This is a genomic window from Fodinicurvata sp. EGI_FJ10296, assembly GCF_040712075.1.
In the GTDB taxonomy this organism is placed as follows: domain Bacteria; phylum Pseudomonadota; class Alphaproteobacteria; order DSM-16000; family Inquilinaceae; genus JBFCVL01.
Genome location: NZ_JBFCVL010000006.1, coordinates 173,015 through 230,685, shown reverse-complemented (window position 1 = coordinate 230,685; position 57,671 = coordinate 173,015). Strand labels below are relative to the sequence as shown.

Below are 57,671 nucleotides of genomic sequence, written 5' to 3'. Positions count from 1 at the left end.
CATTGCGGCGATTTCCGGAGGCACGTAGTCGCGCAACACGGCTGCCGCGCGGACCGGGTCGTCAAGCAACGCCTTGAACAGAGCGTCATGCGGAATGGCGGGCGTGCGCATGGATCATGGCGACAATCCTTGATTGAATGCCACCTTCGGTAGTGCATTGGCATGTACAGTGCAGCGAAAATGTTGTCGTCGAGCCTCGCTCGGCTCAGACTTCCTGCAGCCATTCCTCGATCAGGCGCCGGGCAATGCTGTCCCCCCGCGGCAGGGCGAAAGGCGCGGTCGCCGGATCGGCGTTGCGGTCGACCGCCATCAGGGTCTGCCGGTCATACCACGCGGCGTGCTCCAGTTCCTGGTCGTTCAAGCTGATTTCCCGGGTCGTGGCCCGCGCGCGAAAGCCGAGCATCAGGGATTGAGGAAACGGCCAGGGCTGACTGTCCCGATAGCTGACCTCGTCGACGATTATGCCCGTTTCTTCGGCGACTTCGCGCCGGACGGCGCCCTCGATCGTTTCACCCGGCTCCACAAACCCGGCGATCACGGAATGCAGACCGGCTGGCCAATGGGCGGGCCGGCCCAGTAGCGCCCGATCGCCGTCATGGACCAGAACGATCACAGCCGGATCCGTGCGCGGGAATATCGTATGATTGCAATCGGGATCGGCGCACCGGATGGCGTGGCCGCCGTTGATGACCACGGTCCTGTGCCCGCAAACGCCGCAGAAGCGATTATGATCGCGCCACCAGACCAGCGCCTGGGCATAAGCCAGCAGTGCCGCCTCGTGATGGTCGACCAGCGGAGAAATCGTCCGAAGCGATACCGGTGTCCACGTCGCCGGACAGACCGAAATCAGGGCCTCTTCGGCCAACGCCGACAGTCCCGTCGCAATAACAGGACGGTCGCCGAACTGCCCGAGATAGACCGCATAGTCGGCATTCTCCAGAAGCCAGCGCCGGAATTCGCCCGGCAAGGCATCCGCCGCAATCGTCACGTCGCCAACTTCGCCGGGCCGCAGATGCTGGCCCCGCCAAACCGGCAGCACCAGAGCGTCGGGATCGCTCAAACGTCGGGCAATGGCGTTGTCGTCCGAACGATGTTGCGTTCCGCGATCCAGCGTATCGGAGGCGTAAAGAATGATTCTGGTCATTGCATCCTAATCGCATGTCGCATCGGGCGCCGCAAGGCAGTCAGCGGCCACCCGGGGGGCGTGTCGTGCCGAACTCTGCAAGACCGGCGCTTAGCTAATTGTTAACGCGCCTGGACTAGGTACGCCCGTCACCTCTGAAAAGTTGCAAAAGGTATCATTTATGCGCAAAAATACCCTGACGGCTGCGGGCGTCGCTCTTTCGGCATTCGTCCTGCCGCAAACGGCGGCGGCGGACGGATTCAACGGTCTTTCGGATGGGTCGGCCGACCGGCTACTGCTCGCTCAACTGGAGGATCAGGCCAACACTTCCACCACGCCATATGATGTCGGCATTTCTGCGGGCGCCCATATCAGTACGCTCGGCCCCGGCTTCTCTGTGTCTGCCCGCATCAATGAGTATTTCGGTATCACCGGTCTGATCAACTATCTGCCCTACAGCACTTCGGATACCGTGGAAGACGTTTCATACGAAGTCGATCTGCAACTCCTGACCATTGGCGCGCAGGCCGATATTTATCCGCTGGCCGACAGCGGGCTGCGCCTGTCCGCCGGGGCATTCGTCAACCAGAACAGCGCCGACCTGTCGGCACGGCTGACGGGGACCCAGACGTTCGAGATCGGCGGCACCACCTATGGCGCCAACGATGTCGGCGGGCTGGATGGTTCGGTGGAATTCGATGCGATCGCGCCGTTCGTCAGCGTCGGCTATCAGGCGCAATTGACGAGCGGCCTATCGATCTCGCTCGACGGGGGTGCCGTCTATCAGGGATCGCCCGATGTCGCCCTGTCGGCGCGGGATATCAATCCGGCTCTGCCTGCCGCCGCACGGCAGCAGATTGCCGACGATATCGCACGCGAGGAGCAGGACGCTCAATCGGCCCTGGATTCCTTCAACCTGTATCCAATGGTCCGCGCTAGCGTGAGCTGGCGATTCTAGCCGTTTACATGCAACCGGCCGGCTTACAGGAACCGGCCGGTGACATCGGCGAAAGCGGACCGGCGGCGTAGCGACTCAGCTCGCCATCTGCTGATCGTTGCCAGCCGGGGCGCTCTTGATCAGGCGTTTGATGCGGACCATGACCTTCTGGCGCTGCTGAGGGTCTCGGAATGCCTTCATGCACCGGGCCATCAACTGCTTGTTCGTCGCGGCCTGGGTCATCTCGCGCCGAACGAGATCGCGGCATCGTCCCGGCGGAAGCTCGATCGCCGCCGTTATCCGGACCAGCGTTGCTATACGGTCAGCATAGGTGGGCCGCTGCGCCAATACGTCATGGCGCAGAATATCAGTCAGGATATCATCCACATGACCGACCAGGTCGCGCCTGACTTCCTCGGAAAAACCCGTAGTGGCAAGCAGTCCGGCAATCGCGGCCAACGGTGTCATCCATTTCAGTCTGCCGCTCGCTCCCGGGTCCCGCTTCATGCCGCGCGTCAGCCGGTCCTGCTGCAAGGCCATCCGAAGATACTCCAACAGCAAGTCGCGATTATGCGCGCCCGGCGTCCTGGCGGCCAGATCGAGCAGCATCTTGACGCGCGCGATGCCGCCGCCCTGTTCGGCCAGCAACGGTTCCAGGCGCTCCTGCGTCAGCGCACCCGCGACCTTCTTGTCGAGCGCTTCGCGGATATCACGGTCTCGGGATAGCGGCGGCGCGGCCGAATCCAGCAATTCGGTCACCGCGCGCACCGCATCGAGCGCATCGATGCTCGTACCACGCGCGACCAATGGCCCGCCGTCGCGGATCTCCAGCAAAACGCGCTTGTGGATCGCAGCCCGTGTCCGGGGAAAAATTCCGGCCCCCACGGCTTTGAGGATCCGCTGCGGAAAGGCCGAAGCGGATGATGGGCAATCGCCACTGTGCAGCGCCACGAATAGCCGGACGACGTCCACACCCTCGGGTCGTTCGCTGAACGCCCCGATCTCCATCACCGCTCCTTCGGCGGCAATGAACTCCGCCGCGAAAGCGTCGAGATGGCGCAGTCCCCATCGCGGTAGCCGGGGATCGATCAGACCGTCGATGACGCCCAGCTTCTCCAGCCATGTATCACAGGCCGCCAGTTTGGCCGTGATGGCGCGATTGACCTCGAACGCCGCGTCGAACCCTTTGAGGCGGCCAAATACCGACTTGAGCAGCGCGCCGTAACGTCCGGGAGGAACATCGGGCGCCGGGGTGCCTGCGGTCTGGCGCAGACGCATTTCCACCTGGTCGACCAGCCCCATGAGTTGTTTCAGGTAGGCTTGAGTCGCCACTCCGATGTGACGACCATCACGGACCGCCACTTTCTGCAGCGCACCCTGAACCGTCGTCCCGGCGTTTGCCAGGGCCCGTGATTGCTCGGCGCTATGGAGCAATTCCAGCGGAACGATCCGACGTTCGGCAATGAACTTCCGCAGCAAATGGGGCATCTGCGCCCGAGCGCGGTCGTGATAGAAGTCTTCCGCCGTACGGCAAACGGCATGGCGTTCCAGTTCAGAGACCTTTTGCGCTTCGGCCGGCTCCTTGATGCCGCGGCGCATGCGTTTGTCGAGGATCGTCCGTTCGGTAAACGCATAGTCCGGATAGAAGACGATCAAATCGACCCGGGCCCCATCCGCGACCCCTTCTTCCGCCTCCTTCAGCAACAGCGTGCGCGCTTCGTCTTCCGATTCGAACTTCTCGACCGGCCCCCACCGATTGCCTTTCAGAGTCAGATATTCATAGGAAATCCGCGTCGGGACCTTATCCGGGCCAGTCGTGGCCGAGGACTGGACAGACGAAGGCCCGGCGCCGGCCGTTTGCGGCCGGTCCGGGCCTTTGCCGCCCTCCGTCGTATCGCTCTCGTTGCCCGTCACCGATCCACCAGTTCGACATTCGTCCGTCAGCAGACAATCACCGAATGGTTAGGGTTTAGTTGCCACCGCCCGGAAAAGGCAATTTTATCAATGTTTAGTGGCCTAAGGTATGGGGCCGCAAGGCGATCTGACGGCAGCGCGGAAGGCAATCCGACGCGCGCCACCGGCGAAATCCTGAAAGAACGACCAGCGGAGGCATGACGGCTCTTGCGTTTTGCGGCCACGTTTCCGATATTCCGCGTCGGAGGCTGGCGGCGGACGGATCTCTCGCCAACCCGGTCAGGCCCGGAAGGGAGCAGCCGTAACGAGTTTCGATTCGGGTCGTCGTCCAGTCTCCACTATATTGCGCCGGGTGGTGTCCCGTCGCGGCGGCGCCTCTTGAACGATCACAGCCCCGGCGCGGATGTCGGCTCAGACGACGCGGGGCCGGGGATGAACGGGGGCAATGAGCTGAGCCGTGGCCGACACTCCTGACCCACCGAACGATACGCCCCTCGCGGGCGCTGCGCCGGAAGACGCGGCCGACACGATGTCGGCCAGCGCGGACGGCGGCGACTATCGCGTCCTTGCCCGAAAATACCGACCCGGCACATTCGACCAGCTGATTGGCCAGGACGCCCTCGTCCGGACGCTGACCAACGCGCTTCGTACCGGCCGAATGGCGCATGCCTTTATTCTGACCGGCGTGCGCGGCGTCGGCAAAACCACGACGGCCCGAATCATCGCACGGGCAATCAATTGCACCGGTCCGGACGGCACCGGTGGGCCGACGCCGACACCCTGTGGCCAGTGTGACGCCTGCATCAGCATAGCCGCCGACCGCAACGTGGACGTGATCGAGATCGACGCCGCTTCTAATACAGGTGTCGACAATATCCGCGAAATCATCGAGGCGGTGCGCTATGCACCCGTCTCCGTTCGCTACAAGATCTATATTATCGACGAAGTCCACATGCTGTCGCGGGCGGCTTTCAACGCTCTGCTCAAGACGCTGGAAGAACCTCCCGATCACGCGAAGTTCATCTTCGCGACGACCGAGATTCGGAAGGTTCCCGTTACCGTTCTTTCCCGGTGCCAGCGTTTCGACCTGCGGCGCGTGGACAGCAGTCTGCTTCAGCGTCATTTCGGCCGGATCGTGGAACTCGAAGGCGCGGCGATCGAGCCGGACGCCCTGGGAATGATCTCCCGCGCTGCCGATGGGTCGGTGCGCGACGGCCTCAGCCTTCTCGATCAGGCCATCGGCCAGGCTGGCCAGGGAGATGCCGGGGGGTACGACAGCTCGCCGGAGAACGGCCCCGCGGTCACCGTCACGGCGGATCAGGTTCGGGAAATGCTCGGTCTTGCCGACCGGACGCGGATCATCGATCTGTTCGAAAGCCTCGTCACCGGCCGAGCCGCCGATGCGCTGGCGCTGGCCGCCGACCTGTCCGCCAGCGGCGCCGATCCCGTTGTGGTGACGCAGGATCTGCTGGACTTCACCCATTTCCTGACACGCTGGAAGGTCGTCCCCGACCTGGCGAGCGACCCGACACTGCCCGAAGCGGAAATCCGGCGCGGCAGCGCCCTTGCCGAGCAGCTGTCGATGCCCGCCCTGACACGGTGCTGGCAGATCCTGCTGAAAGGCCTGGGCGAGATCCAGGCGGCGCCCGACCCGACCGCCGCGCTGGATATGGTGCTGATCCGCCTGATACACGGCGCCGCCCTGCCGACGCCGGACGACCTGCTGAAGAAGCTGGCCTCCCTGCCTCAGGACGCCGCCCGATCGCCATCGGGTCCGGCACCCGATGGAAATAGTGGGCCGCCCCCTCACCAGGCTGCCGGGAACGGACGGACCGTTACGACGGCCGCCTCACCGTCGAACCAGCAGCACAATGCGCCGGTCACCAGCGGCCACTCAGCTTCTGCGCCCACAGCGGGGGGATCGGCGGCGGAAGGATCGGCGGCGGTCGGGCGATCTCCCCGAACGTCCCCCCATTCGTCCGCCCTACCATCCCCCCAATCATCTCTGGGCGTTTCGCCAGACACCGCTGCCGACGCGTTCCCGATCGGCGATGCCGATCCCGCCAACCGACGGCCCGACCCCGAAACGGTTGCCAGCGGGACGATTCTTCCCGGCAGTTTCCGTGAACTCGTCGATATGATCGCCGAACAGGGTGATCCGCTCATCCATGCGCATCTGTACTCGTTCGTCCACATCGTCCGCTACGAGCCCCGCCGGCTGGAATTCCGGCCGCGCGCCGGTGCGCCCGACACGCTCGCCAGCCAGATCATGCAACTTCTGCAAAATCTGAGCGGCGAACGATGGATGGTCAGCGTCTCGCGAGACGAAGGCGAACCGACCCTTTCCCAGCAGGACGAGAGCGCGCGCAAGCGCCGCCTGGAGGAAGCCGCAGAGAATCCGACGGTAAAGGCCCTTTTCAACAGCTTCCCCAATGCGCAGATACTCGATATTCATGCGGTGCGCGGCGCCGCTGTCGCTGGCCGCCGGGATTCGACCCCGTCAGGTCCAGGCACCTTTTCCCCTGCCATCCCGGGAGAGGCTGGTCACGAGGGCGGCGACCCGTTTGGCGACGACGGCTACCCGATAGACGACGACACAGAGTTCTATCCCGATCACGGCTTCCCCGATTACGGGATCGATGAAGCCGGTGACGAATTCGAATAGGAAGGGGCTATCCCATGAAGAATCTCAGCCAGATGATGAAGCAGGCACAGGAGATGCAGTCCAAGATGGCGGACATGCAGACCCAGCTTGGAGAAATCGAGGTCACCGGCCAATCCGGCGGCGGCATGATCGTCGCCACGATGAATGGCCGTGGCGAGATGCGTTCCATCAAGATCGACAAGTCGCTCATCGATCCCGAAGACCCCGAAGTTCTTGAGGATCTGGTCGTCGCGGCGATCAACGACGCCAAGGCAAAGGTCGAGGTTCGGGTGCAGGAAGAAACGCAAAAGGTGATGGGCGACATGAAGCTGCCGCCGGGCATGAAACTGCCATTCTGATCATGCGTGTATCGAGCGCCGGCAAGGAAGGCGGGAACAGTCGGGCATGATGGGACCGGAAATCGAGCGGCTGATTTCCCTGCTTGCCAGGCTGCCTGGATTCGGGCCTCGTTCGGCCAAGCGCGCCGCCCTTCACCTGCTCAACCACCGCGAAAGCGCTCTGGAGCCACTGGCATTGGCCATGTCGGATGCGGCTGAATCGGTACGGAATTGCAGCCGGTGCGGCAATCTCGACAGCAGCGACCCATGCAGCATTTGCACAGACCCGCAACGCGAGATCTCGACAATCTGTGTCGTGGAACAGGTTGCCGATCTCTGGGCGCTGGAACGGACGCACGCGTTTTCCGGGCGGTATCATGTGCTGGGCGGAACGCTATCGGCATTGGACGGCGTCGGGCCTGACGATCTGCGGATCGACGCGCTGGCCGCCCGATGCGCCGCTCCGGAGATTGCCGAGGTCATTCTCGCCCTGAATGCGACCGTCGATGGACAAACGACCGCGCATTATATTACCGATACACTGGACGGTTGCGACGTCCGGGTAACGCGCCTGGCGCATGGTGTCCCGGTTGGCGGGGAACTGGACTATCTCGACGACGGCACCCTGACGGCTGCGCTGCGCAGCCGACGGCAATACGAAGACTGACACCTTCTCGCACCGACGGCTCACGACCGTAAATTCCGGTCAACCGGGCCGATCGGAGCCCCTGGAAAAAAGCGAAGGTCACGACATGGCCCGGTTCTCATTCCTGCACGCCGCCGACCTTCATCTCGATACGCCCTTCGCCGGCGTCGGGCGGCTTGACGACCGGCTGGCCGAGCGTCTGCGCGATGCTTCGCTCGCTGCCTGGGACCGGCTCGTTCAGACAGCCATCGACCGGCACGTGGATTTCCTGGTTCTGGCCGGCGACATCTATGACGGCGCGGAGCGCGGCCTGCGCGCCCAGCTTCGATTTCGCGACGGCTGCGCCCGCCTTTCAGCGAAGAACATCCCGATATTCATCATACACGGCAATCACGACCCGCTCGGCGGCTGGTCGGCGGTTCGGGAATGGCCGCAAGGGGTCACGATTTTCGCACCGGACGAGGTCACGTCGCAGCCGGTGGAGCGCGACGGCGAACGCCTGGCGACGATACACGGGATCAGCTATGACCGGCCCGACGTCCGCGAGAATCTGGCGCTGCGCTTTCCGGCAGACCGTCAGCCGGCTGACGGTTTCACCATCGGCATGCTGCATTGTTCGGTTGGCGATGTCGGCGATCACGCGACCTATGCCCCCTGCTCGCTCGACGATCTGCGCAGCCGCGCCATCGATTACTGGGCGCTCGGCCATGTCCATGGCCAGGCCGTTCTGCACGAACACCCCTACGTGGTCTATCCCGGCTGCGCCCAGGGCCGCAGCCCCAAGCCGGGCGAAACAGGCGAAAAGGGAGCCATCCTGGTGACGGTTGCCGGAGGACAGGTATCGGCGATCGACCCGGTTCCACTGGCCGAGATCGTATTCGATGACATTGCCCTCGACATCAGCGACATCGATGGCATCGATGCGCTTATCGACACCTTGACCAATCGGGCCGTGGAACAGGCGCGGCGGACACCCGGCGGAGCGATCCTGACCGCCCGGCTCGGCGGCTCCGGCGCGGTTCACGACGACCTGCGCCGCCCCGGCGCGCGCCAGGACCTGTTGAAACGATTGCGCGAAACGACGGCCGCGCCCGACGGGCGTCTGATCTGGTGGCGCGACCTTCGCGACGACACGACGGCTACGATCGACTGGGACATCTTGCGCGAGCGCGACGATCTCGTCGGCGAAATCGTTCGCAGGGGCGATCACCTGTTGAGTGACGCAAACGAGGCCGAAGCACTGGCCAACGCCGTCTGGCAGCGCGGTGACAATCTCGCCCGCAGCAAACCCGACGCGGACGAACGCGCGCGTCTGTTCAAGGCCGCGATCCGGCAGGCGGTGCTCACCCTGGAAAACGATCGGTAGAACGCCATGCATATTGCCGGCTGGCATGTTGACGGATTCGGCATCCTGAACAACTGGCGCGTCGATGACCTCGACGGCAAGCCGCTGATCGTCCAGGGCCGGAACGAGGCCGGCAAGAGTACACTGCTGGCCTTTCTTCAGGGCGTCCTGTTCGGCTTCCCCAAAGGCCGGAACGACCGGAAATACCACCCGCTCGCCGGCGGCACCCATGGCGGCCGAATCGTTCTGGCAACGCCGGACGGCGAGTTGACGATAGCGCGGGGCAAAAGCAGCCTGTCCGTCACGCGCGCGGACGGAACCGTCGAGCCTGAATCGGTACTCGAAACCGCCCTTGGCCACACGGACGCCAGAGTCTTCCGCAACGTTTTCGCTTTCGGACTCTGGGAGCTGGAATCCTTCAAGAGCCTTAATGCCGACGGCATCCGCGAGCAGCTCTTTTCCGCCGGACTGCTCGGCGCGGGCCGAAGCGCCAGCGCCGCTCTGGCTGAGTTGGATGGCCGGATCGAATCATTGCTGAAGCCGCGCTCTGGCCCGCTGAAGGAAATCGCCGACGAGATCGACCGCCTGAAGCGCAAGCTCGCCGAATCCCGCGCCAGCGTTGCCGACCACGCCGACCTGGCCCGCCGCGAGGAAGCGGCGGCCGCCGAAGCGGACGAGGCTCGCCGACGGGCGCGAAGCCACGAAGAGGCGGCTGCAAGGGCAGAACTTTTGCAGCGGCTATGGCCGGTCCAGGTGCGGATCGCCGAAGCCCGGAGCGAACTGGCAGCCGGCACTGACTGCGCGATCGACCTGCTGGCGTTGGAGGGCGAGATCAACGCCCTGATTGCCAGGACCGGCTCATGCCGCGAGCAGATCGCCGAATTCGAAACACGCGAAGCCAATCTGGCAAAGACGGTGGCATCGCTCGCCCCCGACCCGGCCATTGCCGGCGAACGCGAGGCTGTCGCCGCGGCCGTGGCCCATCTCGCTGCAATACGAGACAAGCACGAAGCCCGCGCGGCCCTTGAGGCCGAAGTGTCTGCCGCGCGCCGGCGACTGAATGAGGTTCTCGGCCGGCTCGGCCCCGACTGGTCGCCTGAGCGATTGACCGAGACCACCCTTGCCCTGGCCGACCGGAATGCCCTGACCGCCGCCCGTCAGCGCCGGGATGAGGCTGCCCGCACACTGACCGCTGCCCAACAAGCTGAAACCGCCGCCGAGGAAGCGGTCCAGGCGGCCGGGGACGCGGCCAACACCGCCGACGAGGCGGTCGACCGGTTGCCGTCCGCACCGACGGCCGAGGCGCTGGACGAACAGGACCGCCGCCTGCGCCACGCCCGGCAATTGACGCCGCGCGTCTCGGCCCGCGCCCGAGAGGCGGCCCAGGCGCAAGCAGCCCTGCAACAGGCCGAGCGGAACGTCGACGCCCATCCGCCGGACGCCTCGGGACCAGGCCGGGCCCTGCCTGTTCTGGCAGCAGGCATACTGGCGCTCTCGGCCGCCGGTTTCGGGTATGCCGCCTGGCCGGCCGCCGGCGAGGGCGTCGATGCCGCGACGGCCATCGCCAGCGCGCTCTGCCTCGTAGCGCTGGCCGCACTGATCGCCTGGATGCCGAAATTCCGGGCCGATCTCGCCGCACGTGCCGGCCGGCGGCAAGCCGCGCTGGACGCCCGCGACGCCGCACATATGGCTTTGCAACTGGCCGAACAGGCGGCAGCGGACACAGTGTCGGCCTGTCGCGATGCGCTCCGCGCCGCCGGTCTGGCCGACGCCGACAACACCGACCCCGACCATGCCGAAGTCATGGCGGAAAACGCGATCGCCGATGGCGAAGCCGCGATTGCCACGGCACGAACCGCGCGCCATCAGCGCGACCGCGCACTGGAACGACAGGCCGAAGCGCGGGAGAAACTGCGCCACGAGACCGCGCGCCGGGACAAGGCGATCGGGGCGCGACAAGACGCCGAACGCGGCGATGCCGAGGCCGAGGCCGAGTGGCGCCATATGCTGGCTGGTTGCGGCCTGCCGGACACGCTGACCACCGACGGCCTGACGGGCGCCCTGGCGCTGATCGATCAGGCAACCGACCGTGCCGCCGATGTGCGCCGCGAGGAAGATCGGCTGTCGGCCCTGGATGCACAACTGGAGGCGTGGCGCCGGGACATGGCGGCGCTGGCAGCGCGCCTTGAACTGTCGCCCCTGCCGGAATCCGTCAGCGCGGCGATCGCCGTGGCTGACAGCCTGACCCACCGCCTCAAGGGACACGACGCGACCGTCGACCGGCGGTCCAAACAACAAGACAGCCTGGAACGGGTTCAACAGGACCTGGAGAAGGTTCGCGCCCAGATGGCCTCGGCAAACGAGCGTCTGCGCGGCATCGCGGCGGAAGCCGGTCTTCCCGATCCGGACCACCTTCCTGCCGCGCTGCAGACTTCCCGCCGCCGCGCCACTCTGCAGGATGCGATACGGGCCGACGAAGCACAGCGCCGTGCGCAGGTCGGCGACGGCGATGCCGCCTCGTCGATACTGGCGGAACTCGAAACCGGCCAACTCGAAGCGTGGCGGGAATCCGAACAGATCGAGCGCGACGCGGCCGAGCAGGCGCGGACAGACGCCGATGCCGCGTTCGAAAGATCGGTGGAACTGCGCACCGAACGGGAACAGGTCGAAGCCTCGGCTGACATTCCCGCACTGGAGAACGCGCTGGCCGGCCACCGGGAGGCCTTTGAGAATGGTTTGGCCGAGTGGCGCGAGGTTACCCTGGCCGCCCGGCTGATCCGCGACACGCTGGCCGATTTCCAGAAGGCGCGGCAGCCCGCCGTGCTGCAAAAGGCCGGGCTCCACTTCCGCCGCGTGACGGGTGGGCGCTATTCGCGTGTGTTGCAGGATCCGCAGAACGAGGGCGCGATCCTGGTCGAACCCGAATCCGGCCTGCCGATCACCGACGACGCCCTCAGCCGGGGGACCGCCGAACAGCTCTATCTCGCCATGCGGCTGGGCCTGGTCGCCGATTATGGCGAGCGGCGCGCCCGGCTGCCGGTGATCGTGGACGACGTATTCGTGAACTTCGACCCGGCCCGCGCGCGGGCGATGGCGGAATCGTTCCTCGACCTGGCGCCCGAGCACCAGGTCATGATGTTCACCTGCCATCCCTGGGTCGTCGACACGTTCCGATCGATCGACCCGACGATCCGGGTCCTTGCGCTGCCAGACGCCAACGCTGACGCGAAAACCGGCGCCATATCCGATGCTACGTCCGCAGCAATGTCCGAAGCGACCGCCTAGCCCGCCAGGATATGCGCGCTAGATCGATCCCGCTTCGACCATGTAGTTGTTGGCGGTGCACATGGCCGCATCGTCCGACGCCAGGAACAGCACCATCCGGGCGAGATAGACAGGATCGATCAGGTCGGGCAGGCACTGGCGCTGGCGATGCTTCTCCAGGGCTTCGGGCGTCGCCCACAGGGATTTCTGCCGCTCGGTCATCACCCAGCCGGGAACAACCGTGTTGACGCGAATCCGATGGGGGCCGAGGTCGCGGGCAAAAGACCGCGTCATGCCGTGCACCGCTGCCTTCGACGACGTATAGACGGGCATACCACCGGCCCCTTCCCACCAGGAATTGGAGCCGAAATTGATGATCGACCCCTTGCCGGCCGCGATCATGTCCGGCGCCACAGCCTGAATGGCGAAAAACATGTGTCGCAGGTTGGTCGCGATGCGCTCGTCGTAGTAATCGGGCGTCACCTCGGTCCAGGGATGCCGGTCGTCCCGCGCGGCGTTGTTTACGAGCACAGTGGCCGGACCGAGCGCCGACTTCAGGGCTGCGATGGACGATTTCAAAGCATCGATGTCCCGCAGATCACATTTTTCGAAAGCAAATGGCAGGCCGCGCCCGTCCATTTCCGCCTTTTTGGCCGCACCACGGTCTCCGTCCAGGTCGATCATGCCGACGCGCGATCCCTGAGCGGCGAACGCCTCGACGACTTCCGCGCCGATTCCCGACGCTCCACCGGTCACGATGACAGTGGTATTCTTCAGGCTTGGATAAATGGCAAACGACATGGGCATCCTCCCGTACTGGATTATTTGAGCGCGATCTTGCCAGAGCATGCACACTCGGGGAAGCGCGCACGTCCGCAGGAAGCAAATTCGCTATTGTGGCATTAACTTTTTCGTATGCGTTGATGACTTACGATTCGGCCTTTAACGTTCATTCGTGCAATTTTGCTAATATTGATGAGGGCGGCGTGGCGGAAACCATTGATGCAGCGACCGGCACCCCCGACCGCCGCGAGGCGATTCTCTCCGCCATTGGCGCGAATGCCAGCCGCCTCTTGCAGGATGGAGACTGGCACCCGGCCATCCGTGAGATCCTGGAGCAGCTCGGCCGAGGGGCGGGCGTGGGGACCGTCCGGATCGAACCGATCTCGCCGGCCGCGCGCGACAGCAACGACGTGCTGATATGGTCCGCCGACCGTGGGGTGAGTGTTGTGCCCCCGGCCGACAGGAGCCGACGCGGCGAACAGGTCGACTGGGCATCGGCGATAGCCGACCGTAATCTGGCACCCTGGGGCGACGCCCTGCAGAGCGGCGAAACCATCGTCGGTCGGCGCGACCGCGTCGAAGCCGAAATGCAGGCATGGATGGCCGAATGCGGACTCGGCAGCGTATGCGCCGTCCCGGTCATGGAGGCAGGCCATCTGTGGGGCATCGTATCGTTCGAAAGCGCCGATGCGGCGACCGACTGGCCCCGACCGGTGGTGGATGCCATCGAGACCGCCTGCGCCTTTGTCGGCGGTGCCCTGACACTGGCCGCAACCCGGCGGGCCGTGATCGTCGCCCGCCAGCAGGCCGAGGACGCCAATCGGACGAAATCGGAATTCCTGGCCAATATGAGCCACGAACTGCGAACGCCGCTGAACGCAATCATCGGCTTTTCGGAGCTGATCGCCACCGAGGCGCTGGGCGCCTTCTCGCGCGAGCGCTATTTCGATTATATTCGCGACATCCATGACAGCGCGCAGCATCTCCTGGAAATGATCAACGAGGTTCTGGACCTGAGCAAGGTTGAAGCCGGCCGAATGTCAGTGGAACCCGAAGCCATCGCTGCCGCCGACATCGTCCGCACATGCATGAGGATCGTCAGACCCCAGGCCGCGAAGCGCGACCTGACGCTGACCGACGACGTCGCCGAGGCAATGACGCCATTGGCAGCAGACCCCAGGCTGCTGCGTCAGATGCTCTTGAATCTCATGTCCAATGCCATCAAATTTACACCGCGTGGCGGAACCGTCGGCGTTACGGCGCGCATGGTCGATGGCAAGGTAGCGATCAAGGTCACCGATTCCGGAATCGGCATGTCCGCTGAAGAAGTCGCGATCGCGATGGAGCGATTCGGCAGAGTGGCCACGACCGAGATTTCCGCTGCCCCCGGCACCGGCCTCGGCCTGCCGCTGGTGCATGCCTTTGCGTCGATTCAGAACGCCACCATGTCGATCGACAGCCGCCCCGGCGAGGGAACGTCGGTTACGCTGACCTTTCCCTCGGCAGAGTTGTGATCGACGGCGGCGGATTCCTGCAGACCCGCCCGCTGGCGAGGCTTGACGGGAACGGGCCCCTCCAATAAGGGTCTGCAATCATCATTTTCGCGCGTCGCACATCGGCGCGCGCGGATTTGTTCGAGCAAGAGTTCAAGAGTTCCGGCAAATGGCCATACATGAAATCAGGTTAATCCCGGACCCGGCGCTGAAGCAGGCCTGTCAACCGGTCAGCGAAATCGATGACGGGATTCTGCGTCTTATGGACGACATGCTCGATACGATGTACGACGCACCAGGCATCGGCCTCGCCGCGCCGCAAATCGGCGTCTTCAAGCGCGTCGTGGTCATGGATGTCGCGGAAAAGGGCGCCGACCCGGCTCCCATGCGGTTGATCAATCCTGAAATCCTCTGGACGTCGGAAGATCTGGTGACCACGCAGGAAGGGTGCCTTTCGGTGCCCGAGCAATACGCGGACGTGACGCGCCCGGCACAGGTCAGGATCGCTTATCTCGACGAGACCGGTACCCGCCGTGAGCTGGAAGGCGATGGCATTCTTTCCGTCTGCATCCAGCACGAGATCGACCACCTGGACGGCGTCCTGTTCACCGACCATCTGTCGACCCTGAAACGCAACATGATCATGCGCAAGGTGGCGAAATGGAAGAAGGGTCGGGCCGCGTGACCCACCGGCTTCGGCTCGCATTCATGGGCACGCCGGATTTCGCCGTCCCCAGCCTGACGGCGCTGATCGCGGCCGGTCACGAGATCGCCGCCGTCTATACTCAACCCCCGCGCCCGGCCGGCCGGGGTCAGAAACAACGGCCGTCACCCGTTCAGCAAAAGGCCGAAGCACTTGGGCTGCCGGTGCGGCACCCATCCGGACTGCGCGGCGCGGACGAACAGCAGGCGTTCGCCGATCTGGAACTCGACGCGGCGGTCGTCGCAGCCTATGGCCTGATTCTGCCACTGCCGATCCTGTCCGCGCCCCGCTATGGCTGCATCAACGTTCATGCCAGTCTGCTGCCCCGGTGGCGCGGTGCGGCGCCCATTCACAGGGCGATCCTGGCTGGCGACACCGAGACCGGCGTCACCATCATGATGATGGCCGAAGGGCTCGATACCGGCGATATGCTGACATGGCGGTCAGTGCCCATCACGCCGGAAACAACGACACCGGGCCTCCACGATCGCCTCGCGGCTCTGGGCGCCCACCTTTTGCCGGGCGCGCTCGACGGCCTGGTTTCCGGAACCTTGACGCCGACGCCGCAGCCCGATGATGGCGTGACCTATGCCGCAAAGATCTCGCGCACCGAGGGGCAGATCGATTGGTCCAGCGCGGAGTACGCCGACCGGCAGGTGCGTGCGCTGTCTCCTTTCCCCGGCGCCTGGTTCGCGCATGCGGGTGAGACGATCAAGCTGAAAAAGGTCGAGCGTCTGCCGGCCGTTACCCGTGGCCGGCCGGGTGAAATCCTCGACGACGTTCTGACCGTCGCCTGCGGTGATGGTCAGGCCCTGCGCTTGCTCACCTTGCAGCGGCCCGGGCGCTCGCCCACCGATGCGGCGGCTTTTCTTCGCGGCTATCCGGGCGACCTGTCGCCCGGCACCGTCCTTGGCGCGCCGGCAGAGAACGACACCCCGTGACACGCTACAAGCTGACCATCGAATATGACGGGCGTCCGTTCGTCGGCTGGCAGCGTCAGGCCAACGGCCAGTCGATACAGGAGACGCTGGAAACCGCGATTCACAAATTCTGCGGCGAGCAGCGGTCGGTTCAGGGTGCCGGGCGCACGGATTCCGGCGTTCATGCCCTGGGACAAGTCGCCCATGTCGATATCGATCGCCCCAGCCGTCCGGATGTCGTCCGCGACGCCATCAACTTTCATCTGAGGCCGGCGCCCGTTGCCGTCATCGCCGCCGAGGAGGCGCCCCCCGGTTTCAACGCCCGGACATCGGCGCTTCAGCGCCGGTATCTCTATCGCGTGATCAATCGTCGCGCGCCGCTGGTGCTCGATCGGGGGCTGGCGTGGCAGGTCCAGGGCGAGATCGATATCGATGCCATGCGAACCGGGGCGGCGGCGATGATCGGACACCATGATTTCACCAGTTTCCGGGCATCGGAATGCCAGGCGTCGTCGCCCATGCGGACCATGGACTCGATCCGCATCATCGATGGTGACACCGCGCAGCCGGCGCTCTTCACCGCCGCACAGGCGGGCGACGAGATCGTATTCGAGGTCAAGGCCCGATCGTTCCTGCAGAACCAGGTCCGCATCATCGTGGGCACGCTGATCAAGGTCGGCCAGGGCCGATGGGATTCCGGCGCCGTCGCCCGCGCCCTGGCCGCCCGCGAGCGCGCCGCCGCCGGCCCGACCGCCCCCGCAGACGGGCTCTATTTTGCCGATGTCGCCTATCCGAAGCCGGAAGACGATCAGCCGAACGACCGATAGGCTCAGCCGGCCACCGGCGCCATGCTCGACCGCCGCATGAACCAGATTGCCGCAACGCCAAGCAGCGCGAGCCCGTCGATCCAGAGCGGGACCGGCACGAACAGGACAGCGGCCAACACGATCATTGCCGCCCGGGAGCCCCGGTCCAGCGACCCGCCCAGCCAGGACAGTCCCTGCAATGCCGTTGCCAGCGCGATGCTGCCGACCAGGAACGCGGCCGTTCGGTGAACGATGGCGGGCACCTCGCCGATCATCAGGATTTCAGGCGTATAGGCGAAGGCGAACGGGATAATGACGAGCGTCGCGCCGAATTTCAGGGCCGCGAATCCCGTTCGCATCGGGTTGGAATCGGCGATGGCCGCGGCGGCATAGGCCGAGACGCAGACGGGCGGCGTGATGTTGGAAAGGCAGGCGGCATAGAATACCGCCAGATGCGCCGCAATCAGCGGCACGCCCAGATTGACCAGCGCCGGCGCCGCCACGACGGACAGGATGATATATGACCCGGTTGTGGAGCTTCCCATCCCGATGATGATCGAGATCAACGTCACCATGATGACGGCCGGCAGCAACTGCCCGCCGGCGAAGTCGATGAGGACGGCGGAGAATTTCAGCCCCAGACCCGCCAGGACGATGCCGCCGATGATAATGCCCAGGGTGCCGATCGCCGCACCGGCGGATGTATTGCTCTGCCCCGCCCAGGACATGGCATGGAACAGCTTCCTTGGCCCCATGCGGGTTTCACGACGCAGCCACGAGAGCGCGAAGGCCGCGACCGTTCCCCAGAAGGCACCGAAATCGGGCGAATAGCCGATGAACAGCAGGCCGATTACGACCACCAGCGGCAGGAAGAAGAACCAGCCGCGCCGCATTACGCCCGACACGGACGGAATATCGGACGGCGGCAGCCCCTTGATCCCGGTCCGCAGCGCTTCCAGATCGATCATCAACATCAGAAAGATGAAGAACAGCGCCGCCGGAATGATGTTCATCAGCGCGATGGTCAGATAGCTCGTCTGTGTCAATGTCGCCAGGATGAACACGCCGGCCCCCATTACCGGAGGCATGAACTGCCCTCCGGTTGACGCGATGGCCTCGATCGCACCGGCATTGTGCGGCTTGAAGCCGGTGCGCTTCATCAGCGGAATGGTGAAACTGCCGGTCGTCACGGTGTTGGCCACCGACGAACCCGAGATCGAGCCGAACAGGGCCGATGTCAGGACCGCGATCTTTGCCGGTCCACCGCGCCAGCGCCCGGCAACGGCGGTGCCCAGTTCCATGAAGAAGGTGCCGGCGCCGGATCGCTCCAGAAACGCGCCGAAGATCATGAACGGAAAGACGAAGGTCGCGAATGTGGCCGTCACGACGCCGAAGATCGCCTCCTGCGTCGAAAAGGTAAACTCCAGGATCCGTTCGACCGACATGCCCGAATGCGCCAGCTTTCCCGGCAACCAGGCGCCGAGATAAAGCTGGGCGAGAAAGGCCACTGCGATAAACACCAGGGCGGAGCCGAGGACGCGGCGGCTCGTTTCCAGCATGGTGACGATTGCCACCGCCCCCATGATCAGGTCGGTCTGGTTCGGAGAACTGACCCTGAACATGGCATAGGATACGTACTGGTCCATCCAGTAAGTAATCGTGATCACAGCCGCCGCTATCCAGACCAGGTCGACAATCGTCGCTCGATCCGTCGGCGAACGCCGTGTGGCCGGGAACAGCAGAAAGACGAGCACCGAGGTCAGCATCAGATAGACGCCGCGGTTGCTCTCGGTGGAAACCAGTCCGAAGCCCGAGGTATAGAGGTAGAATCCGGCAAATCCGGCCGCGATCAGCCGAAAAGCGATGGCGAACGGCCCCGTCAGGCGCCGCTTCGGTCCCGCGACCGGCCCGAACCAGGGGGAAGCTGTCTCAGTCATGGCGGCGTTCGTCACTGGCGTTGCCCTGGACTCCGGAGGTGTCGGGCCCCTCGCCCCACACTGGCAATCGCCCGCGCGGCTGTTCATTTCCGCGCGGGCGACGATCTTACGCTTTTACTGCGGCAGGGATCACTCTTCCCACATGCCATTGGCCCGATAATAGGCTTCGGCACCCGGGTGCATCGGCGCGCCCAGCGCGAGGAAATTCGCGGTGTCGGGCTCCATTTGCGCCCAGGCCGCATGCCCCTCGGCAAGCCGCTGGCGGTTCTCGTCGGTATAGGCGACCTCAAGCATGTCCTCGACGACATCGGCGTCGACCCGCTCATGCGCGACCCAATAGACCGTCATGAACGGCATTTGCGTTTCCGGGACGCCGGTATAGACATCGTCGGCAAGACGGCCGGTATTATAGAACGGATACATCTCCTGGATGGTCGCCATCTGCTCGTCGCTGTATTCCAGGACGCGCACGCCCTGGGTCTCCGCCAGTTCGGACACTGCCGCTGCCGGTGCGGACGATTGGCAGAACGCGTCGATCTGATTGTTGCCCAGCGCCCGGCCCGCATCGGCAAAGGTCATCATCTCCGGCTCGATGTCGTCGAGCATGCCAAGCGCGCGAAGCATGTTCGAGCAATTGAAGACCGTCCCGGAACCCGGCGGGCCCAACGCAACATTGGCACCGGCCAGATCGTCGATCGTTTCAATGTCGGAGCCTTCGAGCGTGACGAAATAGGTCGGGCCCTCGTAAGCCTTGGCCACCCCGCGCAGCATGTCACCCGTGGCGTCGTTCTCGAACGGCCCCTCGTTGTTCAGCGACATATAGACATGCGCCCCGTAGACGATCCCCATGTCGAGTTCGCCGCTGACCAGCCGTTTGGCGTTTTCCGTCGAACCGCCGGTCGTTACCTGGGTCACGTTCAGCCCGTCAACCTGCTCGGAAAACAGCGTGCCCGCGACACCGACCATGTAATACATGACACCGCCGGGGTTCGAGCCGCCCCACGCGACCTGCGTCTGCGCTGCGGCCGGCGTGGCGGCCATTGCCGCCGCGAAACCGGCCGAGACCAGCGCCGTGGTCAACATATATTTCTTCATGAGTATTTCCTCCTCCGCTTTGATGTTCTTGTATTCGGCCCCGTTTATTCAGACGGGGCCGGCGTTACGAGACTGGATTGGTCAACGTCCCGATGGGTTCGATCGTGACGGCAACGCTGTCGCCGGCCTTGAGATAGCGCGGCGGATCGAAGCCGATCCCGACGCCGGCAGGCGTTCCGGTTGCGATCACATCGCCCGGCTCCAGCCGGATACCGTGGGAGATGGTTTCGATCAGCATCGGAATGTCGAACACCAGATCGGCGACCGAAGCCTTTTGCCGAACCTCGCCGTTGACCGTGGTCACGAGTTCGAGCGCCTCGACATCCTCGATCTCGTCCGCCGTCACCAGACACGGACCCATGGGGCAATAGCCATCGATGCTCTTGCCCAGGAACCACTGCTTGTGGGCGTGTTGAATCGTTCGCGCCGTCACATCGTTGACGATGGTATAACCGTAAACGTGTTCCAGGGCCCGGTCGCGCGCGATGCCCCGGCCGCCGACGCCGATGACGACGGCCAGCTCGCCCTCGTAATCGGTCGAACCGGTCGGGTCGAGACGGGTGTCGATGACGGCACCCGGCGCGGCGATGCTCGTATGGGCCTTGGTGAAGATCACGGGCTTGTCGGGAACGGCCGCGGCACCGGCCGCGCTGGAGGCATCGAAGCCGCTGGAATGAAATTCCACCGCATGAGCGTAGTAGTTCTTGCCGACGCACATGATATTCTTGGCGGGACGGGATATGGGAGCACCGATTACGATGTCCGCCAAAGCGTACCGCTTCGGCGTGCCCATCACATAGGCCCGCGCCTTGTCCAGACCCGCTTTGCCCATCCGGATGAAGCTTTCCATCGAATCGGCCAGACCGCCATCGGTCAGGTCCGCGACAGTTGCGTCTCCATCGTCGCAGGCACCCACATGGGCGGGAGACTCCGGGGTGGACGACAGGGTAAAGGTGACGAGCTTCATTGCAGTTTGACCCAATTCGTGATTGGACTAATATTGGATAGCCTTTTTCCTAAGAAACCTCATGTCAATGCCGCAGTCAAGCACATTTCGGACATAATATTTGATCCATTCCGATAATTGGACTATTTTTGGTCCGTTGTGAAGGAGAATCGAGGCGCCATGCGCAGCACGGAACTTGCGGAATCGCTCCGCGCCTACATTGCCGACGGCGGCTTCGGGCCGGGGGATCGCCTGCCGGCCGAACGCGAATTGATCAAGGTTCTCGGCGGCAGCCGCGGGACGATGCGGCGTGCGATGGACAGACTGCGCGACGACGGCGTGCTGTGGCGGGGCGTCGGCCAGGGCACATTCGTCGGCAGGCGCATGGACGGCAGGACGGCCGATGCAGCCCCGTTCGCCCATCAGCCGTCAGCCCGCCCCACGGCCGCACTTAACACGACCAATCCGGCCGAGGTGCTGGAAGCCCGCAGCGTTCTGGAACCGCGAATCACCGCGATTGCCGCCCTTCGGGCGACGCCGGACGATATCGAACGAATGGACGAAGCGATCAGCCAGTCAGAGCGGGCATCAAGCCTGCTGCAGTTCGAGCATTGGGACAGTGCTTTTCATGGCATCGTCGCGACGGCCTGCAACAATTCGATGCTGCTGACACTGTTCGAAACCCTGAACCAGGCGCGAAGCGATTCCATGTGGGGGCGTCTGAAGCAGGCATCGCTGACACCGGAACGGATCAGCGCCTATATCCTGCAGCACAGGGCCGTTCGCGACGCGATCGCCGACCGCGACCGCACCGCGGCCGAAGCGGCGATGCGCGACCATTTGCGCGTGGTCGCCGCAAACATGCTGGGAGAGTCGTAGGATCGGACGCCCTGAACATCTTTGACCAGGTGCCGGGACCCGCGATGTTCAGACCAATGGCTCGCCGCGTGCCACCCGCGTGATCAGCGCCTGATATACTGCAGTCAGGGCTTCGAGATCGGCCACCGGCGTCTGCTCGTTCGTCTTGTGGATGGTGGCGTTGTTCAGCCCGAACTCGACCACCGGGCAGTGATGCCTGATGAAACGGGCGTCGGAACTGCCGCCCGATGTGCTGTAGGCCGGCCGGCTCCCCGTTGCATCGGCGACTGAAGACGCCACCAGTTCGGTAAAGACGCCCGGCTCGGTCAGGAAGTTCTCACCACTCACATGCCACCGGATGGCGTAATCGCGATCGACGGCGTCCAGTTTTTCGCAGATCAGCGCCTGCAGGGACGCGCTGGTATGGCGGTCGTTGAAGCGGGTGTTGATCGTTGCAGCAGCACGGGGCGGCACGACATTGACGGTCGGGTTGCCGACATCCACGGTGACGACCTGCAGGCTGGTCGGATCGAAATGATCGGTAGCTTCATCGATCGGCGCCGCCGTCAGCGCGTGCAACAGGGCGATCATGCGGTGGACAGCGTTATCCTCGGACCTCGCATAGGCGGCATGAGCCTGGGCGCCCTCGACCGACAGAAATCCGGACATCGAGCCGCGGCGGCCGATCTTCATCGTGTCGCCGATGCGCGTGGCGTTGGTCGGTTCACCGACGACACAGGCGTCGATCCGCTCCCCCCGGTCGGCGAGCCATTCCAGGACCCGGCGCGTTCCGTTGAAAGCCGGGCCCTCCTCGTCGCCCGTGATCAGCAACGACAGCGAAAACCCTGATGGCGTCCAACGGCCATCGGGCCCCGCGAGTGACGTTGCCATGCGGCCGACCGCAGCGATAAAGGACGCAACTGCACCCTTCATGTCGACAGCGCCGCGGCCATAAAGAATGCCGTCGTGGATTTCGGCCGCGAAAGGTGGATGGGTCCAATCGGCCTCGTCGCCGGGCGGCACGACATCGGTGTGACCGGCAAAGCAGAGGTTCGGCCCCTCGGTGCCGAGACGGGCGTACAGATTCTCGATCGGGGGATCGCCCGCCTCGCCCAGCGTCAGACGGTGACACTCGAAGCCCAGCGTCGACAGGGCGGTTTCGACGACGTCCATCGCGCCGCTGTCGTCGGGTGTGACGCTGCGGCACCGGATCAGATCACGGGCCAGTTCGACGGGATCGGTGCGCGGCGCCATTGGCAGGATTCGCTTTCGGATGTCTGAACGGAAGGTTCGGGCGTCAGTCGCGCAGCAACTCGTTGACGCTGGTCTTGGCGCGCGTCTGCTCGTCGACCCGCTTGACGATGACCGCACAATAAAGCGCCGGCCCCGGCGATCCGTCCGGAAGCGGCTTGCCCGGCATGGTGCCCGGCACGACGACGGAGTAGGCCGGCACGCGGCCGCGGAACGTTTCTCCCGTTTCGCGATCGACGATCTTCGTCGAGGCTCCGAGATAAACGCCCATCGACAGCACCGCGCCTTCTTCGACGATCACGCCTTCGGCCACTTCGGACCGGGCGCCGATGAAACAGCCGTCCTCGATGATGACCGGTCCCGCCTGCAACGGTTCCAGCACGCCGCCGATGCCGGCGCCGCCGGACAGATGGACGTTCCGGCCGATCTGCGCGCAGGAGCCGACCGTTGCCCAGGTATCGATCATCGTTCCGCTATCGACGCGGGCGCCGATATTCACGAAGCTCGGCATCAGGATCACGCTCGGCGCGATATAGGCCGAGCGCCGGACCACCGCCGTCGGCACGGTACGGAAGCCGGCACTTTCGAAATCCGCCGCGCCCCAGCCGTCGAATTTCGACGGCACCTTGTCCCACCACGCCGTGCCGCCGGGACCGTTGCCGATCGTCGTCATCGGGCTCAGGCGGAACGACAGCAGAACCGCCTTTTTCAGCCACTGATTGACCTGCCATGTGCCGTCGATTTTTTCGGCGACGCGCATCGCGCCGCTGTCCAGACCGTTCAGCGCCGCCTCAACCGCTTCGCGGGTTTCACCTGCCGTGGAAACCGTGATCGCGTCACGGCTTTCCCAAGCGCTTTCGATTACCTGCTGAAGCGTGTCCGGCGTCATGTCATGTCCGTAAATGGTCGTTGGATCGATGTCCGAGAGGAAGCGCGACTACCATGATCAAGCCCCCGTCCAATGTCAATCGCACCCGGACCGGGTTCGGTGCACGCCTGTGCTCTTTCCGGTCGGTTGCCGGCATATGCATACTGGCGGCTCTGCGCCAGAACCATCAAACCGGGATCACCCTCAATGACGGCCTTTTTCGACGGCTTCCGCACCGAGACCATGGACATCCAGGGCCGCCGCGTCCGGTTCCGGCGCGGCGGATCAGGTCCGCCGCTGATCCTGCTGCACGGCAATCCCCAGACCCATGCCATGTGGCATGCCGTGGCGCCGGATCTGGCTGCGGCATTCGACGTCATCTGCCCCGATCTGCGCGGCTATGGAGGATCGTGGAAACCGGCCGCGAGCACCGATCACGCGCCCTATGCCAAGCGCGAAATGGCGGCGGAGATCGTCGAGTTGGCGGCAACGCTTGGCCATGACAGCTTTTTGCTGGCCGGTCATGATCGTGGCGCGCGTGTCGCGCACCGGCTTGCCATCGATCATCCCGACCGCGTCCGGCGCCTTGCCGTACTCGACATCGTTCCGACGCTGGAGCATTTCGAGCGGGCCGATATGAAGTTTGCGATGGGGTATTACCACTGGTTCTGGCTGGCTCAGCCCCACCCCTTTCCGGAAACGCTGATCAATGCCGCACCCGATGCCTGGTTCGCGGCCCACACCTCACGAGAGCCCAAGCCGCCGGGATTCTTCCACCCCGAAGCCCTTGCCGATTATTTGGCGGCGGTGCGCTCGCCGGACATGATCACCGGCATGTGCGAGGATTATCGCGCGGCGGCGACAATCGACATGGATCACGACCGGACGAGCCGTGCCGAAGACCGCAAGGTCCAGTGCCCGACGCGCGTTCTATGGGGCGACAAGGGCAAGATCGGGCAATGGTACGACCCGCTCGCGATCTGGACCCGGTATTGCGAGGTTGCACCGACCGGCGGGTCCGTGCCCACTGGCCACTATCTGGCCGAGGAAGCGCCGGAGGCCGTCGTCGACGAATTCAGGCGCTTTTTCGGATGAGGCCGGACCAAACGCTCGCCACAGGCATCAGGTGATCCGCCCGCGCGCCCGCTCGCTCAACCAGCCGGCGAGATCGTGGACGACATGGTGAATATGGGCCGTATCGTCGGGTTGGGCCCAATCCGGCCCGCCGGCGACCCAGACCGTCGTCATACCGAGCCGGTGCGGCACTTCGAGATTGCGCGCCATGTCCTCAACCATCGCGGCGCGCGCCGGTTCGATGGCAAATCGCGCGATCAGGGCGTCATAGGGGGCCGCCGCTGGCTTGGGCACATAGTCGCTGCCGACGATATCCATCACGCCGTCGAACAGATGGTCGATGCCGATATGCCCCAGCACCCGTTCGGCATGGCGTTCGGAGCCGTTGGTGAAGATCAGCTTGCGTCCGGGCAAGGCCTCCAGGGCCGTCACCAGATCATCTTGCGGCGCCAGCACCGACAGATCGATGTCGTGCACGAAATCCAGAAAATCGGCCGCCGCCACACCATGATCCGTCATCAACCCGCGCAACGTCGTGCCGTGTTCGCGGAACAGTTTCTTTTGCAGAAGTCGGGCCTCGTCGGGGGCCATGGCGAATCGCGCGGCGATGAATTCTCCCATCCGGCGGTCAACCTGATCGAACAGATTGGATGAGGCCGGATAGAGGGTGTTGTCCAGGTCAAAGACCCATGTCTCGATATGATCGACCCGGTCGCTCATGGTGTCTCGCTTCTGACGGACAGAATTGCAGGTGACGATCTGCGGCCGTGGTGCCAACCGCCGCATCGCGCCCGCAGGATACCTGCATGCCAGCGATACACAAAGAAATCCCGCGCCTTCTATCGATGCTTAACAGGACCTTCACCGGAGTGCGCTATGGAAGATATCGACCACTGCGTTGACGGTAATTGTTTGCAGGATGCCCCTTTCGTGTTCAAGCGGCTTTTCGGTATGTCACCCCCACCAGATCCCTCTGCGCCGACCGTGCCCCCGACGACCGGACCAGTGGCGCCGGACGCCGGGTCCGCTGTCGCCGTTGCCGGGATCGACGCGGCCGGGACGGGCGGTGGCGGCTGGCGGCCCGCCCCCATCGATGCTGTGGTGGAGCGTTACCCCGGCCCGTCGATCCTGCTCGACGCCGATCTGACTCCCATTCGCGTCGGGTCGGCGCTGACCGATCTCGGCCCCGGCCTGCTTGACGCCGAATGGGGCTGGGACCTGATCGAGTGGGCCGCCAGCGCCACCGAAACCGCCGGCGCCGCCAACCATACATCGACACTCGCAACCGATCGCGGGCCGACGATGATCGAATGGTCAGCCACTTTGCTGCCCGACGGCTGCCGACTGCTGCTGGGCCGCGACGTGACGCTGGAGCGGCATCTGCGCCAGGCGCTTGCCGATTCGCGGCAGCGATTCCGTGACATGGTCGATATGGCCTGCGATTTCTCGTTCGAGACCGACATCAATGGTCAGTTGGTCTACGTTTCGTCCGATGGTGCCCTCGGCTATCCGGCCGACGCCCTGATTGGCGCCCATTTCTCGGTGCTTCTGGCCCATGAGGGGCTGGAGCGCACGGCGTTCGAAGTACGGCGGCCAGTGCGCGCCGAACGGCTCGATCTTCTGCGCATCGACGGCACGCTGGTGGTCGGCGCCGTATCCGCCCGGCCGCTGCACGACGACCAGGACGAATGGGTCGGAGCGCGCGGCGTGGTCCTGCTGGTCGATCCTCCGCTGCCGTCCGAAGAGCGGCAGCCGGACGAGCGCCCCGCCCCGGAAGAGGCCTGAGCATGGCGCGGCCTCCGGAGGACCGCGACCCTTCCCTGCCGGCCTATGAATCCGCCAAGCGCAGGGCGACGGCCGCAACGGTCGACGATCGCCGCGATCTCGCCGCCCAGCCGGACGTTCCGCCGGAGATCCTGTATTTCCTGGCCGGTGACGTCGCCGCAGAGGTGCGGCTGGCCGTGGCGCAAAACCCGAACACTCCGCTCAAGGCCGATCTTCTGCTGACCGGCGATGCCGATCCGGCAATCTGCGCCGACCTGGTGCGCAAGACCGTGGCACGTCTGGCACCGAACGAAGAGACCAATCCCCCGCCGCTCGACCGGATCGTCAATGACATTCTGATGCAGATTGCCGCTGACCCAAGGCCGTCGATCCGGGCATTGCTGGCGCGGGCGACCCGGGAATGCCGGAACCTGCCAGCGAAAGTGGCGCTCGGACTTGCGCTCGACCGGGAAGGCCAGGTCGCGAGCCCAATGGTCGAGCACAGCCCGGTCCTGACCGACGACGATCTGCTGGCGGTCCTGAGATCGGCCCCACCACCGGGTGTTGCGGGATCGCTCGCCCGCCGCGACGGGTTGTCGACACGCGTCGCGGCCGGGATCGTCGAATCGGGCGACGCCGACGCGATCGGCAGCCTGCTCGCCAATCAATCGGCCCAGATCCGCGAAGAAACACTCGACGCCATTCTGGAGCGGGCGCCGGACCACCCCGCGTGGCACCGGCCGCTGGTCTATCGCCCTGCCCTGACCGGCAGCGCCATGCGCACGCTTTCCCGCTTCGTTGCCGCCGGCCTGATCGAGGCAATGCGGAGCCGCTCCGATATCGATCCCGACACGGCCGATGCCCTGACCGAAATGTTGCGCACGCGCCTGACGTCGGAAAGCCACCCGCTCGACCGGGGACCGCCCCTTGATGTCGTAAAGCCGGTCGGGTCGGCGGCAAAGTCCGCACCGGACCCGAACACCGCACGCCACCGCGCCGCCGACCTTCATGCGCGCGGTGTGTTAAGCAGTCAGGACATCGACGACGCGATCTTCGACGGCGACCGGCCGTTCGTCGCGGCGGCCCTGGCATTGCTGGCGGAGGTTCCGCATCACGCCGTGCAGGCAGTCCTCGACACGCGGAGCCCAAAAGGCATCGTCGCCCTGTGCTGGAAGGCCGGGCTGCCGGTCGGGATTGCGATCAAGGTTCAGACCCATATCGCCCGGGTGCAGCCGTCCGCCGTGCTGCATGCCCGCAATGGCACGGATTACCCGATGCCTGTGGCGGATCTGCGCCGGCAACTGGCATTCTTCGGCATCGAATAGCGACTTCGGTCGCTGGCTGATGCCTTGAGGCTGCCCCTCAGCCGCCCCCGTCCGCTGCCAGACGTTCGGTCAGGCTGACCAGAAATTCGGTGCCGATGGTCAATGCCGCGTCGTTGAAATCGTATCGTGGATCGTGAAGTTGCGGTCCGTCGCCATCGGGCGGCCCACCGCCGATCCAGATCTGGGCGCCGGGCTTATGACGCAGCATGAAGGCGAAGTCCTCCGATCCCATTACGGGCGGATGCCGTCCATAAATGCGATCCTCGCCGACAACGCCCGCCGCCACTTCGGCCGCCAACGCCGTGTTCTCGGCGCGGTTGACGAGAACCGGATAGCCCAGGTGCTGTTTCACCGCGATTTCGGCTTCGAACATCGTTTCGTATCCGGAACACAACCGGCTCAGAGCCGAACGCAGGCGGTCCATGACACTGTCGTCGAGCGCGCGCATCGTGCCGGAAAGCGTCGCCGCAGAAGGGATTACATTGTAGCTGTCGCCGGAACGGATCCTGGTGACGGTGATCATTGCCTCTTCGTAGGAATCGGTGGACCGCCGGACGAGGGATTCCAGCTCCTGCTGCAAACGGCACGCGATGCCGATCGGGTCGTTTGCGACATAGGGGCGAGCCGCATGGCCGCCTGTCCCCTGGATTTCGATGTCGAAATCTTCTACCGCCGACATCGCCGGCCCCGTCGTCCACGCAATCATGCCACACGGCAGATGGGGCGCGTTGTGCAGCGTCCAGACCGAGTCCATCGGGTGCTGCTCGAACAGGCCATCGCCGATCATGACATTGGCGCCGCCGCCCTTTTCCTCAGCGGGCTGAAAGATGAATGTCACCGTTCCGCCAAAGGCTGGGCTGCGCGAGAGATGCTTTGCGGCCCCCAACAGCATGGCTGTGTGGCCGTCATGCCCGCAGGCATGCATCACACCGTCATGGCGTGACGCCCACGAAGCACCGGTTTTCTCGGCTATCGGAAGCGCGTCGAGTTCGGCCCGCAAGCCGACAGAGGGCCCATCCCCCTGCTGCCCCGCCAGAACGCCGACGACGCCGGTTCCGCCCAGCCCCCGATGTACCCGCAGCCCCCAGGACTCGAGCTTTTCTGCGACGAAGTCGCCGGTCATGTGCTCGTGAAAGCCGAGTTCCGGATGGGCGTGGAGATGCCGTCGCCAGGCAATCATTTCCTTTTTCAGCCCGACGATTTCCTTGCGTATCGGCATGGCTCGTCCCTATCCAAGGTGAGGTCTGTAAGACCTCGCCTTGGTAAAGAAAACTACCATAAATTGCAATTAATTATTGCGGCGCAACCTCAGATGGCTACGTCACCGGTTCCCCAACAGACGTTCAGCCAGGCTGACCCAGTATTCTGTCCCCAGCGTCAGGGCGCGGTCGTTGAAGTCGAACGAAGGGTGGTGAAGCTGGGCGGTGTCGGCGCCCTCTTCAGCCGTGCCCATCCAGATATAGGCTCCCGGCTTCTTTTGCAGCATGAAGGCGAAATCTTCGGCTCCCATCACTGCAGGCGCATCGGGAAACGTCTTGCCGTCGTCGGCGACACGGGTCGCGACCTCGGCGGCGATGGCGGTCGACGCCGGGTCGTTCACAAGCGGCGGGTAACCCGTATGGAGCGTAAGTTCGACGCGTGCGCCGGTCATGGCTTCGACGCCGCGGCAGACAGACCCGATCGCATCGCGAACGCGGGCGACGAGCGCGTCATCGTAAGAGCGGATGGTGCCGCGCAGAGTCGCGGATGACGGTATCACGTTATAGGCATCGCCAGCCTGGAACTGGGTAACGGTGATCACGGCTTCGGCGTGGGTTTCGATCCGGCGCCGGATCAGCGTTTCGAGTTGGTGATGCAATTCGCAGCCGATGCCGATCGGATCGACGGCGGTATGGGGCCGCGCCGCGTGCCCGCCCTTGCCGTGGATGACGATGTCGAAATCGTCGACGGCGGCCATCGCCGGCCCGGGTCGCCACGCCAGCATTCCAAACGGATAGTGCGGCGAGTTGTGCAGTCCCCAAACGCTCTCCATCGGGAACTGGTCGAACAACCCGTCCTCGATCATGACGTTGGCACCGCCGCCATTCTCTTCGGCCGGCTGGAAGATGAAGCAGATCGTTCCCTTGAAGTCGGGATTTTCCGCCAGATGACGGGCGGCCCCCAGCAGCATCGTGGTATGGCCGTCGTGACCGCACGCATGCATCACGCCCTCACGCGTCGACGCATGAGGCAAACCGGTTTCCTCGACGATCGGCAAGGCATCCATATCCGCCCGCAAACCGATTGTCGGCCCATCCCCGCCCTGCCCGCGCAGCACGCCGACGACACCGGTTTTCGCCAGCCCGCGATGGATTTCGACGCCCCATTCCGCCAGCCGCTCCGCAACGAAAGCGCTGGTGTGCAATTCGTTGAAGGCCAGTTCCGGATAGGAATGGAGGTGCCGGCGCCACTCGGTAAGGTCGGCTTCCATGGCGGCGATACTGTTTCTGACGGGCATGCTCGTTCCTGACGGTTGCTCTGGTCACTCAGATCGGCGGACAATTCACATGGCCGGTCAGGCCGCGTATTTTTCCATGGCGGCGAGAATGGCGTCGCCCATGCCCGCCGTGCCGACCTGGGTCATGCCGGCGCCCATGATGTCACCGGTTCTGAGGCCCTGATTCAACACGTCACGCACCGAGTCTTCGATCACGCTCGCCGGTTCCGCCAGATCGAAACTGTATCGCAGCATCATCGCGAAGCTGAGAATGGTGGCAATCGGATTGGCGAGATTCTGGCCCGCGATATCCGGCGCCGATCCATGAACCGGCTCATAGAGTGCCTTGCGCCGGCCCTGCCCGTCAGTGGCGCCCAGGGATGCCGACGGCAGCATGCCGAGACTGCCGGTCAGCATGGCGGCTTCGTCGGAGAGCATGTCGCCGAAGAGATTGTCGGTCACGATGACGTCGAACTGCTTGGGATTGCGCACGAGCTGCATCGCGCAATTATCCGCCAGCATATGCTCCAGCTTCACGTCGGAGAAGGACTTCTCGTGCAGTGCGGTGACCTCTTCGCGCCACAACCGGCCGCTTTCCATCACGTTCATCTTCTCGACGGAATGGACGAGCTTGCCGCGCTTGCGGGCCAGATCGAACGCCACCGCCGCGACCCGATGGATTTCCGAGGTGGTGTAGACCTGCGTATTGATACCGCGGCGCTGGCCATCCGGCAGTGTCTCGATGCCGCGCGGCTCGCCGAAATAGACGCCGCCGGTCAACTCGCGCACGATCATGATGTCGAGGCCTTCGACAACTTCCCGCTTGAGCGACGAATGATCGGCAAGCGCCGGAAACACGACCGCCGGCCGCAGATTGGCGAACAGTTCCATTTCCTTGCGCAGGCGAAGCAGACCAGCTTCCGGCCGGACGTCGAACGGCAGGCCGTCATATTGCGGGCCGCCGACAGCGCCCAGCAGAACGGCATCCGCCGCCTGGGCGCGGGCCATCGCCGCATCGGTCAACGGAACGCCATGGGCGTCGTGGGAACATCCGCCTACCAGATCTTCTTCCACGGTGAATGCGACGTCGCGATTGCTGTTCAGCCAGTCGATCAGCCGACGGGTCTGGGCGATGACGTCCGGGCCAATACCGTCGCCCGGCAGCATAAGGATGGTCTTCTTAACGGTCATACTGCTTTCGATCCCGTCTCTGGTTCACCAAGTCGTCGATTTCCCGGGCACTGCTGCCATCGGGTTCGGCTGGTCCGGCTCAGAGCCAGGGCCGTTCCTGGGTGCGCTTTGCCTCGAACGCCTCGATTTCCGGCGCGTTCTTCAGCGTCAGGCCGATATCGTCAAGACCGTTCAACAGGCAGTGGCGGCGGAAGTCGTCGGTCTCGAAGGCGATTGTGCTGCCATCCGGGCGCGTGATCGTCTTCGATTCGAGATCCACGGTCAGCGATGCGCCCTGTTCGGCGTCGCCCATCAACGCGGCCAGGGTGGCGTCGTCCTTGATCGCGATCGGCAGGATGCCGTTCTTGAAGCAGTTGTTATAGAAGATGTCGGCGAAGCTCTTGGCGATGACGCACCGAAGGCCGAAATCGTTGATCGCCCACGGCGCATGTTCCCGCGATGAACCGCAGCCGAAATTGTCGCCGGCGACGAGGACCTTGGCCTGATCATAGGGGGGCGTGTCGAGCACGAACGGGATCTTGTTGCCGTCGGCATCATAGCGCAATTCATAGAACAGGCCGCGCGCGAGTCCCGAACGCTTGATTGTCTTCAGGAATTGCTTGGGTATGATCATGTCGGTGTCGACATTGTCCATCGGCATCGGTGCTGCAATGCCTGTAATCCGCTTGAAAGCTTCCATCCTGAAGAACCCCGATTTTTCTGGCCGTTCCGCCCGGGCCGGCCCGATTGCCACCCGGCTGGGTCGTGAGGCTTTTGTGCCACACTCCGCGTCCATGCTTAAGGGGTTTTTTGTCTCCCCACCCACCGCACAATCCGAAGCGGGCCCTGAGAACCCGGTCCTGAGAACGCGGCATCATGAATACGGCGGCTCCAGCACAAATGCGACATGGCGGTGGAGACCACGGGAAAGCCAGCGGGTTTCGATAACGGCAAGATCAAGGTCCCGGAACCGGTCCAGCCAGTGCGCCACCGGCGCAAAGTGCAGCCCGCCCGGCATTTGCCAGCCGCTGCGCAACCCGTTCAGGCCGTTGTCCATTGTCCACAGCAGCCATCGGCCCGCCGAGGTCCGATAGACGGATTCGGTGACGATCACGCGCCGTCGAGCCACTCGGGAGGCCTCTGCCAGAACGCGGACCGGATCGTCGCAATGATGCAGCGTCAGCATCACGAGCACGGTGTCGAAGCTGTTGTCGCCGAACGGGAATGTCAGCCCGTCGTAAAGTGTGAGCGGCAGAGTCGCAAGATTGAGATCGACCACATCGAGCAGCGAAACCATGAGCCCGATATCGTCATCGGCCAAAGCTTGCCCGACCCAACCTTCGGCCGCGCCGACGTCGAGCACCATCGGGCCAACCACGAAGGGCGCAACCGCCCGCGCGTTGATCAGAGCCCGGCGTTCCAGGCTGCGGTCCAACTGACGCTGGAAGAAGCTCCTTCCGGTTCGGCTTCGTTCGGAAGGCGGCCTGCCGGCTGACCGGTCGGTGCGGGCGATGGCCGTCATTTCGCCGCCTCACCGCTAGCCCGTTCATCCTCGGGCAATGCTTCGCGAAGAGCCCGGCGCGCAATACGGGTGATGTACCAAGTAACCGCGACGGTCGCCATCAACCCCACCACCTGGGTCGCCGTTTCCAGACCGCTGGCGTCGGGCCGGTCGCCGACAGCCGCACGGGCGACATCGCCGGCCAGCGAGCCGAGATAGACGTAGACGAGCGTCCCCGGCATCATGCCGATCCATGTCGCCAGGGCGTAATGCAGAAACGGGATCCGCGTCAGCCCATAGGCGTAGTTGATCAGGTTGAACGGAAATACCGGGCTCAGGCGGGTCAGGAATACGATCTTCCAGCCTTGTCGGCCCACGGCGCTGTCGATGGCTGAAAACCGGGGACTGCCGGCAACCCTACGCGCCACCATGTCCCGCGCCAGAAAGCGCCCGATAAGGAATGCCGCACAGGCGCCGACAGTGCTGCCCAGGGACACGACGACGAATCCGGTACCAAGACCGAACAAGGCGCCTCCGCCCAACGTAAAAATGAAGCCCGGCAGAAACAGGACTGTGAACAGAACATAAAGTGCGAAGAAGACGATATATCCGGTAAAGCCGAGTCCTTCGATCCATGTCAGCAGCGACACGCTGTAATCCTGGACCGGCAGGCTGACAATCGCGGCAACGATCAGCGCCACAACGGCGACCAGGATCGCTATCCGGCCGGTATTTCGGTAGGTCACGGACGATGCGGACATGAGCAGCCAACCTGTCATCATTTGGGTTCCCGGATCACGGTCCGGACTCTTCACCCACGCCGGGCCCGGCGCGATACCATTACTATGTCCGCCGACGCGCCGGTGGTGTCAACGCCGGGCGCCATAGTGATAACCGAGAGATGAGACAATGAATCTGCGTGCCGTCGAGACCTTTGTCGCCCTGGCCCGGCTCGGCAATTTCCGCGCCGTGGCGGAAAGCATGAACACCACACAGCCGGCCGTCTCTGCCCGGATCAAGGTCCTGGAGAACGATCTCGGAATCTCGCTGTTCGTTCGCGACAGCCGTGGCGTCCGGCTGACCGCCGAAGGCGTCGCCGCGCTGGTCCACGCGGAATCGGTCCTTCGCGCCATGCGGGCCATGCGCGAACGTCCCGCCGTCGACGGACCGTTCCGCGGCACGATCCGCATCGGCGCGATTGACGCCATCGTTCAGACCTGGCTCCCGCGGCTGATCGATCGTTTGCGGTCGAAATATCCCGGCGTCGGCGTCGAGATCAGCAACGACACGAGCTTTCGTCTGGCCCGGCAACTTGATGCCGACGAAACGGATATTGCCTTTTCGATACAGCAGTTGCCCGGCGAGCAGTTCGACAACACCATGATCTGCCGATACGCCATGGGCTGGGTCGCCAGCCCTTCGCTGATTGCCACCGACCGGACGCTGTCGGTCGCCGAGTTGTCGCGGCTACCGATGATCGTCTATCCGCCCGGCACACCACCATACCGGCTGAACACCGAGTATTTCGGCGGGACCTCGACGGTCGACGCGCCGGTGAACTCCTCGAACTCGCTGTCCAGCATGATCAGGCTGGTCCTTGATGGTCTGGGCGTCGCCGCCATCCCGCCGAATTGCGTGGAGCGGGAGATCCGGGAGGGTTCGTTGCTGGTCATCCCGGTCGAGAAGCCGTTTCCGCCCCTGCCATTCTATGCGTCAATCCGATCCAGCCGCCGCACGCCGCTGGTCGATGCCGTCCTGTCAGAAGCAGCCGACATCGCCGCCGGCTTCTCGATCGACGCGGTGGAGGATCGGTGAAATACCAAGGCGCGCAATAATTTTATCTTCGCACACCGCCCGATCCGATAAAAAATTTTGATCATCGCCATCGCATCAATCAATTAGACGACGACACATTTTGACCGCACACTCGTTTCCATAATGCTGAACGCAGAGCGCGTATCGGGGTCCGGAACGGACCACCACCAAGGGAGAGTCGGGTCGCTATGTCAGAGAAAACGCTGGAGCTCACGCTGGTCGAAGCCGGCGTCACAGCCAGAGCCACCATGTTCACCGATCTGGCCCCGGAAACCTGCCGGATCCTGGGCGAGGCGCTGAAAACACCGGTCACCGTCAAAACGGTCCACGCGATGTTCGCCGGCCCGGAGATCATGACCGGATTGCCGGCCGAAGCCCAAACCTTCGATCCGACCGCTATTCCGAATGAAAACCAGACCTGTTTCCCCGGTGCCGGAGAGATCCTCTGGTACTATCAGGGCCGCAACGCGATGAAGGGGCTGCCCGAGGAACTGTGGGAAATCGGCATCTTCTATGGCACTGGCGGCCGGACATTCGGCCCGCTGGGATGGACGCCCGTCAATATCTTCGCGCAGATCACCGACGGACTTGATGCTTTCGCCGAAGCCGCGGCAGCGACGCGCACCGAGGGGCTGAAGACCCTGCGTATTGAATGCAAATAGCGGGAACAGGCCCGGTTTTCATACCACCTGTTCGGCGCATGAAAGGGAAGGCAAAACGATGAGAATTGCAGCATATGGACTATCGGCCCTCGCATTGACGGCGGCGATGGCGGGAACGGTCGCCTCGACCGCGGCAGCCCAGGAAACGCTGGTCATCAACTCCTTCGGCGGCGCCTATGAAGACGCTCACCGCGAACTGGTGATCGAGCCGTTCGAAGAAATGTATGATGTCGACTTGCAGGTCGTCACGGCCTATTCGGCAGACATGCTGTCCCAGCTTCGCGCGCAGGCCGGCAATCCGCAGTTCGACGTCGCCCATTTCTCCGGCGGTCAGGAAGTCATCGCGGCCGAAGAAGGCCTGCTGGAGCCGATCAGCCGCGACGAACTCGAATATGCCGACGAGCTCTATGACTTCGCCGTCGAAGGGCTGGATAACGGTGTCGGTCCGGTCTATTCCGTCGCCGCTGTCGGGATGCTCTATAATACCGAGGCGCTCGAAACGGCGCCGGCGAGCTGGCAGGACCTGTGGAACGACGACTACGCCGGCCATATCGTCCTGACCGATATCTCCAATACCTACGGCTTGCTCGGTCTGTTGATGATCAACCAGGTTCATGGCGGCGATCTCGACAATATCCAGCCCGGTCTGGACGCTGTGTCGGAGTTGCTCGACCGCTCGGTGATCGTGCGCTCGTCGCCCGAAATCCAGCAGAATTTCGCCCAGAACGATGCCTGGATCGCGCCCTACGCTCAGGACTACGGACACACGCTGCGCGAAGCCGGGCTGCCAATCGATTTCGTTCAACCTGAGGAAGGCTCGCCAGCCGTGTTCATTACAGCGAATGTCGTGGCGGGCCGCGAGAACACCGATCTGGCCAAGAAGTTCGTCGACTTCTCGCTGCGGGCCGAGGCGCAGATCGGCTGGGCGGAAGCGCTGCGCTATTCGCCCACCAACCGGACGGCGGAACTGCCCGAGGAACTGGCGGCACAGGTGCTTTACGGTGAAGAAGCCATGGCCAATCTGGTCACCTTCGATCCGCAGGTCGTCAACGACCGCCGCAGCGAGTGGACCGACATGTGGAATCGGATGATCACCCAGTAACTCGACGAGCAATACAGCCAGTAACCCGCCCGACACCACAGACCGAGGACGATCGATAGATATGAGCGCCACCTCCGGCCGTCAGTCCCGGCGCGAAGCGATACTGCTGATCACGCCGGGGGTGGCGCTGCTGATCGGCGGGTTCCTGTTTCCGGCCTTCCAGATCCTGGCGATGGCCTTTGTCCCCGCGACGGAGGATGCCGGGATCTGGTCGAATTTCGCCCGCTTCTTTGTCGACGGCTATTACCTGGGCGTCACCGAACGCACGCTCAGGCTCTCGGTGATCATCACCGCGATTACCGTCGTGCTGGGCTTCCCGATCGCATACATAATCGCACGTAGCGGTCCACGGCTGAGGCTGGTGCTGCTGATCATGACCATCCTGCCGCTGATGACCTCCGTCGTCATCCGGACATTCGGGTGGGTGATCGTACTTTCGCGCGGCGGGCCGCTGACCGATATCCTGCACGCCGCCGGTCTGGTCGAGCGGAACTTCGCGCTGCTTTATACCGAAACCGGTATCGTTCTGGCCATGGTGCAGGTGCTGCTGCCATTCATGGCGATCACAACGCTGGGCGCCATTTCAGCGATCGACACCCGGATCGAGGAAGCGGCCCGAACCATGGGCTGCAGTTTCTGGCGCAGTCTCTGGCATGTGGTCCTGCCCCTGTCGATCCCCGGTATCGTCTCCGGCTCCCTTCTCGTCTTCGCGCTGTCGATCAGCTCCTTCGTCACGCCGTCACTGGTCGGTGGCGTGCGATTGCCGGTGCTTGCCTGGTCGATCTATCAGCAGGCGACATCGACGCTCGACTGGCATTTCGCGGCGGCCCAGTCCGTCTTTCTGCTGCTGCTGGTGATGGCCATCATCATTCCCTATCTCGCCCTGATGCGGAGGAAGAATGGTTAACCGCGTACCGTTCGCCGCCCGCGCGACCGCCGTCATCCTGGGCGCGGCCATTCTGTTCTTCATGCTGGCACCACTGGCTGTGGTCGTCGGGGCATCGCTGACCGCCGGGCAGTTCCTGTCGTTCCCGCCGCAAGGGTTGTCGCTGCGCTGGTATCAGGCCGTACTGTCGTCGCCGGCCTATCTGAGTGCCGCCTGGACATCGCTGCAACTGGCGGTACTGGTCATGGTGGCGGCCACCGTGATCGGCACGCCGGTGGCCATCGCCCTGACCCGGCACCGCCTGCCTGGATCCCAGATCGTTGCAGGGCTGTTCCTGTCGCCGCTGATCCTGCCGACGATCATCTTCGGCATTGGCATCCTGATCTTCTTTTCCCTGTATGCCGACGGTCCGTCACTGACGGCGCTATGGCTTGGCCATACGGTGATCACACTGCCCTATGTCATCCGCACGGTCATTGCCGTGCTCGAAGACAGCGACCCGGCGGTCGAGGAAGCGGTCCGCACCATGGGCGCCAACTGGTGGCAGCGCTATTGGCACGGCATTCTGCCCCAATGCTATGGCGGCATGGCCGCCGGCGCCTTTTTCGCCTTCAACATTTCCTTCGACGAGGCCGTGATCGCGCTCTTTCTGCGCACGCCGGAGCTTCAGACCCTGCCGCTGAAGATCTATGCCGAACTCGAATTCAGCCCGGATCCGTCCGTCGCCGCCGTTTCCACGGTCATGATCGCCATGACGGTGGTCCTGATCGTGATCATCGACCGGCTGCTCGGACTCGGCCGCGTAACCGGATAGGCCCGACTTAATGGCAAGCGTACAGATCAATTCGATCGACAAGAGTTTCGGCACGTTCCAGGCCCTGAATCAGGTGACGCTGGACATACCCGACGGGGCGTTCGTGTCGTTGCTGGGGCCGAGCGGTTGCGGCAAGACCACCCTGCTTCGCATCATCGCCGGGCTGGAGACCGCCACCAGCGGTGACGTGATCATCGACGGCACGCCGGTCACCGGGCTGGCGCCGGAACATCGCGATCTGGCGATGATGTTCCAGTCCTATGCTCTGCTACCTCACATGTCGGTACTTGAGAATGTCCGCTTTCCACTGCGCATGCGCGGCAATGATGCCAAGGCGGCCCAGTACGAGCGCGCCCGCGAGGCTCTGGAAATGGTCAAGCTGGACCATCTGGCCGACCGGCGGCCCCGTCAGCTCTCCGGTGGCCAGCAGCAGCGGGTGGCGCTGGCGCGGGCGATCGTCGCCCGGCCCCGGGTCCTGTTGCTGGATGAACCGCTGTCGAATCTCGATGCCCGGCTGCGCGAAGACATGCAGATCGAACTGATCCAGCTGCACAAGACCCTGGGCTTCACCACCATCTTCGTGACCCACGATCAGGAAGAGGCATTGTCGCTGTCGGATCTGGTCGTTCTGATGCAGGCCGGAAGAATAGAGCAGAGTGGCGCGCCACGCGATCTTTACGCCGCCCCCGGCAGCGCTTTTGCCGCCGATTTCATCGGCGCCGCCAACCTGATCGAAGCGGAGATCCAGCAATCGCCTGAAGGCTGGACCGCACGCATCACGCCGACACTGGAGGTCGCCATCGACGCGCCGCCGGACGGCCGCACCGGACGGCGGCACATCGCGTTGCGTCAGGAAAGCGCCACCTTCAGCGCCGAGGGTCCTGTCGACGGCATGGTGGCCGCTCCGGCGGTACTGGAGACAGCCGTGTTCCTGGGCGGGAAGACCCGCTATATCACCCGGCTGGGGTCCGAGGGCAATGGACCGGAAGTGAAGATCCTGAGCCCCGCCGATACCCGAACCTCCCCGCCATCGCCGGGGCCGGGCCATCTGTCCTGGATGCAGGACGCGATCCGGGTCGTCGACTAGCCTGCCGGCGAATCGCCGTGCGCGTGGAACGCGCAGCACAATGATCGCGGCAGGCGACTCGAACAGCGACAGCGTTGTCCGGCCCAACGCCGCGTTTTCGTCTCCCGAACCGTGGACGGCGGAGCCTGCCGCCGGTTCGGCGATCCCATGATATCCCAAATCCCACCCGCCGGTACTACCGCCCTACCCATAATTTCCCAAGCCATGGGATTTTCCGAGATGAGAACATTAAACGAACAAAGTCAAAGTTCGTTCAGTCGCTCTCTGGACAGTGAAGCGGAAAAAGCGCAGGTTTACAGGCACTAAGGTGGTACGGCCGATTTATGTTAAAGAAAGTAAATTTCTTAACATCTGTAAACCTTTATTGGCCATTCCAATTGACGCCCCACGAACGCCCATGATATCCCATATTGTCCCAAGCGTGATCGCTGGGGCCGGTTCGTTCTGGCCGGCTTCAGGAGCGGCCGCCTTCTACACAGGATCGGGGATGGGGATATTTATGCTCGCAGTAGTTGCTTAGTAATCAAAGCATCTGGAGCTAACGCGATAGGAATTCGATGCGGCGCTTCACGGCACGTCACCTCAACAAGATCGACAAGAAAGGACGGACCAGCGTGCCCGCCTCCTTTCGTTCGATCGTGGAGACGTCCGGGGCGCCGATCATCTACCTGAAGCCAAACGAAGTCGAAGGCTGCATCGATTGCCTGACCGAGGCTTTCATGGCTGAAGTCGAACGCCGGATCGACGAACTCGATATCGGCTCGGAAGAGCGTGACGACCTTGAAGAAGAGTATTTCGCCGAAAGCATCGCCGTTCGCTTCGACACCGAGGGCAGAATAGTAATTCCAGCCGACCTTAAAGAACTTGCCGAAATCGATGCCGAAGTCGTGTTCGTCGGCAAGGGCAGTCATTTCGAGATCTGGGAGCCGGGCCGCCACGGCGCGCGCCGGGCCGAACGGACCGAGCGCCGGGCGCGGCGCACCCTTCCCAAGGCACCGCGCTCCGGATCGGGCGATTCAAGACGCCTGGAGGTCGCGGAATGACCGACACCAGCCAACTGGAAAACGCCCGCCCGCCTCATACTCCGGTCATGATCGATCAGGTATTGGCGGCGCTTGACCTTCAGCCCGGCACGGTCGTGGTCGACGCGACCTATGGGCGCGGCGGTTACACTACCCGATTTCTGCAGGCCGCCGATTGCCGGGTGATCGCGGTCGATCGCGATCCCGAGGCCATCGCCCACGCCCGGACGGCGGCCGAGTCCCTTGCCGGCCGCCTGACGCCGATCCAGGCCTGCTTCGGCGACCTGGCGAGCGTCATCGACAGCGTCGTCGGGGGGCCGGTGGATGCCATCGCCATGGATCTGGGGGTTTCGTCCCCGCAGCTCGACGACGCCCGGCGCGGTTTTTCGTTCCGCTACGACGGTCCGCTCGACATGCGTATGGGTACGACTGGTCCGACGGCGGCCGACCTGGTGAACACGCTCGACGAAGCCGATCTGGCGGCGATCATCCGCGATCTGGGTGAGGAGCGGCACGCGCGGCGCGTCGCGCGAACCATCGTCGAGCGCCGCCGCGAAACGCCGTTCAGCACGACCGCCGATCTTGGCAACGTCATCCGATCGGTGGTCCGGCGCGCCCGCGACGGCATCGATCCGGCCACACGAACCTTTCAGGCCTTGCGCCTTCAGGTGAACGACGAGCTGGGCGAACTCGACCGCGGCCTGGTCGCGGCGGAGAAACTGTTGCGGCCGGGCGGACGTCTGGCCGTCGTTTCCTTTCACAGCCTGGAAGACCGCCGGGTCAAACATTTCCTGGCCGACCGGTCCGGGCGTCGGGCGGGCGGCTCACGCCATATGCCGGCCGCCAGCGATGCTTTTGAAACGAAAGCCCCCACCTTCGAACTGATCACTCGAAAGGCGCTCATCCCCTCGGAAGCCGAGCAGAAATCCAACCCGCGCGCGCGTTCGGCCCGGATGCGCGCCGCTCTCAGAACGTCGGCGCCGGCATGGTCGGACAGTCATTCGGGAGAAGCCGCATGATCCGCGCATCCAATGTCGTCATAACGGTTGCCGTCGCGATGGCCGCCGGCATGGTGTTCAAAACGAGCCACGAGGTGTCGACTCTGGAAAGCCGGCTGAACGGGCTGAACCAGCAGATCGCCCGCGAGCAGGAAGCGATCCGGGTCCTGCGCGCGGAATGGGCCTATCTCAACCGGCCAGGCAGACTGCGGGCGCTGGCGGAAAACTACAGCGCGCTGAGACCGTCCGAAGGCGACCAGATGATCGCATCGTTCGCGGAGATTCCCGAACCGCTTAAGGGGCCGGAGGTCTTCGACACCCTGCCGGTGCCCGCGGCGAAACCGGACCGGCCGAATTCCCCGGCGCCCCCGATTGCCCAGGCAGGTCCCGACGATCCGATCGGCCTTTTGCTGGCACGCTCGGAAGAAGACGAGCGCGCGCCATGACAGCCGTTCACGCAACCGACGATCTTCCGATCCGACGACGCCGATCCATGCCGCAGGCCGACAGCACGAGCCTGTCGGCGGCAATCGATGTCGCGCGCATGCGTCTGGTCGTCACCGCTCTGGTATTCACACTCGGCTTTCTGGCCATCGGCCTGCGGCTCGTCGACGTGACGGTCCTGCGCGCGGACAGTCCCGCGCGCGTGGCAAATCTGGCGGGTGTGGCCGGGTCCCTTGGCGGCCGCTCCGATATTCTCGACCGCAACGGCAACGTTCTGGCGACGAGCCTGCCGATCGCCTCCGTCTTTGCCGATCCACTGATGGTCATCGACCCCGTCGAAGCCGCCGAACGGCTCGCAAGCGTGCTCCCGGAACTGAATCGCGACCGGCTGGTCGAACAACTTTCAAGCGATCGGCGCTTTATCTGGATCAAACGGGGCCTGACGCCGGCCCAGCACGAGGCCATTAACCGGCTGGGCATTCCCGGCGTCGCCTTCGACCGCGAAGAACGCCGCCTCTATCCGGTGGGCAACGTCGTCAGCCATGTTCTTGGCTATACCAATCTGGACAATGTCGGCATCGCCGGTGTCGAGCAGCATTTCGACGACCTGCTGGCTTCCGGCGTCGCGCCACTGGAGCTCAGCCTCGATCTGCGCATTCAATCCATGGTGCGCGACGAATTGCACGCCAGCATCGAGGATTTCCGCGCCATCGGGGGTGCGGCAATGGTCATGGACATCCGGTCCGGCGAAATCGTGTCGATGGTGTCGCTGCCCGATTTCGACCCCCACGACCGGGGCAACGCGACCGACGAACAGATTTTCAACCGCAATACTCTGGGCGTCTACGAGATGGGGTCGACGTTCAAGATCTTTAACACCGCCATGGCACTGGAATCCGGCGTCGCGACCATGACCAGCGGCTACGATGCGTCCGATCCGATCCGCATCGGCCGTTTCACGATCAACGATTTTCATGGTGAGGATCGCTGGCTGACCACGCCGGAGGTTTTCACCTTTTCCTCGAATATCGGCTCGGCCCGCATGGCCATGGATGTCGGCAGCGCCTATCAGCAGGAGTTCCTGCACCGGCTCGGCCTGACGACGACGCCACGCTTCGATCTGCCGGAAGTCGGCTCACCGATTGCGCCGAGCCGCTGGCGCGACGTCAACATGATGACCATCTCGTTCGGGCACGGCATTTCCGTCAGCCCGCTGCAACTGGCCACGGCCGTCGCCGCAGTCGTCAATGACGGCATCATGGTCGAGCCGACGCTGATCCGACGCGACCCCGAGGACTACCCGGAGGGCGAACGTGTTCTGTCGCAGCGGACATCGGAACAGATGCGCCGTCTGCTGCGGCTGGTGGTCGCCGATGGCACCGGCGGCAATGCCGATGTCCCCGGCTATTTCGTCGGCGGCAAGACCGGCACCGCACAGAAGACAGGCGGCGGCGGATACTCGGCGAACGCACGGCTGTCGTCGTTCGTCTCGGCCTTTCCGATGCACGACCCGCGCTACGTCGTCTTTGCCATGCTCGACGAGCCGCAGGGACTGGAGCGCACCTATGGCTATGCGACCGGCGGCTGGACGGCGGCTCCGCTGGTCGGCCGCATTGTCGCCCAAATGGGGCCCATGGTGGGCCTGCGGCCGGAAGACCCCGAGGACCCGGCGATACTGAACGCGCTGGAACTGGACAACGCACCGAACCTCGAAGAGCAGGCCGAGGGTCAACTGGCGGCTTTCACCAACTGATGCGGGATGCGATCCGGATGGCAGGAGATACGGCTATGACAGCAAACAGGGAAGCGGACGGCGGACTGCCGGCGGGCCTTTCGGGGTTGACCGCCGACAGCCGTCTCGTGCGTCCCGGTTTCCTGTTCGCCGCCCTGCCCGGGAGCCGGGCGGATGGCCGCGCCTTTATCGGCGATGCGCTGACAAACGGCGCCAGCGCTATTCTTCTGCCCGAAGGCAGCACCCTTGCCCCGGATATCGAGGCAAGACTCGCCACTGTCACGACGATCGAGGATCCGGCGCCGCGCCGCCGATTCGCGCTCATGGCCGCTGCGTTCTACAATCGCCAGCCGGCCACCATCGCCGCCGTGACCGGCACCAACGGCAAGACGTCGGTCGCCAGCTTCACGCGGCAGATATGGGAAACGCTTGGCCACCGCAGCGCGTCGCTGGGAACGCTCGGGCTGGTCCGCGACGGCCGGACCGTCGCCGGCGCCATGACGACGCCGGATCCGGTCGCGCTTCATGCCGATCTGGCTGAACTGGCCGACGACGGCATCACGCATCTGGCGCTGGAAGCCTCCAGCCACGGCCTTGATCAGTACAGGCTCGACGGTCTGCGGGTGACTGCGGCGGCCTTCACCAACCTCAGCCACGATCATCTCGACTATCACGGGACAATGGAGGCGTATCTCGCGGCCAAGATGCGGTTGTTCACCGACGTCCTGCTGCCCGAGGGAACGGCGGTCCTGAACGCCGATGTTCCGGAATTCGGTATTCTTGCCGACGCCTGCGCACGCGCCGGTCGCCGGGTCATCGACTATGGCCGCGCCGCCGCGGCGCTGCGGCTCGCCGATCTGACGCCCAGGGGCGATGGCCTCAGCCTTTCGGTGACCTATGACGGCCGACCCGCCGTCGCCATCGAGTTGCCTCTGATGGGCGCGTTTCAGGCCGAAAACGCGCTGTGCGCCGCCGGTCTGGCGATCGCCGGCGGGAACGACCCCGATGACGTCCTTGCGGCTGTCTCGCGCCTGACAGGTGTTCACGGGCGTATGGAACGGGTTGGATGCCATCCCGGCGGCGCCCCGGTAGTGGTCGACTTCGCGCATACGCCGGATGCGCTGGAAACGGTACTGACGGCCGTGCGTCCGCATGTCGGTGCCGGATCGGCCGGACGGTTGGTCGTCGTTTTCGGCTGCGGTGGCGACCGCGACCGCACGAAGCGGCCGCTGATGGGCAAACTCGCCACTGAGCTGGCCGATATCGTGTACGTCACCGACGACAATCCGCGCAGTGAAGATCCGGCCACCATCCGCGCTGCCATTCTTGCAGCGGCCCCGGGCGCGGTGGAGATCGGCGACCGGCGTGCCGCTATCGAACGGGCGATCATTTCGCTGGAACGGGGCGACGTTCTGGTCATCGCCGGCAAGGGGCACGAGACCGGCCAGATCGTGGGCAACGAAATTCGCCCCTTTGACGACGTTCAGGTCGCCGCAGGCGTCATTTCACGACTGACTGCGGAGGCAGGGCAATGACGCGATCCGATCTGCCGCTCTGGACCTCCGAAGAAGCAGCCGCCGCCACCGACGGTGCCTTGCCGGTCGGCAGCGGCGCCCGCTGGACAGCGCATGGCGTGAGCATCGACAGCCGCGCGGTAAAGCCGGGCGACCTTTTCGTCGCCCTGGCAGGCGAGCAGACTGACGGCCACCGGTTCGTCGATGCGGCATTGAAGGCCGGCGCGGCCGCGGCTGTCGTTTCCCGCCCCATTCCGGGCGCCGGGCCGGACGCACCGTTGCTGAGCGTTGCCGACACGACGGAAGCACTGGTCGCACTGGGCAGTTTCGCCCGGTTGAGGTCGACCGCACGCATCGCCGCGATCACCGGATCGGTGGGCAAGACCGGCACCAAGGAAGCGCTGCGTCAGGTTCTGGCCGATCAGGCGCCGACCACCGCGACGATCGGGAACCTGAACAACCACTTCGGCGTTCCGCTCAGTCTGGCGCGGCTGCCTTCGGCGAGCCGGTTCGGCGTGTTCGAGGTCGGGATGAACCATGCTGGCGAGATCGCTCCGCTTTCGGCCCAGATCAAGCCCCATCTCGCCCTGATCTCGTCGGTCGACGCCGTCCATCTGGAGCATTTCGCTTCGGTCGAGGGCATCGCCGACGCCAAGGCCGAAATCTTTACCGGCATGGGACCGTCGGGCGCGGCCGTGCTGCCTCGTGACAACCCTCATTTCCCTCGGCTGCTTGCGCACGCACGAACCCAGGGCCTGACCCGCGTCCTCAGCTTCGGCGCCGATCCGGCCAGTGATGCGCGTCTGATTTCCTACACACTCGGCGCCGACGGATCGGACGTCGAAGCCGAGATTCTCGGCAACCCGGTTCGGTACACATTGCCGGTACCCGGATATCACTGGGTCGTGAATACGCTGGGCGTGCTGCTGGCGGCACAGGTGATGGGCGCTTCGTTGGAGCGGGCGGTCGAGAGCCTGAAAAGCCTGTCCGTACCGGCCGGGCGCGGACGCCGCGAGACCCTCGCGCTCGCCGCGGACACACCGGGCGGCGGTGCGGATACCTTCGACCTGATCGACGAAAGCTACAATGCCAGCCCCGTGGCCGTCGCCGCGGCCCTCAAGGTTCTGGGCGCACAGACGCCAAAGCCCGGTGCGCGGCGCATCGCGATCCTGGGCGATATGCTCGAACTGGGGCCGTCGTCGGCCGACCTGCACCGGGATCTGGCGCCGGCGGCCATCGACGCCGCCGTCGATCTCGTCTTCACCGCCGGTCCCATGGCGGCCCACATTTCCGAAGCCCTGCCCGAGCCGATGCGCGGCGGGCATGCGAAGGACAGCGCCAGCCTGGCGCCGATCGTGGCGGCGGCCATTCGCCCCGGCGACATCGTCATGGTCAAGGGTTCGCTGGGCGCGCGCATGGCAACGATCGTTCAGGCGCTTCGGGCACTGGGAACGGACGCGAACACCGGCAGCGGCCTCCGCTCACACTCGGGGGGACGCTGACGGATGCTGTATCACCTGCTGTTCCCGCTGCGCGACGAATTCACGGCGTTCAACCTGTTCCAGTACATCACGTTCCGGACCGGGGGCGCGATCGTCACGGCGCTGCTGATCGCGTTCATCCTGGGGCCATGGCTGATCGACTGGCTGCGCGCGCGCCAGGGCACCGGACAGCCGATCCGCGAGGACGGCCCGGAGTCCCATTTCACCAAGCGCGGCACCCCCACCATGGGCGGGCTGATGATCCTGATCGGTGTCAGCGTATCGACACTGTTATGGGCAAACCTGAATAACCAGTATGTCTGGCTGGTCGTGCTGGTGACGACCGGGTTCGGGCTGATCGGGTTCGGCGACGACTATCTGAAGCTGACAAAACACAATCCCAAGGGCCTTCCAGGCAAGTTCAAGCTGATCTGCCAGATAACCATCGCGGCCATCGCGGCAATCTGGTTCGTCACGATCACGCCGGGCCAGCTTGCCACCGGGCTGGCCATTCCGTTCGTCAAGGACGTCCTGATCAATCTGGGCGTGTTCTTCATACCCTTTGCCGTGTTCGTGATGGTGGGGTCGTCCAATGCCGTCAATCTGACCGACGGGCTGGACGGGCTGGCCATCGTGCCGGTGATGATCGCCGCCGCCTGCTTCGGGTTCATCTCTTACGTCGCCGGCAACATCATTTTCGCCGATTACCTGCAGATCCACCACACGCCCGGAACCGGCGAACTCGCCGTCTTCTGCGGCGCACTGATCGGCGCCGGGCTCGGTTTCCTCTGGTTCAACGCGCCGCCAGCCATGGTGTTCATGGGTGACACCGGCTCGCTGTCCATGGGCGGCGCGCTGGGCGCCGTCAGCATCGTGACCAAGCATGAACTGGTGCTTGCCATCATCGGCGGGCTGTTCGTGCTCGAAACGGTATCGGTCGTCGTTCAGGTCGTCTCGTTCAAGCTGACGGGGCGCCGCGTGTTCCGGATGGCGCCGCTGCATCACCATTTCGAGAAAAAGGGGTGGGCCGAGCCGACCGTCGTCATTCGCTTCTGGATCATCGCCGCCATTCTGGCGCTGGTCGGCCTTTCGACCCTGAAGCTGAGGTGACGGCATGATCGACCTCGGCTTTCTGCGCGGACAGACATTGATGATCCTGGGGCTGGGTGCTTCCGGTCTGGCGACGGCGCGTGCCCTGACCGCGTCGGGTGTTGCCGCCATGGCCTGGGACGACAGCGCCGATCGTCGGTCGGCCGCGGAGTCCGGGGGGATCCTGATCGGAGAACCGACGGCAGGCACGCTGGCGGCGGTCGACGGCCTCGTCCTGTCGCCGGGTATCCCCCGGTCGCACCCGGCGCCGCATCCGGGCGTCGCAGCTGCCATGGCAGCGGGTTGCCCCATTCTTTCGGACATCGACCTTCTGGCCCGCGCGGTGCCCAATGCCCGGTACCTTGGCATCACCGGCACCAACGGCAAGTCGACCACGACCGCCCTGATCGGCCACCTGCTCCACGAAGCCGGACTGCCGGTCGCTGTCGGCGGCAATCTCGGTCCGCCGGCCCTGGGGCTGGACACGCTGCCCGATGGGGGCTGGTATGTGCTGGAACTGTCGTCCTATCAACTCGAAACAATCGATACGGTGCCCTGGTCGATCGGCGTGTTCCTGAACCTGACCGCCGACCATCTGGACCGCTACGCCGATATCGGCGCCTACCGGGCCGCCAAGGAACGACTTTTCGCAACGATGCTTCCGGGAGCCACAGCCGTGGTCGGCGTCGATGACGACGCATCGCGCCAGATTGCGGCCGGCCTCCGGCAGCGATCGGATCTCTCGGTCGTCACGATCTCCGGTCAGGGGCCGGAAGAAGCCGACGGACCGGCGGACATCCGTGCCGATCATGGCTGGCTGCACGACCGCACCGACGGCACGCGCCGCGCGGTCGTCGATGTCGGCGCCTGCCAGACCCTGCCCGGACGCCACAATCACCAGAATGCCGCCGCGGCCTATGCTGCGTGCCGGGCGGCCGGCGTGCCGGCGGCGACGATCGCGGCGGCAATGCCCCGCTTTCGCGGCCTTCCCCACCGGCAGCAACTGGTCGCGCACCGGGCCGGCGTTACCTTCGTCAACGACAGCAAGGCCACCAATCCCGAAGCCGCGGCCAAAGCCCTGTCGAGCTATCCGGCGATCTTCTGGCTGGCGGGCGGCCTGCCGAAACCGGGCGGATTCGGCCAGCTGGCTGCCCATCTCGGCGCGGTGCGCGCCGCGTTCGTGTTCGGGACGGCCGCCGACGATATCCGCGCCATCACAGAATCCCGCCGAATTCCCGTGACGGTCTGCACGACCATGGACGAAGCCGTGCGACAGGCACACGAAGCCGCCCGCGCCGCCGTCGCCAGCGGAACCATCGACGATGCAGTCGTCCTGCTTTCACCCGCCTGTGCATCCTTCGACCAATTCCGCAACTTCGAGGAGCGCGGCGACCGCTTCATCGACACGGTGCGGCATCTGGCCGACCAGCAAGACGGGGGGCCGCGGTGATGCCGACGATCGCCCGTACCGATACGTCGCTTTTCGGCCAATGGTGGTGGACCGTCGACCGCTGGGCGCTGACGCTGGTGGTGGCGCTGATCGGCATTGGCGCGATCCTGGTGGCTGCCGCCAGCCCGCCCGTCGCGGCGCGGATCAATCTGGACGAATTCCATTTCGTGCAGCGCCATCTCGTCTACACCATACTGGCGTCTGGCGTGCTGGTCGGAACGTCATTGCTGGGCCCGACGGGAATCCGGCGGCTGGCGCTCAGCGTTCTGATCGTCGGCCTGATCATGCTGGTACTGACGCCGATTGTCGGTGCCGAAATAAAGGGCGCGCGCCGGTGGATCCAGTTGCCGGGCATATCGTTCCAGCCTTCGGAATTCGTCAAGCCGGCGTTCATCGTCATCGCCGCCTGGCTGTTCACGCTGGGCAAGGTCCATCCCCGGTTTCCGGGCGCTGCCGCGTCGACGGCCCTGTTCCTGACCATTCTGGGCCTGCTGGTCCTTCAGCCCGATATGGGGATGGCCGTCGTCGTTACCGCCGTGTGGGGCATTCAGTTCTTTCTGGCGGGGCTGCCAATGCCGGCCGTCCTGGTGCTGGGAGCCATCGCAGCAGGCGGGATGATCAGCGCCTATTATCTGTTGCCGCATGTCGCCAGCCGCGTCGATCGGTTCCTTGACCCGTCTTCCGGCGACAGCTATCAGATCGGCCGCTCGCTTGAGGCGTTCACCAATGGCGGCATCTTTGGCGCCGGACCGGGTGAAGGCCGGGTCAAGACGACGCTCCCCGATGCCCATGCCGATTTCATCTTCGCCGTTGCCGGCGAGGAATTCGGCCTGATCTGGTGCCTTATCCTGCTGTCCCTGTTCGCCGTGCTCGTCGTCCGGGGATTCGTCAGGCTGGCATCAGAAAACAGCCTGTTCATCATTCTGGCGACCAGTGGGCTTCTGGTTCAATTCGGACTGCAAAGCCTGATCAACATGGGTTCGTCGCTGCACCTCATTCCGACCAAAGGCATGACCTTGCCCCTGATTTCCTACGGCGGATCGTCGATGGTCGCCGTCACCTTCGGTCTCGGCATGGTGCTGGGCCTGACCCGGCGACGGCCGGGGCAGGACAGCGGCTGGACGGGAGGCATGCCATGACCTCAGCACTGCCCCGTTCGCTGATCGCACTGGCTGCCGGCGGCACCGGTGGCCACATGTTCCCGGCCGAGGCCCTGGCCCGCGAACTGGTCTCGCGCGGCCATCCGGTCATGGTGCTGACCGACCGACGCGGCGAGATTTTCGCCGACGCGGCCGGTGGCGTCGAGGCTCACCGCATCCGATCATCGACACTGAAGCCGGGACTGGTCGGCAAGCTCCGTACCGCGGTCGATCTGGTCGCTGGCTATTTTCAATCCGCGCGGCTGTTCAAGGCCCGCCGTCCGGCCGCCGTGGTCGGATTCGGCGGCTATCCGTCGGCGCCGCCGGTCGCGGCAGCCGGCCGACAGGGCATTCCGGTGATGCTGCACGAGCAGAACGCGATTCTCGGCCGTGCCAACCGGCTGCTGGCGCGCTGGGCATCGCATCTGGCGACCGGCATCCCGCTGGTCGGCGATGTACCGGCTCATCTGTCGTCGCGCACGACAGTAACCGGCAACCCGGTCCGCACCGCGATCGCCGATCTCGCCGACCGGGGGTATGCGGCGCCAATGGCAAACGGGCCGATCCATCTGCTCGTTCTCGGCGGCAGTCAGGGCGCGCGTGTCTTCAGTTCTGTCATCCCCGACGCCCTCACCCGGCTTGCGGAGCCGCTGCGGCGTCGCCTGCAGGTCAGCCAGCAATGCCGCCCGGAAGATATGGACGCCGCCCGCGCGGCCTATGCCGGATCGGAAATCGATGTCGAGCTTTCGACCTTCTTCACCGATGTTCCCGACCGGTTGGCGCGGGCGCATCTTGTCGTCTGCCGATCGGGTGCATCGACGGTCGCCGAGATCACGGCGGCCGGCCGGCCGGCAATCCTCGTGCCCTATCCACACGCCATGGACGACCATCAGACGGCAAACGCCACCGCGCTGGATCGTCAGGGCGCGGGTTGGATGATGCCGCAGCCGACGTTTACGGCCGACGCCCTGGCTATCAGGATCGACGCGCTGATTTCCGACGGCGACGATCTGACCCGCGCCGCAACGGCGGCACGCGGGCTTGGTCGACGCGACGCGGCTGCCCGCCTGGCCGATCTGGTCGAGACCCTTACTCAGGAAACGGCCGTACTCGGCCGGGAGGCTTCGGCATGAGACACATGCCCCTCGACATCGGCATCATTCATTTCGTCGGGATCGGCGGCATCGGCATGAGCGGTATCGCCGAGGTGCTGCACAATATCGGCTATACGGTGCAGGGCAGCGACATCGCCGACAGCGCCAATGTCCAGCGCCTCCGGGACCTGGGCATTCCGGTCATCGTCGGTCACGCGGCCGAGAACGTCCACGAAGTGGCCGTCATCGTCGTTTCTTCGGCCATTCAGCCCGACAATGCGGAACTCATCGCCGCGCGCAGCCATATGATCCCGGTCGTTCGGCGCGCCGAGATGCTGGCGGAACTGATGCGCCTGAAATGGTCGATCGCGGTCGGCGGCACCCACGGCAAGACAACCACGACGTCATTGGTGGCGACCATGGTCGACGCCGCGGGTTTCGACCCGACGGTCATCAATGGCGGCATCATCAACGCCTATGGCACCAATGCCCGCCTGGGTGACGGCGACTGGATGGTCGTCGAAGCAGACGAAAGCGACGGCACCTTTACCAAGCTGCCGGCGACGGTGGCGGTGGTCACCAATATCGACGCCGAGCACCTGGACTTCTACGGCTCGTTCGACGAGATCCGGGCCGCGTTCGAGCAGTTCGTCACGTCGATCCCTTTCTACGGCTTCGCGGTGATGTGCATCGACCATCCCGAAGTTCAGGCCATGATCCCGCGCGTCCTTGATCGCCGGATGGTCACCTATGGCTTCAGCCCGCAGGCGGATATCCGGGCGGTCAATACCCGGACCGTCCCCGGTGGCAGTCAGTTCGACATCGTCGTCGCGGACAGGGCGACCAGTTCGACCCGGTCCATCCGGCAGGTGTTCCTGCCGATGCTCGGCCGGCACAATGTGCAGAACGCTCTGGCCGCCATCGGCATCGGCCTGGAAATGGGCGTCACCGACGAGGCCCTGCGCGAGCATCTGGCCGCCTTCACCGGCGTCAAGCGGCGGTTCACCATCACCGGGGTGGCAAACGAGATCACCGTCGTCGACGACTATGGACACCACCCGGTCGAAATCGCCGCAGTCCTGGGCGCCGCCCGGGCCGCCGCGCAGAACACCGGCGGCCGCGTGATCGCCGTGGTTCAGCCGCACCGCTATTCCCGACTTGCCGCGCTGTTCGAAGACTTCTGCACCTGCTTCAACGATGCCGACGGCGTGATCGTCGCCCATGTCTATGCGGCGGGCGAGGAACCGCGCCGGGGCGCCAATCGCGACGCGCTCGTCGAAGGTCTGCGGACACACGGCCACCGCCTTGTCATGCCGCTGCCGGGGCCGGAACACCTGGCCGACATCGTGAACGAGATGGCACGACCCGGCGACATGGTCGTCTGTCTTGGCGCCGGCAACATCACTCAATGGGCCAACGCCCTGCCCGATCAGATCCGCGCCCTCAAAGGCGACGGGTCGGAAGACGGAGGCCCGGCATGAACCAGGAAATCAACCCGAGCGGGCGCAGCAAGCGCATCACCGTGCTTTACGGCGGCTGGTCGGCGGAACGCGAAGTCAGCCTTGTATCCGGCAAGGCCTGTGCCGAGGCGCTGTCCAGCCGCGGTCATGACGTCGTGCTGACCGATGCCACGCGCGACCTGCCGGCGCTGATCGCGGCCCTGACCGAAGCCGCCCCGGAAATCGTCTTCAACGCCCTCCACGGCAAGGGCGGCGAGGACGGGACGATTCAGGGCGTGCTGGACGTCCTCGGCGTTCGCTACACCCATTCCGGCGTCCTGGCTTCGGCCTTGGCGATGGACAAACAAATGGCGAAGAAGGTCCTCGGCGCTGCCGGGATTCCGGTGCCGGCAGGAGAAATCGTGCCCGTTGCAGACCTGCGCGCCGGGCTGTCCATGACGCCGCCCTGTGTCGTCAAACCCAACGACGAGGGGTCGAGCGTCGGCGTCCATATCGTCCAGCCCGGCGACAACCGCACGGCCATCTGGGACGACTGCCCCGACGGTGCGCAGTTTCTGGTCGAGCCCTATATCCGGGGGCGTGATCTGACGGTTGCCGTCATGGACGGATCGGAAGGCCCGAAAGCACTGGCCGTGACCGAAATCGCCCCTCGCGAAGGGTTCTACGACTATCGCGCCAAATATACAGCTGGCTATGCCGATCACATCGTTCCGGCCCGTGTTCCCGATGCGGTCACCGATGCCTGCCTCGATTTCGCAGCCCGCGCCCATGCCGCCCTGGGATGCCGGGGCGTGAGCCGCGCCGACTTCCGGTTCGACGACGAGCGTCCGGGTGCGGAAGGCCTGTTCATGCTCGAGGTCAATACCCAGCCCGGCATGACGCCGTTGTCGCTGGTTCCGGAACAGGCGGCTTATCGCGGCATCGATTTCGCCGATCTCTGCGAATGGCTCGTGGAGGTTGCGCAATGACCCGGCATTCGACGAGCGCCGCCGCCCAGCGGCAGGCAGCGAAAGGCCGGGCCGCAACCCGGCGAGCCGGGGCAGGACGAGGCCGGCTTCGCCGTTGGACCGGCGGCCGGCTTGGCGGCCTCAAGGTCGCGCTGCCGGCACTCGCCACTTCGGTGATTTTCCTGGGGATCGTCTGGTCCCTTGCATCGGGATGGGGGCCGAGAAGCGTCGACGAAGTGCGGGCGGCGACGCTCGACGCGACCGGCGATGCCGGGTTCCGCATCGAGGAAGTGCTGGTGGCCGGCCGCGATCAGACCGACCGCGAGGCGATCCTCACCGCGCTCGGGGTGACGCGGGGCGATCCGATCCTGGGGTTCGATCCCCATCTGGCCCATGAGCGGGTGATGGGTCTGCCCTGGATACGCTCGGCTTCGATCGAACGGCGGCTGCCTGGCACGATCCTCGTCCGGATCGAGGAACGCGTTCCGATGGCGCTTTGGCAGCACGAACGTCAGCACAAGCTGATCGACCGCGAGGGAAACGTGCTGGCGGACCATGACCTGCAGAATTTTACCCATCTGCCCATGGTCGTCGGCCGGGAAGCCCACCGCAACGCCCGCTCGTTCCTGGATGTCCTCGGCCAGTACCCGGAGATCGCGGACGAGGTCGAGGCCGCGATCAGGGTCGGCGAACGCCGGTGGGACCTGCGCCTCACCAGCGGGGTCGAGGTCCGGCTGCCCGAAACCGGTCTGACTCCGGCGCTGAACGAGTTGAGCCGCATGATGCACGAGGTCGACCTTTTCGACCGGGACGTGGTGGCGATCGATCTGAGACTGGAGGATCGGCTGATCGTCCAGACGTCGCCGATGGCGACGGAACGCCGCGGCTTGCCCGAGGAGAATACGTGAATGAGCCCCGTCAATGCAGCGAACACGATCGATCACCGCCGGCCCGGCGAACGGGTCGCCGGCCACGTACAGGGGAAGGCTTGAACGCGATGGGCTTCACCGGCGTGCGGAAGCTGAAAACAAAGCCCAAGGGCGACATCGTGACGACGCTCGATGTCGGGTCGTCGAAGGTCGTGTGCCTGATCGCCAGGATCGACGGCCAGGGCACGGCCTCTGTGGTCGGCATCGGCCATCAGATCAGCCTGGGCGTTCGGGCCGGCGCCATCGTCGATATGGAGGCTGCGGAAACAGCCATACGGCATGCCGTCGCCTCTGCCGAGGAAATGTCGGGAGAGAGCATTCGGGAAGTCACCGTCAACCTGGCCGGGGGTGCGCCGGCCAGTCAGATCGTCTATTCCGAGGTGCCGGTCGTGGGTGGGGAAATCACCGACGCCGATCTGCGTCGCGCGCTCAAGGCGCACAACAGCGCCGTTATCCCGGCGGATTTCCAGACCATTCACGCGATCCCGGTCAGCTACACCATCGACGGCAGCAACGGCATCCGCGACCCGCGCGGCATGTACGGCGAGCATCTGGGCATGGACATTCACCTGGTCACCGCCAAGGCAACGGCCGTGCGAAATCTGGCGACCTGCATCAATCGCGGGCATCTGGACATCGACGCGTTCGTGGTCAGCCCCTATGCCGCCGGCCTCGCCTGCATGGTCGAGGACGAACGCGAACTGGGGTCGGCTGTGATCGATCTTGGCGGCGGATCGACCTCGATCGGGGTGTTCTTCGAAGGCCGGCTGGTCTTCGCCGACTGCATCCCGGTTGGCGGCCATCACATCACCAAGGACATCGCCCGCGGCCTGACGACACCGATCCAGGAGGCCGAACGGGTCAAGACGTTGCACGGGACGGCCATGGCCGGGATCGGCGACGACCGCGAGACGATAGACGTGCCGCAGGTCGGCGAGGACGACCCCGGCCACATGATCCAGGTTACCCGGTCAATTCTGACCGGAATCATTCAGCCCCGGGTGGAGGAGATATTCGAACTCGTCCGATCGCGGCTGGAAGCCTCCGGCTTCGACAAGATCGCCGGTCGCCGTGTCGTTCTGACCGGCGGCGGCAGTCAGTTGACCGGCGTTCGGGATCTTGCCCAGCAGGTTCTCGACAAGCAGGTGCGGCTGGGGCGTCCCCAGGGACTTTTCGGCCTGACGGAACAGTCCAACGGTCCGGCATTCGCCACGGCGGCCGGGCTGTTGACCTACGCATTGCGGCATCAGGGAGAGTTGATGCTCACCAGTGCGGAAATGGACCCGGAACCCGAGGAAAAGCCGGCAGGTCTGATGTCGCGCATCGGGGGATGGTTCAAGGAGAACTTGTGAGGGTGAGATCCTGCCGTCTTCGTCTGTGGGAGACGATGCGCGAGTGCATCGGGCGACGGGAACTGACGAACGAAACATTTTCGAGCGCGAGCGAGAGGGAGAAGGAACAATGATTAATCTCAGCATTCCGCAATCCACGGAACAGCTACATCCGCGGATCACTGTCGTCGGTGTCGGCGGCGCAGGCGGCAACGCCGTCAACAACATGATCCAGTCCAACCTGGAAGGCGTCGAATTCGTCGTGGCGAATACCGACGCCCAGGCGATCGCCCAGAATCTGGCCGAGAAAAAGCTGCAGCTCGGCATCGGGGTGACGCAGGGTCTCGGCGCCGGGTCGCGCCCGGACATCGGACGCGCCGCCGCCGAAGAAGTGCTGGACGAGATCGTCAGCTATCTCGAAGGCAGCCACATGGTGTTCATCACCGCCGGCATGGGCGGCGGCACCGGCACCGGCGCGGCACCGATCATCGCCCGCGCCGCCCGCGATCAGGGCATCCTGACGGTCGGCGTCGTAACCAAGCCGTTCCATTTCGAAGGCGCTCACCGGATGAAGACCGCCGAAGCCGGTCTCAACGAACTGCAGCAGTATGTCGACACGCTGATCGTCATCCCGAACCAGAACCTGTTCCGGATCGCCAACGAGAAGACGACCTTTGCCGACGCCTTCAAAATGGCCGACGAAGTGCTGCACAGCGGTGTGCGCGGCGTCACCGACCTCATGGTCATGCCGGGCCTGATCAATCTCGACTTTGCCGACATCCGCACGGTGATGAGCGAGATGGGCAAGGCCATGATGGGCACTGGCGAGGCCGAAGGCGACCGTCGTTCGGTACAGGCTGCCGAAGCGGCGATTTCCAACCCGCTGCTGGACGATGTCTCGATGAAGGGCGCGCGCGGCGTACTGGTGAACATCACCGGTGGTCATGACATGACCCTTTACGAAGTCGACGAGGCAACGAACCGCATCCGCGACGAGGTCGACCCGGAAGCCAACATCATCTTCGGTTCGACCTTCGACGAGAGCCTGGAGGGACGGATCAGGGTTTCCGTTGTGTCCACCGGCATCGACGCGATCCAGAACGTCCAGCCCGATCGGCCGGCGGTCAGCAGCCTGAGTCTGGTGAGCGACCGTTCGGCCCAGCAGTCGGGATACGCAGACGCACCACGCGGCGAACCCCAGCGGGCCGGGGGCGGACAGCAGCGCGGCGGCTATGGCAACGCGCCTGCCGGTGCCTATGGCGCGCCGCATGTACCCCAGCGTCCGGCCAGTCAGCCGGCGGCCGCCCCCACAGCCATGGGCGGCAACCAGCCGCGCGGCGCCTATGACCGGTCGGTGGGCCGCAATGCACAGCCGTCCATGCCTGCCGGCTCTGGCGCAATGGGCAATACCGCGACCGCCGTCCAGATGGACTACGATCACAACGACGAAAGCTTCGGCCATGGCCACGACGTTCCGGCTGACGACCCGACAGC

At 64.6% G+C, this 57,671-nt stretch carries 51 protein-coding genes and 1 other RNA gene (2 of these 52 running past the window's edge); 36 read left to right on the top strand and 16 right to left on the bottom strand.

The genetic code is table 11. The features are described 5' to 3' along the window. Positions 1-111, bottom strand: the beginning of a protein-coding gene (locus tag ABZ728_RS14775) for an Rpn family recombination-promoting nuclease/putative transposase (RefSeq protein ID WP_366656982.1). 744 nt of this gene lie to the left of the window's left edge; the window shows 111 of its 855 coding nt (coding positions 1-111); its start codon is at positions 109-111; its stop codon lies off the left edge, out of view. A gap of 94 nt (positions 112-205) precedes the next feature. Continuing rightward, a complete protein-coding gene (nudC, locus tag ABZ728_RS14770) occupies positions 206-1,144 on the bottom strand; it encodes an NAD(+) diphosphatase (protein ID WP_366656981.1) in 939 nt (312 codons plus the stop codon). Positions 1,145-1,304: 160 nt separating this feature from the next. Between nudC and ABZ728_RS14765 the strand changes: the two genes are divergently transcribed. Beyond that, positions 1,305-2,081 (top strand): hypothetical protein, encoded by a 777-nt coding sequence (locus ABZ728_RS14765; protein WP_366656980.1) that lies wholly within the window; start codon positions 1,305-1,307, stop codon positions 2,079-2,081. 75 nt (positions 2,082-2,156) lie between these two features. Here ABZ728_RS14765 and ABZ728_RS14760 read toward each other — a convergent pair whose 3' ends face one another. Then, on the bottom strand, positions 2,157-3,974 hold the full coding sequence (locus tag ABZ728_RS14760) for a hypothetical protein (RefSeq protein ID WP_366656979.1): 1,818 nt from the start codon (positions 3,972-3,974) through the stop codon (positions 2,157-2,159). A gap of 243 nt (positions 3,975-4,217) precedes the next feature. On the opposite strand from ABZ728_RS14760, the gene ffs reads away from it, so the two are divergent. From ffs to ABZ728_RS14730, 6 genes are all read left to right on the top strand, one after another. Continuing rightward, an RNA gene (ffs, locus tag ABZ728_RS14755) (signal recognition particle sRNA small type) lies at positions 4,218-4,314 on the top strand. Between the two features lie 117 nt (positions 4,315-4,431). Beyond that, the gene (locus ABZ728_RS14750; RefSeq protein ID WP_366656978.1) at positions 4,432-6,639 is read left to right on the top strand and encodes a DNA polymerase III subunit gamma/tau; all 2,208 of its coding nucleotides are present in this window, start codon (positions 4,432-4,434) and stop codon (positions 6,637-6,639) included. A gap of 14 nt (positions 6,640-6,653) precedes the next feature. Then, positions 6,654-6,977 carry a YbaB/EbfC family nucleoid-associated protein gene (locus ABZ728_RS14745; protein ID WP_366656977.1) on the top strand — a complete coding sequence of 108 codons (324 nt, stop codon included), beginning with the start codon at positions 6,654-6,656 and terminating at the stop codon, positions 6,975-6,977. A 46-nt stretch (positions 6,978-7,023) separates the two neighbouring features. Beyond that, a complete protein-coding gene (gene recR / locus ABZ728_RS14740; protein WP_366656975.1) occupies positions 7,024-7,623 on the top strand; it encodes a recombination mediator RecR in 600 nt (199 codons plus the stop codon). An 85-nt stretch (positions 7,624-7,708) separates the two neighbouring features. After that, a complete protein-coding gene (locus tag ABZ728_RS14735; protein ID WP_366656974.1) occupies positions 7,709-8,968 on the top strand; it encodes a DNA repair exonuclease in 1,260 nt (419 codons plus the stop codon). 6 nt (positions 8,969-8,974) lie between these two features. Further along, the gene (locus ABZ728_RS14730; RefSeq protein WP_366656973.1) at positions 8,975-12,232 is read left to right on the top strand and encodes an AAA family ATPase; all 3,258 of its coding nucleotides are present in this window, start codon (positions 8,975-8,977) and stop codon (positions 12,230-12,232) included. 18 nt (positions 12,233-12,250) lie between these two features. On the opposite strand, the gene ABZ728_RS14725 is transcribed toward ABZ728_RS14730, so the two are convergent. Next, positions 12,251-13,012, bottom strand: coding sequence for an SDR family oxidoreductase (locus tag ABZ728_RS14725; protein ID WP_366656972.1), 762 nt, complete (start codon positions 13,010-13,012; stop codon positions 12,251-12,253). Positions 13,013-13,197: 185 nt separating this feature from the next. Here ABZ728_RS14725 and ABZ728_RS14720 point away from each other — a divergent pair, with 185 nt between their 5' ends. The 4 genes from ABZ728_RS14720 to truA all read left to right on the top strand — a co-directional run bounded on the left by ABZ728_RS14720 (position 13,198) and on the right by truA (position 16,937). Next, entirely contained in the window at positions 13,198-14,508 is a 1,311-nt protein-coding gene (locus ABZ728_RS14720) for a HAMP domain-containing sensor histidine kinase (RefSeq protein WP_366656971.1), read from the top strand. 148 nt (positions 14,509-14,656) lie between these two features. After that, positions 14,657-15,172 (top strand): peptide deformylase, encoded by a 516-nt coding sequence (gene def / locus ABZ728_RS14715; protein WP_366656970.1) that lies wholly within the window; start codon positions 14,657-14,659, stop codon positions 15,170-15,172. Beyond that, a complete protein-coding gene (fmt, locus tag ABZ728_RS14710; RefSeq protein ID WP_366656969.1) occupies positions 15,148-16,131 on the top strand; it encodes a methionyl-tRNA formyltransferase in 984 nt (327 codons plus the stop codon). Before def ends, fmt begins: the two co-directional genes overlap by 25 nt. After that, positions 16,128-16,937 carry a tRNA pseudouridine(38-40) synthase TruA gene (gene truA / locus ABZ728_RS14705; RefSeq protein ID WP_366656968.1) on the top strand — a complete coding sequence of 270 codons (810 nt, stop codon included), beginning with the start codon at positions 16,128-16,130 and terminating at the stop codon, positions 16,935-16,937. Before fmt ends, truA begins: the two co-directional genes overlap by 4 nt. A gap of 2 nt (positions 16,938-16,939) precedes the next feature. On the opposite strand, the gene ABZ728_RS14700 is transcribed toward truA, so the two are convergent. From ABZ728_RS14700 to ABZ728_RS14690, 3 genes are all read right to left on the bottom strand, one after another. Further along, positions 16,940-18,853, bottom strand: coding sequence for a TRAP transporter fused permease subunit (locus ABZ728_RS14700; RefSeq protein WP_366656967.1), 1,914 nt, complete (start codon positions 18,851-18,853; stop codon positions 16,940-16,942). Between the two features lie 129 nt (positions 18,854-18,982). After that, the gene (locus ABZ728_RS14695) at positions 18,983-19,948 is read right to left on the bottom strand and encodes a TAXI family TRAP transporter solute-binding subunit (protein ID WP_366656966.1); all 966 of its coding nucleotides are present in this window, start codon (positions 19,946-19,948) and stop codon (positions 18,983-18,985) included. Positions 19,949-20,012: 64 nt separating this feature from the next. Further along, positions 20,013-20,915 (bottom strand): fumarylacetoacetate hydrolase family protein, encoded by a 903-nt coding sequence (locus ABZ728_RS14690; RefSeq protein ID WP_366656965.1) that lies wholly within the window; start codon positions 20,913-20,915, stop codon positions 20,013-20,015. Positions 20,916-21,074: 159 nt separating this feature from the next. Here ABZ728_RS14690 and ABZ728_RS14685 point away from each other — a divergent pair, with 159 nt between their 5' ends. Further along, the gene (locus ABZ728_RS14685; RefSeq protein ID WP_366656964.1) at positions 21,075-21,773 is read left to right on the top strand and encodes a FadR/GntR family transcriptional regulator; all 699 of its coding nucleotides are present in this window, start codon (positions 21,075-21,077) and stop codon (positions 21,771-21,773) included. Between the two features lie 48 nt (positions 21,774-21,821). Here the strand turns inward: ABZ728_RS14685 and dapE are convergent, their stop codons facing one another. Further along, positions 21,822-23,006, bottom strand: coding sequence for a succinyl-diaminopimelate desuccinylase (gene dapE, locus ABZ728_RS14680; RefSeq protein ID WP_366656963.1), 1,185 nt, complete (start codon positions 23,004-23,006; stop codon positions 21,822-21,824). 43 nt (positions 23,007-23,049) lie between these two features. Next, positions 23,050-23,892, bottom strand: a complete 843-nt coding sequence (gene dapD / locus ABZ728_RS14675) for a 2,3,4,5-tetrahydropyridine-2,6-dicarboxylate N-succinyltransferase (RefSeq protein ID WP_366656962.1) — start codon at positions 23,890-23,892, stop codon at positions 23,050-23,052. A gap of 186 nt (positions 23,893-24,078) precedes the next feature. On the opposite strand from dapD, the gene ABZ728_RS14670 reads away from it, so the two are divergent. Continuing rightward, positions 24,079-24,966 carry an alpha/beta hydrolase gene (locus ABZ728_RS14670; RefSeq protein ID WP_366656961.1) on the top strand — a complete coding sequence of 296 codons (888 nt, stop codon included), beginning with the start codon at positions 24,079-24,081 and terminating at the stop codon, positions 24,964-24,966. Between the two features lie 27 nt (positions 24,967-24,993). Here the strand turns inward: ABZ728_RS14670 and ABZ728_RS14665 are convergent, their stop codons facing one another. Beyond that, positions 24,994-25,665 (bottom strand): pyrimidine 5'-nucleotidase, encoded by a 672-nt coding sequence (locus ABZ728_RS14665; protein ID WP_366656960.1) that lies wholly within the window; start codon positions 25,663-25,665, stop codon positions 24,994-24,996. Between the two features lie 231 nt (positions 25,666-25,896). Between ABZ728_RS14665 and ABZ728_RS14660 the strand changes: the two genes are divergently transcribed. Continuing rightward, positions 25,897-26,730 (top strand): PAS domain-containing protein, encoded by an 834-nt coding sequence (locus ABZ728_RS14660; RefSeq protein WP_366656959.1) that lies wholly within the window; start codon positions 25,897-25,899, stop codon positions 26,728-26,730. A 2-nt stretch (positions 26,731-26,732) separates the two neighbouring features. Next, the gene (locus tag ABZ728_RS14655; RefSeq protein WP_366656958.1) at positions 26,733-28,034 is read left to right on the top strand and encodes a DUF2336 domain-containing protein; all 1,302 of its coding nucleotides are present in this window, start codon (positions 26,733-26,735) and stop codon (positions 28,032-28,034) included. Between the two features lie 37 nt (positions 28,035-28,071). Here the strand turns inward: ABZ728_RS14655 and ABZ728_RS14650 are convergent, their stop codons facing one another. The 6 genes from ABZ728_RS14650 to ABZ728_RS14625 form a co-directional block, all read right to left on the bottom strand. Next, positions 28,072-29,253, bottom strand: a complete 1,182-nt coding sequence (locus ABZ728_RS14650; protein ID WP_366656957.1) for an amidohydrolase — start codon at positions 29,251-29,253, stop codon at positions 28,072-28,074. Positions 29,254-29,355: 102 nt separating this feature from the next. Continuing rightward, a complete protein-coding gene (locus ABZ728_RS14645; protein ID WP_366656956.1) occupies positions 29,356-30,531 on the bottom strand; it encodes a M20 aminoacylase family protein in 1,176 nt (391 codons plus the stop codon). Between the two features lie 57 nt (positions 30,532-30,588). Next, positions 30,589-31,701 (bottom strand): 3-isopropylmalate dehydrogenase, encoded by a 1,113-nt coding sequence (leuB, locus tag ABZ728_RS14640; protein WP_366656955.1) that lies wholly within the window; start codon positions 31,699-31,701, stop codon positions 30,589-30,591. A 79-nt stretch (positions 31,702-31,780) separates the two neighbouring features. Further along, positions 31,781-32,380: a 3-isopropylmalate dehydratase small subunit gene (gene leuD / locus ABZ728_RS14635; RefSeq protein ID WP_366656953.1), complete on the bottom strand. Its 600-nt coding sequence runs from the start codon at positions 32,378-32,380 to the stop codon at positions 31,781-31,783. 174 nt (positions 32,381-32,554) lie between these two features. After that, entirely contained in the window at positions 32,555-33,202 is a 648-nt protein-coding gene (locus ABZ728_RS14630; protein ID WP_366656952.1) for a methyltransferase domain-containing protein, read from the bottom strand. Then, entirely contained in the window at positions 33,199-33,963 is a 765-nt protein-coding gene (locus tag ABZ728_RS14625) for a TVP38/TMEM64 family protein (RefSeq protein WP_366656951.1), read from the bottom strand. Before ABZ728_RS14625 ends, ABZ728_RS14630 begins: the two co-directional genes overlap by 4 nt. A 127-nt stretch (positions 33,964-34,090) precedes the next feature. On the opposite strand from ABZ728_RS14625, the gene ABZ728_RS14620 reads away from it, so the two are divergent. From ABZ728_RS14620 to ftsZ, 21 genes are all read left to right on the top strand, one after another. Then, entirely contained in the window at positions 34,091-34,996 is a 906-nt protein-coding gene (locus ABZ728_RS14620) for a LysR family transcriptional regulator (RefSeq protein ID WP_366656950.1), read from the top strand. A gap of 188 nt (positions 34,997-35,184) precedes the next feature. Further along, entirely contained in the window at positions 35,185-35,658 is a 474-nt protein-coding gene (locus tag ABZ728_RS14615) for a DUF3830 family protein (protein WP_366656949.1), read from the top strand. A 58-nt stretch (positions 35,659-35,716) separates the two neighbouring features. Next, positions 35,717-36,760: an ABC transporter substrate-binding protein gene (locus ABZ728_RS14610; protein ID WP_366656948.1), complete on the top strand. Its 1,044-nt coding sequence runs from the start codon at positions 35,717-35,719 to the stop codon at positions 36,758-36,760. A 61-nt stretch (positions 36,761-36,821) separates the two neighbouring features. Next, the gene (locus ABZ728_RS14605; protein WP_366656947.1) at positions 36,822-37,667 is read left to right on the top strand and encodes an ABC transporter permease; all 846 of its coding nucleotides are present in this window, start codon (positions 36,822-36,824) and stop codon (positions 37,665-37,667) included. Further along, positions 37,660-38,460, top strand: a complete 801-nt coding sequence (locus tag ABZ728_RS14600) for an ABC transporter permease (RefSeq protein ID WP_366656946.1) — start codon at positions 37,660-37,662, stop codon at positions 38,458-38,460. The genes ABZ728_RS14605 and ABZ728_RS14600 overlap by 8 nt, the downstream gene beginning before the upstream one ends. A gap of 10 nt (positions 38,461-38,470) precedes the next feature. Beyond that, positions 38,471-39,547: an ABC transporter ATP-binding protein gene (locus ABZ728_RS14595; RefSeq protein WP_366656945.1), complete on the top strand. Its 1,077-nt coding sequence runs from the start codon at positions 38,471-38,473 to the stop codon at positions 39,545-39,547. Between the two features lie 557 nt (positions 39,548-40,104). Beyond that, complete coding sequence (locus tag ABZ728_RS14590; RefSeq protein WP_366656944.1) at positions 40,105-40,590, top strand: hypothetical protein; 486 nt, start codon at positions 40,105-40,107, stop codon at positions 40,588-40,590. Then, positions 40,587-41,588, top strand: coding sequence for a 16S rRNA (cytosine(1402)-N(4))-methyltransferase RsmH (gene rsmH / locus ABZ728_RS14585; protein WP_366656943.1), 1,002 nt, complete (start codon positions 40,587-40,589; stop codon positions 41,586-41,588). The genes ABZ728_RS14590 and rsmH overlap by 4 nt, the downstream gene beginning before the upstream one ends. Continuing rightward, a complete protein-coding gene (locus ABZ728_RS14580) occupies positions 41,585-42,013 on the top strand; it encodes a hypothetical protein (RefSeq protein WP_366656942.1) in 429 nt (142 codons plus the stop codon). Before rsmH ends, ABZ728_RS14580 begins: the two co-directional genes overlap by 4 nt. Continuing rightward, entirely contained in the window at positions 42,010-43,764 is a 1,755-nt protein-coding gene (locus ABZ728_RS14575) for a penicillin-binding protein 2 (RefSeq protein ID WP_366656941.1), read from the top strand. Before ABZ728_RS14580 ends, ABZ728_RS14575 begins: the two co-directional genes overlap by 4 nt. A gap of 35 nt (positions 43,765-43,799) precedes the next feature. Beyond that, complete coding sequence (locus ABZ728_RS14570; RefSeq protein WP_366656940.1) at positions 43,800-45,278, top strand: UDP-N-acetylmuramoyl-L-alanyl-D-glutamate--2,6-diaminopimelate ligase; 1,479 nt, start codon at positions 43,800-43,802, stop codon at positions 45,276-45,278. Next, positions 45,275-46,759, top strand: coding sequence for a UDP-N-acetylmuramoylalanyl-D-glutamyl-2,6-diaminopimelate--D-alanyl-D-alanine ligase (locus ABZ728_RS14565; RefSeq protein WP_366656939.1), 1,485 nt, complete (start codon positions 45,275-45,277; stop codon positions 46,757-46,759). Before ABZ728_RS14570 ends, ABZ728_RS14565 begins: the two co-directional genes overlap by 4 nt. A gap of 3 nt (positions 46,760-46,762) precedes the next feature. Beyond that, positions 46,763-47,848 carry a phospho-N-acetylmuramoyl-pentapeptide-transferase gene (gene mraY, locus ABZ728_RS14560; RefSeq protein WP_366656938.1) on the top strand — a complete coding sequence of 362 codons (1,086 nt, stop codon included), beginning with the start codon at positions 46,763-46,765 and terminating at the stop codon, positions 47,846-47,848. A 4-nt stretch (positions 47,849-47,852) separates the two neighbouring features. After that, the gene (gene murD, locus ABZ728_RS14555; RefSeq protein ID WP_366656937.1) at positions 47,853-49,277 is read left to right on the top strand and encodes a UDP-N-acetylmuramoyl-L-alanine--D-glutamate ligase; all 1,425 of its coding nucleotides are present in this window, start codon (positions 47,853-47,855) and stop codon (positions 49,275-49,277) included. Then, positions 49,277-50,416, top strand: a complete 1,140-nt coding sequence (ftsW, locus tag ABZ728_RS14550; protein ID WP_366656936.1) for a putative lipid II flippase FtsW — start codon at positions 49,277-49,279, stop codon at positions 50,414-50,416. The genes murD and ftsW overlap by 1 nt, the downstream gene beginning before the upstream one ends. Beyond that, positions 50,413-51,549, top strand: coding sequence for an undecaprenyldiphospho-muramoylpentapeptide beta-N-acetylglucosaminyltransferase (gene murG, locus ABZ728_RS14545; RefSeq protein WP_366656935.1), 1,137 nt, complete (start codon positions 50,413-50,415; stop codon positions 51,547-51,549). Before ftsW ends, murG begins: the two co-directional genes overlap by 4 nt. Further along, a complete protein-coding gene (gene murC, locus ABZ728_RS14540) occupies positions 51,546-52,991 on the top strand; it encodes a UDP-N-acetylmuramate--L-alanine ligase (RefSeq protein ID WP_366656934.1) in 1,446 nt (481 codons plus the stop codon). The genes murG and murC overlap by 4 nt, the downstream gene beginning before the upstream one ends. Then, positions 52,988-53,938, top strand: coding sequence for a D-alanine--D-alanine ligase (locus ABZ728_RS14535; protein ID WP_366656933.1), 951 nt, complete (start codon positions 52,988-52,990; stop codon positions 53,936-53,938). The genes murC and ABZ728_RS14535 overlap by 4 nt, the downstream gene beginning before the upstream one ends. Continuing rightward, positions 53,935-54,825, top strand: a complete 891-nt coding sequence (locus ABZ728_RS14530; protein ID WP_366656932.1) for a cell division protein FtsQ/DivIB — start codon at positions 53,935-53,937, stop codon at positions 54,823-54,825. Before ABZ728_RS14535 ends, ABZ728_RS14530 begins: the two co-directional genes overlap by 4 nt. 89 nt (positions 54,826-54,914) lie before the next feature. Beyond that, positions 54,915-56,198, top strand: a complete 1,284-nt coding sequence (gene ftsA, locus ABZ728_RS14525; RefSeq protein WP_366657200.1) for a cell division protein FtsA — start codon at positions 54,915-54,917, stop codon at positions 56,196-56,198. Between the two features lie 109 nt (positions 56,199-56,307). Further along, positions 56,308-57,671, top strand: the 5' portion of a protein-coding gene (gene ftsZ / locus ABZ728_RS14520; protein ID WP_366656931.1) for a cell division protein FtsZ. Its footprint extends 679 nt past the window's final position; the window shows 1,364 of its 2,043 coding nt (coding positions 1-1,364); its start codon is at positions 56,308-56,310; the stop codon falls past the right edge of the window.

What these genes read in the sequence shown, in the direction of transcription:
- nudC (WP_366656981.1), bottom strand. Translation starts at nt 1,144, where the DNA reads ATGACCAGAATCATTCTTTACGCCTCCGATACGCTGGATCGCGGAACG.
- ABZ728_RS14765 (WP_366656980.1), top strand. Translation starts at nt 1,305, where the DNA reads ATGCGCAAAAATACCCTGACGGCTGCGGGCGTCGCTCTTTCGGCATTC.
- ABZ728_RS14745 (WP_366656977.1), top strand. Translation starts at nt 6,654, where the DNA reads ATGAAGAATCTCAGCCAGATGATGAAGCAGGCACAGGAGATGCAGTCC.
- recR (WP_366656975.1), top strand. Translation starts at nt 7,024, where the DNA reads ATGATGGGACCGGAAATCGAGCGGCTGATTTCCCTGCTTGCCAGGCTG.
- ABZ728_RS14735 (WP_366656974.1), top strand. Translation starts at nt 7,709, where the DNA reads ATGGCCCGGTTCTCATTCCTGCACGCCGCCGACCTTCATCTCGATACG.
- ABZ728_RS14730 (WP_366656973.1), top strand. Translation starts at nt 8,975, where the DNA reads ATGCATATTGCCGGCTGGCATGTTGACGGATTCGGCATCCTGAACAAC.
- ABZ728_RS14725 (WP_366656972.1), bottom strand. Translation starts at nt 13,012, where the DNA reads ATGTCGTTTGCCATTTATCCAAGCCTGAAGAATACCACTGTCATCGTG.
- def (WP_366656970.1), top strand. Translation starts at nt 14,657, where the DNA reads ATGGCCATACATGAAATCAGGTTAATCCCGGACCCGGCGCTGAAGCAG.
- fmt (WP_366656969.1), top strand. Translation starts at nt 15,148, where the DNA reads ATGGAAGAAGGGTCGGGCCGCGTGACCCACCGGCTTCGGCTCGCATTC.
- ABZ728_RS14700 (WP_366656967.1), bottom strand. Translation starts at nt 18,853, where the DNA reads ATGACTGAGACAGCTTCCCCCTGGTTCGGGCCGGTCGCGGGACCGAAG.
- ABZ728_RS14695 (WP_366656966.1), bottom strand. Translation starts at nt 19,948, where the DNA reads ATGAAGAAATATATGTTGACCACGGCGCTGGTCTCGGCCGGTTTCGCG.
- ABZ728_RS14690 (WP_366656965.1), bottom strand. Translation starts at nt 20,915, where the DNA reads ATGAAGCTCGTCACCTTTACCCTGTCGTCCACCCCGGAGTCTCCCGCC.
- ABZ728_RS14685 (WP_366656964.1), top strand. Translation starts at nt 21,075, where the DNA reads ATGCGCAGCACGGAACTTGCGGAATCGCTCCGCGCCTACATTGCCGAC.
- dapE (WP_366656963.1), bottom strand. Translation starts at nt 23,006, where the DNA reads ATGGCGCCGCGCACCGATCCCGTCGAACTGGCCCGTGATCTGATCCGG.
- dapD (WP_366656962.1), bottom strand. Translation starts at nt 23,892, where the DNA reads ATGACGCCGGACACGCTTCAGCAGGTAATCGAAAGCGCTTGGGAAAGC.
- ABZ728_RS14670 (WP_366656961.1), top strand. Translation starts at nt 24,079, where the DNA reads ATGACGGCCTTTTTCGACGGCTTCCGCACCGAGACCATGGACATCCAG.
- ABZ728_RS14665 (WP_366656960.1), bottom strand. Translation starts at nt 25,665, where the DNA reads ATGAGCGACCGGGTCGATCATATCGAGACATGGGTCTTTGACCTGGAC.
- ABZ728_RS14660 (WP_366656959.1), top strand. Translation starts at nt 25,897, where the DNA reads ATGTCACCCCCACCAGATCCCTCTGCGCCGACCGTGCCCCCGACGACC.
- ABZ728_RS14655 (WP_366656958.1), top strand. Translation starts at nt 26,733, where the DNA reads ATGGCGCGGCCTCCGGAGGACCGCGACCCTTCCCTGCCGGCCTATGAA.
- ABZ728_RS14650 (WP_366656957.1), bottom strand. Translation starts at nt 29,253, where the DNA reads ATGCCGATACGCAAGGAAATCGTCGGGCTGAAAAAGGAAATGATTGCC.
- ABZ728_RS14645 (WP_366656956.1), bottom strand. Translation starts at nt 30,531, where the DNA reads ATGCCCGTCAGAAACAGTATCGCCGCCATGGAAGCCGACCTTACCGAG.
- leuB (WP_366656955.1), bottom strand. Translation starts at nt 31,701, where the DNA reads ATGACCGTTAAGAAGACCATCCTTATGCTGCCGGGCGACGGTATTGGC.
- leuD (WP_366656953.1), bottom strand. Translation starts at nt 32,380, where the DNA reads ATGGAAGCTTTCAAGCGGATTACAGGCATTGCAGCACCGATGCCGATG.
- ABZ728_RS14630 (WP_366656952.1), bottom strand. Translation starts at nt 33,202, where the DNA reads ATGACGGCCATCGCCCGCACCGACCGGTCAGCCGGCAGGCCGCCTTCC.
- ABZ728_RS14625 (WP_366656951.1), bottom strand. Translation starts at nt 33,963, where the DNA reads ATGATGACAGGTTGGCTGCTCATGTCCGCATCGTCCGTGACCTACCGA.
- ABZ728_RS14620 (WP_366656950.1), top strand. Translation starts at nt 34,091, where the DNA reads ATGAATCTGCGTGCCGTCGAGACCTTTGTCGCCCTGGCCCGGCTCGGC.
- ABZ728_RS14615 (WP_366656949.1), top strand. Translation starts at nt 35,185, where the DNA reads ATGTCAGAGAAAACGCTGGAGCTCACGCTGGTCGAAGCCGGCGTCACA.
- ABZ728_RS14610 (WP_366656948.1), top strand. Translation starts at nt 35,717, where the DNA reads ATGAGAATTGCAGCATATGGACTATCGGCCCTCGCATTGACGGCGGCG.
- ABZ728_RS14605 (WP_366656947.1), top strand. Translation starts at nt 36,822, where the DNA reads ATGAGCGCCACCTCCGGCCGTCAGTCCCGGCGCGAAGCGATACTGCTG.
- ABZ728_RS14600 (WP_366656946.1), top strand. Translation starts at nt 37,660, where the DNA reads ATGGTTAACCGCGTACCGTTCGCCGCCCGCGCGACCGCCGTCATCCTG.
- ABZ728_RS14595 (WP_366656945.1), top strand. Translation starts at nt 38,471, where the DNA reads ATGGCAAGCGTACAGATCAATTCGATCGACAAGAGTTTCGGCACGTTC.
- ABZ728_RS14590 (WP_366656944.1), top strand. Translation starts at nt 40,105, where the DNA reads ATGCGGCGCTTCACGGCACGTCACCTCAACAAGATCGACAAGAAAGGA.
- rsmH (WP_366656943.1), top strand. Translation starts at nt 40,587, where the DNA reads ATGACCGACACCAGCCAACTGGAAAACGCCCGCCCGCCTCATACTCCG.
- ABZ728_RS14580 (WP_366656942.1), top strand. Translation starts at nt 41,585, where the DNA reads ATGATCCGCGCATCCAATGTCGTCATAACGGTTGCCGTCGCGATGGCC.
- ABZ728_RS14575 (WP_366656941.1), top strand. Translation starts at nt 42,010, where the DNA reads ATGACAGCCGTTCACGCAACCGACGATCTTCCGATCCGACGACGCCGA.
- ABZ728_RS14570 (WP_366656940.1), top strand. Translation starts at nt 43,800, where the DNA reads ATGACAGCAAACAGGGAAGCGGACGGCGGACTGCCGGCGGGCCTTTCG.
- ABZ728_RS14565 (WP_366656939.1), top strand. Translation starts at nt 45,275, where the DNA reads ATGACGCGATCCGATCTGCCGCTCTGGACCTCCGAAGAAGCAGCCGCC.
- mraY (WP_366656938.1), top strand. Translation starts at nt 46,763, where the DNA reads ATGCTGTATCACCTGCTGTTCCCGCTGCGCGACGAATTCACGGCGTTC.
- murD (WP_366656937.1), top strand. Translation starts at nt 47,853, where the DNA reads ATGATCGACCTCGGCTTTCTGCGCGGACAGACATTGATGATCCTGGGG.
- ftsW (WP_366656936.1), top strand. Translation starts at nt 49,277, where the DNA reads ATGCCGACGATCGCCCGTACCGATACGTCGCTTTTCGGCCAATGGTGG.
- murG (WP_366656935.1), top strand. Translation starts at nt 50,413, where the DNA reads ATGACCTCAGCACTGCCCCGTTCGCTGATCGCACTGGCTGCCGGCGGC.
- murC (WP_366656934.1), top strand. Translation starts at nt 51,546, where the DNA reads ATGAGACACATGCCCCTCGACATCGGCATCATTCATTTCGTCGGGATC.
- ABZ728_RS14535 (WP_366656933.1), top strand. Translation starts at nt 52,988, where the DNA reads ATGAACCAGGAAATCAACCCGAGCGGGCGCAGCAAGCGCATCACCGTG.
- ABZ728_RS14530 (WP_366656932.1), top strand. Translation starts at nt 53,935, where the DNA reads ATGACCCGGCATTCGACGAGCGCCGCCGCCCAGCGGCAGGCAGCGAAA.
- ftsA (WP_366657200.1), top strand. Translation starts at nt 54,915, where the DNA reads ATGGGCTTCACCGGCGTGCGGAAGCTGAAAACAAAGCCCAAGGGCGAC.